Source organism: Bradyrhizobium sp. AZCC 1588 (assembly GCF_036924735.1).
Taxonomy (GTDB): Bacteria; Pseudomonadota; Alphaproteobacteria; order Rhizobiales; family Xanthobacteraceae; genus Bradyrhizobium.
This window is the reverse complement of sequence record NZ_JAZHSC010000001.1, coordinates 2,334,147-2,391,191: the sequence shown is the minus strand read 5'-3', so window position 1 is coordinate 2,391,191 and position 57,045 is coordinate 2,334,147. Positions and strand designations below refer to the sequence as shown.

Sequence of the window (57,045 nt, the reverse complement as noted above, 5' to 3'; positions counted from 1 at the left end):
TGCCGAAACCGCGTCATCGCCGCCGCATCGCGGCTTCGATACAGGCGGATCAATTCCTTGGCTTGTTTCTTCAGATGATCGAGATTCAATCGATCGGGAGACCGGTTCATCAGACACCTCCGTGCGTGACATCGCCGACGGCCCGCAATACCGGCTGCACAAAGGCTCTAGATGTCGCTCGAAAGCTGCAAGTGGGTTCAACCCTTCCCGCGGGCCCGGGCGCGGCTTGCACCGCAGGCGCCACAATGTGGCTGCAGCGGGCAGGGGTCAACGGATCAGGCAAGCGGAAAAACCCCGGTCGCTGGCGCGGCCGGGATCTTTCTTACAAACGCTGTTCGATCAGTAGGCGCAGACGTTCACGGTGCGCAGGCGCATGCCACGGCGGGTTTCGACCCAGCGCTGCTGCAGGCAGCCGTTGAAACCGGTGTTGACGTAGACGCCGCCGAAGCCGACGCCGATGGCAGGACCCCAGCCGTAGCCATGGCCCCAATGATGGCCCCAGTGATGGCCGTGGTAAAAGCCGCCGGCGGAAGCGGGCGCTGCAGCGGCAATGGTCAGCGAGGCGGCGGCAATCAGTCCGAGGGTAACCTTGCGAAACATACTCATTTTCTCCAGTTGCTTGGCACGAGGCCGTTGTTGCGTCCCTGCCCATCAGTCGGATCACAGGCGGATTGCGTTCACGCGCAAGGGGGAGAATCGTGTTTCAGGAGTGTTTCGTGGGACGCGGTTTTCGGGCATCCTTTCGATCAGGATGTGCGCTCCGCACTGTCTGATAGCGGGCGGCCATGGCTTGTGTGAGCTCGGCCATCTTGTCGCGCAGCTCGGCTGGTGCGAGCACCTCGGCCTCCGCGCCGAGGCGGAGCAGCTCGGCGGCGGCATGCCACACCGTTTTCCCGATCGGCACGACGGCAATCCGCCAGCCGGCCGCATCGGCAGTCTCCTCGATACGGGTGCGCGTCCTCACATAGGGCTGGCTCAAGGCGTCGAGCAGTTTGACGCCAAACGGCGATAGCCGGACGGTGGCGGAGTCCGGATGCATCTCGGTTTCGAGCCGAAGCGTTGCGGCTTGCCAATAGGCACCGAGATCGAAATTGACAGGCCGCACGAAACGCTCATCCAGAACGTTGCAATCCAGAACGCGCGCGACGCGATAGGTGCGCACGCTGCCGTCGACGTGTCCGGCGAGATACCAGCTTCCGCCTTTCAGCACGAGCCCGAGCGGCGCGACGCGGCGGCGCTTCTCGGCCCTCCAGCTCTGGTAGCGGATTTCGATCAGGCGCTCACGCAGCAGCGCGCCGGCGATCGCACGCAGATGTTTGGGCTGCTCGGCCTCGCCAAACCAGCCTGGGGCATCGAGATGAAAGCGCTCCTGCATCCGGCCGGCATTCGGGCGCAGATTGGCCGGCAGCGCCGCCATCAGCTTGGTCTGCGCCGCCATCATTGCAGCGTCGAGGCCGAGCGCGGCTGCGGGCCCTGGCAGTCCCGTCAAGAACAGCGCCTCGGCCTCCGGTTGCGACAGGCCATTCAGCCGCACGCGATAGCCGTCAAGCAGGCGATAGCCGCCTTCCGCGCCGCGCTCGGCATAGATGGGGATGCCGGCGGCGGCGAGTGCATCGATGTCGCGATAGATGGTGCGCACCGAAACTTCGCAGGTATCAGCGAGTTCAGGCGCGGTGACCTGTCCCCGCGCCTGCAAGGTGGTGAGGATGGAAAGCAACCGGCTTGCGCGCATGGCCCTCTTATAAACCATACCTGACACAGGATGTCAGGTATGGCCGGGCATAGAAGGGTGTGCCCGTGGGGGCGAAAAGGAGACTGCCGATGACCAGCAAGGACCGTATCACCCTTTATTACTCGCCGCAGACCCGCGCGACCGGCACGCGGGTGCTATTGGAGGAATTGAGGGCGCCTTACGATCTTCATGTCCTGAACATGAAGGCGGGCGAGCAGCGCCAGCCGGCCTATCTCGCCATCAATCCGCTGGGCAAGGTGCCGTTGATCCGCCATGGCGAGGCGCTGGTGACCGAACAGGTCGCCATCTACATCTATCTCGCCGACCTTTTTCCGGAAGCCGGGCTGACGCCCGCGCTCGACGATCCCAGGCGTGGCCCGTGTCTGCGCTGGATCGCCTATTATGGTTCGTCCTTCGAGCCAGCTCTGATCGACAAGTTCATGAAGCACGAACCGGCGTCGCCGACGCAATCGCCCTATTCCGACTACGACTCCATGCTGGGCGTCCTGGAGACGCAGCTTTCCAGGGGGCCTTATCTGCTCGGGGACCGCATGACGGCTGCCGATATTCTCTGGGGCGTCGCGTTCCATTGGACGATGATGTTCGGCCTCGTGCCCGAAAAGGACGTGTTCAAGGCCTATGCCGAGCGCATTACGTCGCGGCCCGCCTTCCAGCGGATCAGCGCCGCCGATGATGCCATGGCGGCGGAGCACGCCGCGGCTTGCGGGTGAGTGGCGCGACGAGGTTTGATCGCTGGATGACAAAGACAGTTCACACCACCAACTGCTTCAACACCTTCATCCAGGTCGCGGAGGATTGTCCCGCGCGTACCGGCGAGGAACCGCCGGCCCGCGCGGGCAATCCAACGGTTGCCGGCCTGCAGTACAAGATGATTGCGGAAGCGCCCTACAAATACACGTCCGACGACGTGATATTCGCGACCTCCGCCCGCGGCCGGCAGCTTGGTGCCAAGGCGACGAAGCAGGAGCTAAGCCTTGCCCGCGAGGAATTCTTCTCAAAAGGGCAGGCATGCCTGAGAGCGTCAGGCCTCGGCAAGCGCTTCGGCTGGGGCGTGCACGCCGATGCCGAGGGGCGCGTCGCGATCCATGCGGTTGACAGCAAGCGCTACCAGGCGCTTGCGCGCGATCCTGCTATCCAGCAGGTCCGGGCGATGCGTACCAGGCGTGCCTGAACTTTTCGCTCAGAATTTCGGCGGCCGCTTTTCCGCGAACGCCTCGATGCCTTCCTTGATCTCGGCGCTGCGCATGCTCTCGCGATGGCGGAGGTCGGCGGCCGCTTCGTCAAGCTTGCCGCGGGCGAATTCGTTGATGGCGCGCTTCATGCCGCGCATCGCCAGCGGCGCGTTGCCGGCCAGGATAGCGGCGAGACGATCCACTTCGTCGTCCAGCATTTCCACCGGCACCATGGCAGTGAGGTAACCGATCCGCAGCATTTCCGGCGCGGCAATATTCCGCGCGGTGAGAAACAGCATTTTTGCGTTGTCGACACCGAGCCGCGAGACGTAGCGCTTAATTCCGCTCTTGTAGTAGTGCAGGCCGAGCCGCGCCGCCGGCATGAACATTTCTGCCGTATCGACCCCGATACGGAAATCGCAGGCCAGCGCCAGGTCGGTCGAGCCGCCATAGACGCCGCCATTGAGCCGGCAGATCGTTGGCACGCCGAGATCCTCCAGCCGGTCGACCACGGCTTCGAATGCCGATCCCGCGCTCGGCTGCTCCTTCTCGCTGGTCGCTCGGTCCGCGACCGAATTGAGATCATAGCCCGCGCTGAAGGCGCGGCCGGTGCCGGTCAGCACCAGCACGCGGATCGCGGGATCGGCCTCGATCCGGTCGAACAGTTTCGTGAGTTCGCCGAGGTCCTCGCTCTGCAGCCGGTTCAGATGTTTCGGCCGGTTGAGGCGGATCGTGGCGCGCGGGCCGCTGATCTCGAGGATGGGCGCGCTCGCCGCCTCGGCTGTATCGGTCATTATTCGCTCCATAGTTGAGCCGCCATTGCGAACGAAGCGTGCCTGCCGCCGGGGGAGGCCGTCAACGATGCCCTCGCGCGCGCTGCGCCAGGCGGTCGGGCTCGGGCTGCGGGCGGCTATATGGACGTGAATTTTACCCGGGAATAGTGAGAATCCCGACAAAACGTCGCCTTTTCCCCGTATACCAAAAGGGCCCTGCGGCCATTACGATAGCGGGCGCCGCAGCAGAATCGCGAAAAATCAGTCCCTGAAGAATTTGGTTGGCCTCCAATGGATACGTCTCATCTGGCACAACACGCGGGAACGGCCGGTGCGCTGTTTGCCACGATCTTCGTGGTTGCCACCACGACGATGAAGACCATGATCCCCTTGCGGGTTTTCGGCATTCTCGCCAACGTCATCCTGATTCTGACGGCGATCCCGGCCCGCAACTACCTGGTCATGGTGGTGCAACTCGCCATGCTGCTGGTCAATTCCTACCGCCTGCATCAGATGCTGCAGTTGGTGCGCGACGTGAAGAAATCGGTCAACAGCGACTTGTCGATGGAATGGCTGAAGCCGTTCATGACCGAGCGCAACTGCACGGCCGGCGAGATCCTGTTCTACAAGGACGAGAAGGCCGAGGACATGCTCTATATCGTCAGCGGCAAATTCAAGCTGGTTGAATCAGGCATCGTGCTGCCGGTCGGTGCCATCGTCGGCGAGCTCGGCATGCTGTCGCCTTCGAACACGCGAACCCAGACGCTGGAATGTATCGAGAGCGGCCTCATTCTGAGCGTCAGCTACACCAAGGTCGAGGAACTTTACGTGCAGAACCCCGCGTTCGGCTTCTACTTCCTTCGTCTTGCCAGCGCGCGTCTGTTCCAGAACCTGGAAGCGGCGGAAAAGCGGCTGGCGCAGCATGTGGCGTCCACCGCCGAACCGAAGCCCGCTTAGGAGCCGGAGCCAAGCGAGTGTCTGACCGCGGGTTTCTGTCGTCGTTGCGTTATCTGTTGGCCGATTTCATCGGCGACGATGACGACGAGCCGCCGTTCCTGCCCGAAGGACTGCCGGAGCCGGTGATGGCGGTGGCGAGCGAGGCCATCCATCTGCTCATCGACTATCAGGGTCCGAGCTACGCCCGGCTCTATGTCGACCGGCTGCGGCGGTTCATCGACAAACGAGGCGTCGACGACGTGATGCTCGGCGAAATAGCGCGGCTGATGGCGGTGCGCATGAGCTATCAGGACCCGATCCGAATCGCGCAGCTCAAGCTCGCCGAACTCAGTGGCCCGCCCGGCGCGTCGGCCGGGTCCGTGGATATCAGGAAATTCCGGCTTGAAGAGTTGATCGGTGCGCTTCCCGCCGTCATCGCCGAATACGTGCTCGATGCCATCGAATGGGTGGGGTGGGCACACAAGCGCGTCTCGATCCGCTTTAGTACGGCAAGTCGCTTTGGCATTCGCCGCCTCAAGATCGAGGCGGGCCTGCGGCGATGGCGGCTGCTTTCGGTGCGCTATGCCAGGGAGCGGGTCTGGGTCGAACGCTGGCTGCACATGATCGACCGCAGCCTGACCAAACAGCCGCAAGCCGCGCCCACGATCATCCAGACCGCGACCATGGTCGAGGGCTATGGCGACGTCTATCGGCAGGGCATAGCGGACTGGAACGCGATCATCGACGGGCTTGCCAAGCCGACCTTCGATGGCGTGCTGGCCTTAACAGATCTCGCCGGCGCGATAGCCGAAGCGCGCGCCGCCGCCTCGCCCGACCCGCGGCAGACCGCGCTCAAGCGCAAGATCGCCGAGATAAGGGCACGGGTGTCCGTTAACGTGTAGGGTGGGCAAAGGAGCGTGAGCGACGTGCCCACCATCTATCCATGCGCGAGGTCCTGATGGTGGGCACGTCGCTAGCGCTCCTTTGCCCACCCTACAAGAGCTCGGGTTTACGCGCTCTGCGCGGTCTTCACGACCACGACCTTTTCGTCTTGCGGCACGGCATGCCGCTTGAGATGTTCGCGGCGCAGGCCGATTTCGTCGCGCACGAATTCATAGCCGAGCTTGAAGGTATCCAGCCCGTCGCTACTGATGGTGCCGTCGCGCAAGCCGATCACCACGCCGCGCAGGATCGCTTCCAGCTCGTCCTGCAGTTCGTCGAGCGCGTCGAGCGAGTTGGCGTATTCGACACGTTCGCCGATATCGAGAATTGCGGTCGCGAGCTGGCTGGCCTTTTCGGGGGCGATCCGGGTGACCTTGGCGTAGATGGCGGCAAAGATCGAGCCGATGATGCTGAGCGCCAATAGCGCCACATACATCAAATCGCTGTAGCGCTCGACAAAGGATTTGGTGTCGTCGTTGATGTATTCGGCAGCGCCCGGATGCGCCACGACGAAGGCGTCCTTGTCGGTCTCTGCGGGCTCGATCTTGGAGGCGAAGCCGTCGGGTAGCGCAAGCTCGGCCTTGTTCTCGTAGATGATCCGCGCAAGGTCGCCCACAGTGGTGGTCGAGAGCTTGGATTGGGCGACCAGCAGCCATTCGAGCCCGATCGTCTCGACATCTTCCGCAGGGACAGCGGGGGAGGCGGACAGCATTCCGGTCGCCACCGTCTCCTCCGAGATCGCCGGGTACTTCCTCGCGATCGCCTTTGCCGATTCGATCGCATTCAGCGTGAAGCTGCCGCGTCTGGCATATTGCGCGTAACTCTTGTCCTTTACGATCTGCGAGGCGTGCGCGATCTTGACCACGGCGCCGAAGCCCGCGGCGAACAATTGGTCGAAGGTCGCGCCCGGCGGGGCCATCTGGACCCGCGCCGCCGCGTCCGGGGTGTCGGAGAGCTCGAGAATGTTGCGCACCAGCGCAGCCCCGCTCTCGTTGTCGGCTATGACGGCAATCTTCTTTTTCTTCAGCTCCGCGATAGATTTGATTTTCTTGCCGTTCGGGCTGATCAGCAACAGCAGGTCATGTTCGAGGATTGCCAGCGCGCGGGCGCGGGGCGGAATCCTGGCGTCGCTGCGCAAGATCGCAAGGTTGGCCTCCTTGCGGTCGAACTGCGACAACGCTTTGGCATTGTCGCCATTGGTCACAATCTTGAGCCGCAGCCGGGAGGAATTATTCTTCAGCACCGTCGCCAGCCGGGCGGCGAAGCGCGCCTCCGGGCTGTTGGTATCACCGACGGCAAACACCAGCGTCTCGGAATTGCGCAGCAGCGTCCGGCCACCCCACACCACGGCGACGGTCAGAACCAGCGTCAGGATGGAAAACAGCAGGATCTGGGTCCGGTTGCTCTTGACGGCCCGCATGCGGCGACGCGGCATTTTCGGATGCGGCGTTGGGGCTTCAGCACTCATGGCTCGTACCCGGGGGTCAGGGACGTGTTGCCGCCTGGCTGGGCGCCGCAGGCCGTCCGAATGAATTCGTAAATATATACAAAAGGATGATAATTTTGCCCGCCAGCCGATGATAGCCCTCTCCTATGGGATTGCAAACCGCGCCGGCCGGGTAACCTTACCCCCGGGCCACGCTGCGCGAGGTTGCCGCAGTATCGCAGTTCCGCCACACCGTGCGATTTTCAGACTACCCGCAGGTGCATTCCGCCGCGGGAGATGTCATAAATAATGCAACGTTCGAATAGTCCGGGTTTGACAAGAACATTGCGCTGACAGCCTAGGCCCCGGTTTTTCGCTATCTCGTCAGTCCCAGCCAAAGGGCGTCAGCTTTGTTGTTCCCTTCGATGTCGTCCTCGATCCCGGTAGGTGCGCTGATCGGATGGATGCTGCTTCTCACGGTGAAGCACGTCATTGCCGATTTCATGCTGCAAACTTCCTGGATGGCGATCGGCAAGGATCAAAAGACCGGCTGGGCGATGCCGCTGCTTGCGCATTGCCTCGTGCACCTCGCGGTATCGCTGGCGTTGATCCTGATCGTCGCGCCGCGATTCTGGTTCGTCGCGTTTATCGATTTCTTCATTCACCTCACCGTGGACCGCCTCAAGGGCATCATCGCCTCCCGGTTCGGCGTCACGCTCGAGAACGAGCATCCGTGGTTCTGGACGCTGATCGGCGTCGATCAGGCGCTGCATCATCTCACCGGTTTCGGCCTGGCGATTTTCATGGCGGCGAACTGATCCCGCGACTGGCGGCATCAGTCCAATCTCTCCGAGTTCGGAAAGGCGCATCCACGCTGGCGCGAATCACGTTCTGATTCCGGTTCATGCGTCACTGGCAAGCGCTCCGGAACACTACTGGTGCAGGTGGTTAACCCTTCATTAGAGAATTACGCGGCATCTTCCGGATAGGGAGAACCCGCAATGTTTTCAAGCCGCGACGCCTTCGAGAACGATTTCTGTCCGGTCCGGGACGAGCTGCTGGGCGAGATGTATCGCGCCAATCCGCACGGGCTGTCGCTGCTCGTGGAAAGCGTTTCATCCGACGTCCGCGCCATGCTGGCGCTGTTCTGTTACCGGCGCAGTCACCTCCACGCGTTGGCCGTCGCCATCGCGGCGAGCTGCACCGAACGCGAGCTGGTCCATTTCGGCGGCCGGGTCGGTTCTACGCTCTATGCGCTGTCGCGCGAACCCGCCGCGCGTTCCGCCTCGTCGTCATCGCACGGCGGCCGCAAGCCGATCACCCTTTCGACCAAGCCGCTCTCGACCTTCAAGCCGATCGAGGACGAGATCGACGACGAAGATTTTGCCGAAGCCGTGACGGCGTAACTTGCTCAGCCGTCGTCCCTGCGACCCGTCTTCGCCGGGGTTTGACGTTGGGCTCGCCGAAGCTTTAGCGAAGGCGGCACGCAGGGACCCATAACCACGAATCCTTGTTGCTTTAGAAAGCGTCTCCCAGATCGCGCGATCGATAGATCACGCGGTATGGGTCCCTGCGTTCGCAGGGACGACAATCAACATCACGCCAACACCGGCAATCCGTGCCGCTTTCGCGCCATCGCGCATTCCACGTCACCGGGCATGCAGGTGCGGCACACCTCGGGCCGCACCGCGTAGACCAGGCACGACGTCGCTTCGCCGACCTTGCCTGACAGCGCCGAACAGCGATCGCCGTCGCAGCGCATTCCCGACAGCCTCGCGTTGACGAATTGCTCAGGAATCAGGTCGAGCTCCGCATCGTCCTCGGTGGTGAAACGCGGCCAGTTCTGCGAGTAGCTGCAGCAGGCGCCGCAGGCTTGGCAGGGGTTTTGGTTGTCGGCGGCGATTCCTTGCATGTTTCAGCGTTTAGCCCGGAATGACGGCCGCGACCAGCGACCGGCCTCAAGTATCCTTCGGCGCTTCCCAGACCAGGCTCCGCCGCCATTTCGCCCGCAGGATATCGCGCCGTTCCGGATATCTTTCGTCGTGGTAGACTGCGTCGACGACGCGGTCGGTGCGGAAGCTGCGAAAATCCTTCCGCAGTTCGCACCACGCCGCCAATATCCGCACCGCCTCGTGATAGCCGACTGCGATCGGCCAGATCGTGCGCTGGCTGTCGCGGCCATGCTCGTCGCGATAGTTCAGCGTGATCTTCTTGCCGTCGTGGATCTGCGCCCGTGTCCGCACCATGTCGATGCGGTCGGGCTCCCGGTTCCATGCCCGTCGGGCGCGGCTGGCCGGCTCCAGCACGAATGGCCGCAAGCGCTCCGGCACCGTCTCGGCGACTTTCGCCATCAGGTCCTGGGCTGCGCGTGCCAACGCGGGATCGGCGTGGCCGACCACCCATTGCGCGCCGAGCACGCAGGCCTCGATCTCATCTGGCGTGAGCATCAAGGGCGGCAGGTCGAAGCCCTTTTCCAGGATGTAGCCAACGCCGGCTTCGCCGCGGATCGGCACGCGCTGTTCGATCAGGGTCGTTATGTCGCGGTAGATGGTTCGCTTCGAAGTCTCCAGCTCCGCTGCGATCGCGTCCGCGGTCAAGGGCTTGCGGGTGCGCCGGAGCACCTGAATGATTTGAAACAGCCGGTCGGCCCGTCTCATGGCTTGTCTCTTTTCCTGATCATGGCCCGCGATGCTGACAGCATGTTGGCAGCAGGGGTTTTGTATATCGGGACAACACCTCAATTAAAGGGAACTTGTCCATGACGATTTTCAGCGAATTCGGCTTCCGGCGAAGCCGCGGACCTCTCGTGAATGCCCACCGATTTGCATTGGAACAGCTCGTTTCCATCCACTGCGTCACCACCGACCTGCGCTGGGCGATGGTTGAGCTGGCATGGCGTTCGCTCATCGCCATGTGCGCCCTGGCGCAAGAGCAGCTTGCGTCGTGGGCGCGCAAGCCCCGTTCGCCGCGGCAGGAGGAAGGCGGCGGCCGGCACTGCTGCTGCTGACACCATGGTGGCAGCAGGGGGGCGCTAGCCTCGGGCGCGTTTTTGAGATCGGGAGACCAGCATGATTACCCTCTACGGCTTCGGTGCCGGCTTCGGCCTGCCGGAGATCAGTCCCTTTGTGACCAAGACCGAGGTCCAGCTCAAGATGGCCGGTCTTGCCTATCGCAAGGAGAAGGCCAAGCCGCCGGCTTCGCCCAAGGGGCAGTTGCCGTACGTCGTCGACGAGGCCGAGACGATCGCCGATTCCACCTTCATTCGCGCGCATCTGGAGGCCAAATATGGATTCGACTTCGATGCGCCGCTCAGCCTGCAGGCGCGGGCGCAGGCCTGGGCGTTCGAGCGGATGATCGAGCATCATATCTATTGGGCGCTGGTCGGCGCGCGCTGGGTCGATGGCGACAATTTTGCCAAGGGCCCTGCGCATTTCTTCGACAGCGCGCCGGCGCACTTACGCGAGAAGATGCGCGAGGACGCCCAGTTCCGCGTCGCCGAGAACTACCTGCTCAGCGGCCTCGGCCGCCACGCCCCCGACGAGGACATCGATCTTGCCGCCCGCTCGCTGTTTGCGCTGTCGGTCCAACTCGGCGACAAGCCGTTTCTGATGGGCGAAACACCCTGCGGCATGGACGCCACCGCATTCGGCGCGCTCGCCGGAATCCTGACACCGTTCTTCGAGTCAGCGCTGCGGCAGCGGACCGAGCAATTCGCCAATCTCACCGCCTATGTCGACCGGATGATGCTGCTGTACTACCCGGAATTCGCCTGGGCGCCGGTGCAGCAGCAAGCCGCCTGATTACGATGTTGCCGCGGGCTGGCCCTGCAAGGCGGCCAGCTCAGCTTCGAGCTCGGCGATGCGGGCGTCGCGCACAGCCAATGCCTGCGCGACATCGGCTGCATCGAACTTTTGCGGGATATGCTGCGGGCAGTTGGTGTCCCACGCCGCAATCTTGAACAGGATGACCTGCTCAGGCCGCGCTTTGTAGCCGTGCGGCATCAGCGATTTCGTCAGCGCCGGATCATCCTCCACCACGCGCGCGTCGCCCCAGATCTTCACGCGCCGGCGATGCGCGTAGTCCATCACGAAAATATGTGCCTTCGGATTCTCCGATAGATTGCCTTGGCTGATGTACTGCCGGTTGCCGCTGTAATCGGCGAACGCGATGGTGTTCTTGTCGAGAATTTTGACAAAGCCCTTCGGCCCGCCGCGGTGCTGGATGTAAGGCTGGCCGTCCGCGGAGGCGGTCGCGAGATAAAAGCTCGTGGTCTCCGCCAGGAAGCCCGCGAGGTTTTCGTCGATCTCGACGCGCCAGCCGCCGCGGGCCTCGACGCTGGCATAGGCCTCGCGCGAGCCCTTGCGGGTCTGGATCGCCTTCACCGCCGGGGTGAAGGCGACGTCGCTGGAATAGGTGTGAACGTCAGACATCCGAACCTCCCGTGGAGCGCCTAAACGGTCGTCCTTCGGGCGTTAAGATGGATGTTTCCGTAACTTAAACAATCTTTGGAATTGACACTTCACTATTGCTAGATATGCAATAACGGGATGGACCGGCTCGATGCCATGCAGGCCTTTGTCGCGGTGGCCGACCTGCGGGGCTTTGCCCCCGGGGCGCGCAAGCTCGGGCTGTCGCCATCGGGCGTGACGCGGCTGATTGCGGCGCTGGAGGATCGTCTCGGCGCGCGGCTGCTGCAGCGGACGACGCGGCAGGTGACGCTGACCGACGCCGGCTCGCGCTACCTGGAGCGGGCGCGGCGGATCTTGGCTGACGTCGAGGAGGCCGAGGGCGCCGTCGCGGGCGAGCGCACGCGCCCCGAGGGGCAGCTCGTCATCTCGGCGCCGGTCGGGTTCGGCCGGCTGCATGTCAGCGCAATCGTGACCGCCTACCTGAAGCGCTATCCCGACGTCGGCGTCGATCTCCGTTTGTCCGACCGCATGATCAACCTCGTCGAGGATGGTGTCGATCTCGCTGTTAGAATCGGCCATCTGCCCGACTCGACGCTGGTGGCGCGCCATGTCGGCGAGATGCGGCGGATCGTGGTGGCTTCGCCGGGCTACCTCCGGGCGCGCGGCGAGCCGCAGCGGCCACGGGACATCTCCGCGCATGATACGATCCAGTTCGGCGCCATGACGGCGGCGCTCGACTGGCGTTTCGTCGAGGATAACAGCGAAATCCGCGTCGCCAGCACGCCGCGTTTTGCCACCAACAGCTCGGATGCCGCCATCCAGTATGCCGAGCAGGACGGCGGGCTGACGCGGGTGATGGCCTATCAGGCCGCCGAATCCCTCAAAGCGCGGCGGCTCAGAATAGTGCTCGCGCCGTTCGAGCAGCCGGCGATGCCGATCCACATCGTCTATCCGACCTCGCGGCTATTGTCGGCCAAAGTGCGCACCTTCGTCGATCTCGTCACCGAAATGGCCGACTGGCATTTCGGGTAGTGATGTCATTCCGGGGCGATGCGAAGCATCGAACCCGGAATCTCGAGATTCCGGGTCTGGTGCTGGCGCACCATCCCGGAATGACATCATGCCTTCTTCGGCACCACCCGAAACGTCGCATTGGCCCGCGCGATCACGGCGTCGTCGGCCTTGATCAGGCTCTGCGCGAAGCAGATCGTCCTGCCGGTCTTGACCACCTCGCTCTCGACCGCGAGCCACTGCCCGACCTCTGCGGTGCCGACGAAATCGACCGCCAGCCCGATCGTCACCAGCGACGACATCCCGCCCATCACATGCGCGCAGCTATGGCCCATGGCATTATCGGCCAGCGCTGCAATCAGCCCGCCGTGAATGAGCCCCCGGCCGTTGGTGTGCGGTTTTGCCAGCCGCAGCCCGATGATCACGGCCTTGTCGGTCTTCTTCGAATACAGCGGCTCCCAGGGATCGGTGAGCGGGCTCTTGCGGGTGTGCGGTTCGAACCCTGCGGGAATGTCGGATGCGGTCATTGGCGGCTCGCGGTGTGCTGTTTTCAGTCATTGAACGCAACATGCCGCGCGAAGTCACCGCCTACAAAGTTTTAAACGTGATTTGCCAGCATGTTTGAAAAGGCATGACGGCGGAGCGACCTTGTAGGGTGGGCAAAGCGAAGCGTGCCCACCACTCTTGCGGAGTATATGATGGTGGGCACGCTGGGCTTTGCCCACCCTACGATTCCCGCCTAGAACGGCAGCCCCACGTAATTCTCCGACAGCGACGCGGACGCCGCTTTCGAGTTGACGACGTAATCCAGCTCGGCGAGCTGAATCCGTGCGCCGAATTCGCCCTGGTCGGGGAATTTGTGCAGCATCGAGGTCATCCACCAGGAGAAGCGCACCGCCTTCCAGACGCGCGACAATGCCTTGGCGGAATAGCCGTCGATGCCGGCGGACGATTTCTCGTCATAATATTCGCGCAACGCCTGCGAGAGATAATGCACGTCGCTGGCGGCGAGGTTCAGGCCCTTGGCGCCGGTCGGCGGCACAATGTGGGAGGCGTCGCCGGCCAAAAACATCCGGCCGAACCGCATCGGCTCGGCGACGAAGCTGCGCAAGGGCGCAATGCTCTTTTCGATCGAGGGGCCGGTGACGAGTTCGTCGGCCGCCTTCTGGTCGATCCGGCGCTTCAGCTCGTCCCAGAAGCGTTCATCCGGCCACTGGTCGATATGATCGTCGAGCGGACACTGCACGTAATAGCGGCTGCGCCGGGTCGAGCGCATGGTGCAGAGCGCGAATCCGCGCGCATGGTTCGAGTAGATCAGCTCGGGGCTGACCGGCGGCGTCTCCGAGAGGATGCCGAGCCAGCCGAATGGATAGATCCGTTCAAAGGTCTGGATCGCGGACGGCTTTACGCTGGCGCGGCTGACGCCATGAAAGCCGTCGCAGCCGGCGATGAAGTCGCATTCGATCTCGTGGGTGACGCCGTCCTTGACGTAGCTGACGCGCGGGCGGTCGGTGTCGAAATCGAGCGGTTTGACGTCGGCGGCCTGGTAGATGGTGGTGAGGCCAGCCGCCTTGCGCGCGTTCATCAGGTCGAGCGTCACCTCGGTCTGGCCGTAGATCATGACGGTCTTGCCGGTCGGGCCGTGCAAGTCGATGCGGTGGCGCGCGCCGCCAAACGCCAATTCCAGACCGTGGTGGACCAGCCCCTCGCGATGGGCGCGCTCGCCGGCGCCGACCTCGTCGAGCAGCGCCACCGTGCCTTCCTCGAGCAGGCCGGCGCGGATGCGGCCGAGCACATATTCGCCCGTCTGGCGCTCGAGAATGACATTATCGATGCCGTAGCGGTGAAGTAGTTGCCCAAGCAACAATCCTGCCGGACCTGCACCTATGATTGCGACTTTTGTCCTCAATACCCGCTCCTCCCGGTATTATAGGTTTCAAGCCGGCGGTTGCCCCAGGCTTGCAATGGTAGTTATCTTGCAATGGTAGTTATATCATATAACGGTTTTGGCAAAGGACATTGGCGCGAAACAGTATGGGTGCACTTCGCGGCAGTGCACATGGCGACCAGGGGAAGAGGAGACGCTGCGGCTGAACGTTCGCCTTGAAAATGGGGGCGAGTTAGATAACATGTTAATTAACGATGTCGGGCGAATGAACAGCCCGCGTGCCAAGGGAGAGGATGCCGATGAGGAAAGCATTTCTGGCGATGCTGCTGGCCGCCAGCGTGACGCCTGCGCTGGCGCAGGAAAAAACCTTCGAACTGAAACTGTCGCATTGGGTGCCGGCCTCGCATCCGCTGCAGAAGGCGCTGGAGGAATGGGGCGCGGCGGTTGAGAAGGAATCCGGCGGCACCGTCAAGTCCAAGGTGTTCCCGGCGCAGCAGCTCGGCAAGGCATTCGATCATTACGACATGGCGCGCGACGGCATCGCTGATGTCACTTACATCAACCCGGGCTATCAGCCGGGGCGGTTTCCACTCATCGGCGCCGGCGAATTGCCCTTCCTGATGTCGGACGCCAAGGGCGGCTCGATGGCGCTCGACGCCTGGTATCGCAAATATGCCGAGAAGGAGATGAAGGACGTCAAGTTCTGTCTGGCCTTCATCCATTCGCCGTCGACGTTCCATTCCCGGACGAAGAAAATCGTCACGCCCGAAGACATCAAGGGCATGAAGATCAGGCCCGCCCACGCCACCATGGCGAATTTCGTCACCCAGCTCGGCGGCACCAACGTGCAGTCCTCGGCGCCGGAGGTCCGCGACATCATCGAGCGCGGCGTCGCCGACTCCGTTACCTTCCCGTGGGGGTCGGTAGTTCTGTTCGGCATCGACAAGGTGACGAAGTATCACATCGAAGCGCCGATCTATGTCACGACCTTTGCCTTCGTGATGAACAAGGACAAGTACAACCAGATGTCCGACAAGCAAAAAAAGGCGGTCGACAACAATTGCAACACGGAAGCTGCCGGCCGCGTCGGCGAACCCTGGGGCAAGTACGAGGATGCCGGCGTCGAAAAGATCAAGGCGATGTCGGGTCACGAGGTCTACAAGCTGACGCCGGAGCAGACGGCGGCGTGGAAGAAGGCGGCCGAGCCGCTGGTCAAGACCTGGGGTGAGGGCGTCAAGAAGAACGGCGGCGATCCGGACGCGGCGCTGGCCGAGCTCAAGGCTTCGCTCACCAAGTACAACGCGCTCGCGCAGTAGAGCGTAAGCGGCTTTGACGGCGGCAGGGATCTCCTGCCGCCGTCTCCTCCCTGCCATTGCCAGCCGTTCGGAGCGGACATGAATCGCGCGTGGATGGATCGTTTCATCGACACGATCGAATGGATCGCGGCCGGTTTTGTCGGCATCGTCGCGCTCAACATCTTCATCGGCGTCCTGCTGCGCAACACGTTCAATTATGCGATCCCGGATTCGTTCGACATCGGGCGCATGCTGCTCGGCATCCTGATCTTCTGGGGAATCGCCGCCACCAGCTACCGCGGTGGCCACATCACCGTCGATCTGATCTGGGCCAATGTCGGTCCAAAGTACCAGCGCATGATCGACGTGTTCGCGACGCTGGTGCTGCTGTTCGTCGTCACCGTGCAGACCTATACCTTGTTCGACAAGGTGCGCGGCACCTACAACGACAATGTCCTGACGTATGAAGTGCATATGCCAACCTGGCCGTTCTTCGCGGTCGCCTGGGCCGGCGACGCCGCCGCGGTGCTCCTGATCGCGATCCGCACCTGGCGGCTGGTCTTCCATCCGGAAGACATCCATGACGCCAAGATCAAGACCGTGGAGTAGGGCGGGATGAGCACCGATACCGTCGCGGTCCTGGGATTTGTCGCGCTCTTCGTGCTGATGCTGCTGCGCGTGCCGGTCGGCATGGCGATGGGCCTCGTCGGTGTCTGTGGCTTCGGTTATCTGGTCGGCTTCACGCCGGCGCTCAAGATGGTCGGCCAGACCTCGATGCGCACGGTGACCGACTACACCTTCGGCGTGATTCCGATGTTCCTCTTGATGGGAGCGTTCGTCAGCAATTCCGGCATGAGCCGCGAACTGTTCCGCGCCGCCAACGGCTTTGTCGGCCATCTGCGCGGCGGGCTCGGCATTGCTACCGTCGGAGCCTGTGGTGGCTTTGCCGCGATCTGCGGCTCGTCGGTTGCGACCGCTGCGACGTTTTCGACCGTCGCCTATCCGGAAATGCGGCGCTATGGCTATCCGCAATCCTTTGCCACCGGCGTGATCGCGGCCGGCGGCACGCTGGGCGCCATGTTGCCGCCATCGACGGTGCTTGCCGTCTACGGCATCATCACTGAACAGGACATCGGCAAGCTGTTCATCGCCGGCATCATCCCCGGCCTGCTCGCCATTGCGATGTACATGCTTACGATTTCGCTGATCGGCTGGTTCCGGCCGGACTTCCTGCCGGCGGGTCCGCAAACCAAATGGCGCGAGCGCTTGGCCGGCCTCAAGAACATCTGGGCGCCGGTGCTGCTGTTCATCTTCGTGATAGGTGGGCTGTACGGCCTGCCGTTTCTGCCGCGCTTTACGCCGACGGAGGCGGGCGGCGTCGGCGCCACCGGTGCGTTCCTGATTGGCATACTGACGGGAAGGCTGGACAAGGAAAAGATCCTGGGCTCGTTGCTGCAGGCGACCCGCACCGCAGCCGCGGTGTTTACCGTGCTGATTGGCGCGCTGATCTTCGGTTATTTCCTGACGGTGACTCAGACCCCGCAGAAAGTCACGGAGCTTCTCACCGGCCTCGGGCTCGGTCCCTACGGCATCCTGGCGCTGATCATGGTGATGTATCTGGTGCTGGGCTGCTTGATGGATGCCATGGCCATGATCATCCTGACGGTGCCGATCATCTTTCCAGTGATCGTGCATCTCGGTTTCGACCCGATCTGGTTCGGCATCATCATCGTGATGACGGTAGAGCTTGGCCTCATCTCACCGCCGATCGGCATGAATGTCTTTGTCATCAAGAGCGTCGTCAAGGACGTGTCGTTCTCCACGATCTTCCGTGGCGTGATGCCCTTCGTGGTGACGGACTTGGTCCGGCTGGTGATCCTGATCGCATTTCCACTACTGGCACTGTGGCTGCCGCAACGCATGGCCGGATAGAGCATGGGTGGCGCCGATGAGCCCGCAGCTTGAGACCAGATACGTCTTCACCATCACCGTCCGGATCGGCGAGGTGACCTCGGCCGGCGAGATCGGCACCGGCGTGCGCCGGATCATTCCGATCATCGGCGGCGAGGTGAAGGGCGAAATCAACGGCAAGGTCTGCGCCTTCGGTGCCGACTTCCAGATCATCCGGCCCAACGAGCTGATCGAGCTGGAAGCCAAATACGCCTTCGAGACCGACGATGGCGCGGTGGTCTATGTCGAGAACAAGGGCCTGCGCTTCGGCCCGGTCGAACTGCTGCAGAAGCTCAAGCGCGGCGAGCCGGTCGATCCAAAACTGATCTATTTCCGTACCGTGCCGAAATTCGAGACGGGCGCAGAGAAATATCGCTGGCTGATGCAAAACCTCTTCATCGCCTCCGCCGCCCGCCACGCCGACCACGTCGTCATCGACGTGCATCAGGTGCTGTGAGCCCTTCTTACCCTCCCCTTGCGGGACCCTGGAGGGGGAGGGTCGTCACACATTGAGCGCAGCGAAATGTGAGGCGGGGTGGGGTGATCTCTCAACACGGGCACTGATCGTGAGGTGAGACCGTCACCCCACCCCGCCGCTTCGCGTCGACCCTCCCCCTCCAGGGGAGGGTGAACAGCCGCAGACATCACAGTTGTAGAGTGGGCAAAGGATCGCTAGCGACGTGCCCACCATCCATCCCTGATCGCGCTGCTTGATGGTGGGCACGCTTCCGCCTTCGCTCATGGAGCTACGGCGGACGTGGGCGCTTTGCCCACCCTACGATTTCTGTGACTTTGTCTGTGACTGCCCGACGGGGCAAATTACTTCTGATTTTCAGAAATCGTGTCAAGGCGTGGAATCAAAAATATTCTGCTTTCGTTCTCACCCAAATCAGCCGCATAACTCCGTCTGTCTCACGGCAGATGAGGGGCGTCGGCCATGTCACGAACGCGCGGTGAGATGCGATGGACGCAGATGGCGCGATAGACGTTGCGCGCCGGAGGCGTACGGTGAAGTCGTGTGGTCCTGATGTCGCGGTGCTGGCATGAAGCTGCGTGGTGTTTTCACGCAGCGACGGTGGCAAAAGAGCCGTTCGCCGGGGAGAGCACGTTATAAGCCGTAAAGCCATTGCGCAGGGAAGGCCGGGATGCTCCCGCTGTACCTGTATGCTCGTGTGCGCGTTCCTTGTGCGCAATTGCACACGAGACCGCGGGTGCAGCAAGCACCCGGTCTTCCCTGCGCCCTCAGAACAAGAGGGCGGGCAAACGAAGATGCAAAGCTCGGGCAAACATGTCGCGAGATCGCGAAACTATATCCCCGTCATTGCGAGCGCAGCGAAGCAATCCATCTATCCCCGAGCGGCGCTATGGATTGCTTCGCTGCGCTCGCAATGACGTGGAGGGAGCGCAGTCCGGGAGCGGGTTTGTCACCCTCCCCTGGAGGGGTCCGAGACGAGCGAAGCTCGCTCGTGGGTCGGCTCGCATTGAGCGCAGCGAAATGTGAGGCGGGGTGGGGTGATCTCTCAACACGGGCACCATCCGAATGGAGGGACCGTCACCCCGCCCCGCCGCTTCGCGGCGACCCCCGAGCGAGCTTCGCTCGTCCGGACCCCTCCAGGGGAGGGTAAACTTCCCTCATTGACTCCCGCCCGGCAAAATCGTTATAAAACATAACTATTCTGCGCAGGACCTAAAATTGCCCATGGGAAACGCCTCCACCGCCGCTGCGGGTCAATCCGACCTGCTCAAGATCGAGCAGAAGGGCGCGGTGCTGACCGTGGGGCTTAACCGTCCGGCCAAGCGCAATGCGCTCAACGACGGCATCATCCTTGCGATCCAGGATTGCTTCTCCAATCTGCCCGATGGCACAGGCGCGGTGGTCATCCATGGTGTCGGCGACCATTTCTCCTCCGGCCTCGACCTGTCCGAACTGACCGAGCATGACGCCACCGAGGGCCTGCGCCATTCGCAGATGTGGCACCGCGTGTTCGATCGCATCCAGTATAGCCGGGTCCCCGTGATCGCGGCGCTGAAGGGCGCGGTGATCGGCGGTGGGCTGGAGCTGGCCTGCGCCGCCCATATCCGCGTTGCCGAACCATCAGCCTACTTCGCGCTGCCCGAAGGCCAGCGCGGCATCTTCGTCGGCGGCGGCGGGTCGGTGCGGCTGCCGCGGCTGATCGGGGTGGCGCGGATGATCGACATGATGTTGACGGGGCGGGTCTATTCGGCGACCGAAGGCTCGGCCTATGGCTTCTCGCAATATCTCACCGAAGCCGGCGGCGCGCTGCCGAAGGCGCTGGAACTGGCGGAACGCGTGGCGGCGAACGCGCCGCTGACCAATTTCGCCGTGCTGCAGGCGCTGCCGATGATCGCGGAAGCCAATCCGCAAACCGGTCTCCTGATGGAATCCCTGATGGCAACCGTGGCGCAGAGCGACAAAGAGGCCAAGCGCCGCATTCGCGCGTTTCTCGACCACAAGACCGCAAAGGTGAAGCCGACCTGACATGAGCGCCAAGCCCAGCATGTCCGCCTCGACCGATTCAGCCGCGCGCGCCGATCATCCGCTGCGCCCGATCTCGTTCGGCACGCCCGCGGTGCATGTCGAGCGCCGCGACGACGGCACCATCTATCTGCGCCCGAAAGCGCAGTTGCGCGACTATCCGGCGCGCATCACCGACCGCCTGCATCATTGGGCCGCAGCGGCGCCTGATCGAGTCTTCATGGCCGAGCGCAACGCGGCACGGGGCTGGCGGCACATCACCTATGCGGAGCTGTTGACGTCGTCGCAGCACATCGCGTCTGCGCTGTTGGCGCGTGGGCTTTCGGCAGAAAAGCCAGTTGTCATCCTGTCCGGCAACTCGGTCGATCATGCGCTCGTCGCGTTCGGCGCGCTCTATGCCGGCATTCCCTTCTGTCCGGTATCGCCGGCCTATTCGCTGGTATCGCGCGACTACGGCAAGCTCAGCTATCTGATGAAGCTGTTGACGCCCGGCCTCGTGTTCGTCGACGACGCGACGAAGTTCGCCGATGCGCTCGCCGCCAATGTGTCGTTCGGGACCGAGATCGCCGCCTCGCGCGGTGCGGTGCCCGGCCGTGATGTCACGACGCTTGCAGATCTGATGGCGACGCCATTGCATCCGCGGCTCGACGCAGTGCACGAAGCGATCGGCCCGGACACGATCGCCAAATTCCTGCTGACGTCGGGCTCGACGGGCAACCCCAAGGCTGTGATCAACACCCAGCGCATGATCTGCGCCAATCAGGTGATGCTGCGCGAGACACTGGCGTTCCTGAAGGACGAGCCGCCGGTCATCGTCGACTGGCTGCCGTGGAATCACACCTTCGGCGGCAATCACAATATCGGGCTGACGCTCTATAATGGCGGCTCGATGTATCTCGACGAAGGCAAGCCGATGCCCGGCGGCATTGAAGAGACTGTGCGCAATCTTCAGGAGATTTCGCCGACGGTCTATTTCAACGTGCCCAAGGGCTATGAATCGCTATTGCCCTATCTGCGCGACGATGCGGCCTTGCGGAAAAAGTTCTTTGCGCGGCTGCAGGCGATGTTCTTCTCGGGCGCGGCGTTGTCGGCCTTCGTCTGGAACAGCCTCGACGAATTGTCGGTCCAGGAAACCGGCTATCGCGTGCCGATGCTGACCGGCCTTGGCGCCACCGAGACTGCGCCGTTCTTCATGTCGGTCAATCCGGTGACCAGCCGCTCCGGCCATGTCGGGCTGCCGGTGTTGGGCAATGATGCGAAACTCGTGCCCAATAATGGCAAGCTGGAGGTTCGCGCCAAGGGCCCGAACGTGATGCCCGGCTATTGGCGTCAGCCTGATATGACGGCGAAGTCCTTCGATGAGGAAGGCTTCTACAAGATGGGCGACGCGCTCAAGCCGGCCGTTGCAGATAATTTCGACGCCGGCTTCGATTTTGACGGCCGCATCGGTGAGGACTTCAAGCTCGCCAGCGGCACCTGGGTCAGCGTCGGCCCGTTACGGGCGCGCTTCGTCGCGGCCTGCGCGCCGCTGGTGCGGGACGTCGTCATTGCCGGCATCAACCGCGACGAAATATCGGCGCTGGTGGTGCTCGATCTCGACGGTTGCCGCCTGATCAATCCGACGCTCCCGCATGACGACCTGGCCACCGCGGCGTCCGACCCGCTGATCGTCGCAGCCTTCCGCGAACGCTTCAAGAAGCTCGTCGCGGGCGCGACGGGCTCATCGACCAGGATCACGCGCGCGGTGCTGCTCGATACGCCGCTGTCGATCGATCGCGGCGAGGTCACCGACAAGGGCTCGATCAACCAGCGCGCTGTTCTGGAGAATCGCAGCGCGCTGATCGAGGAGATCTATTCGCCCGCGCCACCGGCGCAGGTGATCACGCTGTAACCGAATTCGCGCAAAAGCTTGTCAGGGAGAGCACCATGCAGTTGAAGGACCAGGCCGCCATCGTCACCGGCGGCGCATCGGGATTGGGCGCGGCGACCGCGCGCCGCCTCGCGGCGCAGGGCGCCAAGGTCGCAGTTTGCGATCTCAACGCCAACCTGGCGGAGGCCGTCGCGGCCGAGATCGGCGGCGTCGCCGTGATCTGCGACGTTTCCGATGCTGCCTCCGCGGAGGCTGCGATCGCCAAGGCTGCGGCGGCCCATGGTCCGGCGCGCGTGCTGGTGAACTGCGCCGGCATCGGCGTCGCCAAGCGCGTGATCGGCAAGGACGGCCCGATGGCGCTCGGCGACTTCGACAAGGTGATCAGGGTCAATCTGATCGGCTCGTTCAACATGCTGCGGTTGGCGACCGCTCCGATGTCGAAGCTCGAGCCGCTTGCGACCGGCGAGCGCGGCGTGGTGATCTCGACCGCCTCGGTCGCGGCCTATGACGGCCAGATCGGTCAGTCGGCTTATTCGGCTTCCAAGGGCGGCATCGTCGCCATGACGCTGCCGATCGCGCGCGAACTGGCGCAGTTCGGGATTCGCGTGCTGACGATCGCGCCGGGCCTCTTCCTCACGCCGCTGCTCGCCAACCTGCCGCAGGAAGCGCAGGACTCACTTGCCGCCTCGATCCCGTTCCCGCGCCGCCTCGGCCAGGCCGACGAGTTTGCCTCGCTGGCGCTGCACATGATCGACAATCCGTACCTGAACGGCGAAGTGGTGCGGCTCGATGCCGCGCTTCGCATGGCACCGCGCTAGGATAACTCATCCCATGTTCGTCAACCGGCGCGACGTGCAGATCCAGTGGGGTGATTGCGACCCCGCCAATATCGTTTACTACCCGCGCTATTTCGCGATGTTCGACGATTCCACTTCGATCATGTTCGAAGCCGCCGGCTTTTCGAAACAGGACCTCATCCACAAATATGGCCTCGTCGGCATTCCCATGGTCGACACAAGGGCCAAATTTCATATCCCGTCCACCCATGGCGACTGGATCCGGATCGAAAGCCGGATCGAGAGTTTCAAGCGCTCCAGCTTCGAGGTGGTCCACAACGTGTTCAAGGGCGAGGCATTGGCGATCGAGGCGTTCGAAACCCGCGTGCTGGTCGGCAAGCACCCGGACGATCCCGCGAAGCTGAAATCGGCGCCGATGCCGCCGGAGATCATCGAGCGTTTCATGCGGGGCTGACTTACTATCCGGCATGACCTAAAGAAGGGGCTGAATTAAGGGCCCGGTTTTGCTTAAGACTGCAGATAATAATCCAAGGGAGGAATGAATGAAGAAGGCTTTTCTGTCCGCGGCGGCTGTCATCGCGGCCCTCGCCCTGCCGGGCGCGCCGGTCATTGCACAGACCAATGAAATCACGATCGGCATCACCGTCACCACGACCGGTCCCGCAGCCGCTCTCGGTATTCCCGAACGCAACTCGCTCGATTTCGTGCCGAAGGAAATCGGCGGCGTACCGATCAAGGTCATCGTGCTCGACGACGGCGGCGATCCGACCGCGGCAACCACCAATGCACGGCGCTTCGTAACTGAGTCGAAGGCCGACATCATCATGGGCTCCTCGACGACTCCTCCGACGGTTGCGGTCTCCACGGTTGCGAACGAGGCGGGGATTCCACATTTCGGCCTCGCGCCGCTCCCGATCAACGAGGCGCGCATGAAGTGGTCGGTCGCAATGCCGCAGCCGATCCCGATCATGGGCAAGGTGCTGTACGAGCACATGAAGGCGCACGGCATCAAGACCGTCGGCTACATCGGCTACTCCGATTCCTACGGTGATCTCTGGGTCAACGACTTCAAGACCCAGGCCGTGCCCATGGGCCTGACCATGGCTACCGAAGAGCGCTTTGCCCGCCCGGATACGTCGGTCGCCGGCCAGGTGCTGAAGCTGGTCGCCGCCAATCCCGACGCCGTTCTCATCGGCGCTTCCGGCACCGCAGCGGCGCTGCCGCAGACCACGTTGCGCGAGCGCGGCTACAAGGGCCTGATCTATCAGACCCACGGCGCCGCCAGCATGGACTTCATCCGCATCGCGGGTCCCGCGGCGGAAGGCGTGATCATGGCTTCCGGTCCGGTGATGTCGCCGGAGTCCCAGCCCGACAGCGCGCTGACCAAGAAGCCGGGGCTGGCGCTCAATACCGCCTACGAAGCCAAGTATGGCGCCAACAGCCGCAGCCAGTTCGCCGGCCACTCCTATGACGCCTTTGAAGTTCTCAAGCGCGTAATCCCGGTGGCGCTGAAGAAGGCCAAGCCGGGCACGCCGGAATTCCGCGAGGCGATCCGTCTGGCGCTGATCTCGGAGAAGGAAATCGCGGCGAGCCAGGGCGTCTACAACTTCACTGAAAAGGATCGCTACGGCCTCGATGACCGCTCGCGCATCATCCTGACCGTGAAGGACGGCAAGTACGTCCCGGCGAAGTGAGGGGGCGTCTGTAGGGTGGGCAAAGCGACTTGTCCGCCGTAGCTCGACGAGCGAAGGCGTAAGCGTGCCCACCATAGACCAGCGAACATGAGAGATGGTGGGCACGGCGCAAGTGCGCCTTTGCCCACCCTACGGGAGCCGAGCCTAAATCCCGCTTGCGCCCTCGTGCTGGAAGCCGAGATAGCTCGCCGCGACGCGCTGGTTGCTGGCGATATCCTTGGCCGATCCGGACAGGATGAATTCGCCGAGTTCCATGACGTAGGCGCGGTCGGCGATTTTAAGCGCCGCTTGCGCATTCTGTTCCACCAGCAGCACCGACACGCCGGCGGCGCGCAATTCGCCGATGGTGCGGAAGATGTCGGCCACGATGATCGGTGCGAGCCCGAGGCTCGGCTCGTCCAGCATCAGCAGTTTCGGCGCGCCCATCAGGGCGCGGCCCATCGCCAGCATTTGCTGCTCGCCGCCGGAGAGGGTGCCGGCCAATTGCTTGCGCCGCTCCTTGAGCCGCGGAAACAGCGTGTAGACCCGCTCGAACGACCTTGCCGCGGTTGCCTTCGGAATTCGGAAGGCGCCGAGCTGCAGATTGTCCTCGACGTTCATCGTGCCGAACAATTCGCGGTGCTCCGGCACGAGACAGAGGCCCGCCGCGACGCGATCCTCGATGTCGAGCGGGGTCATGTCGGTGCCGGCGAAGGCGGTGGCGCCCTTGAGCGGCAGCACGCCCATGATGGCGTTGAGCAGCGTGGTCTTGCCGGCGCCGTTGGCGCCGATGATGGTGACGATCTCATCGTCGGCGACGTCGAGCGAAACCGAGCGCACGGCTTCGACATTGCCGTAGGAAACGTGGGCGTCGGAGACCGATAACAGCGCGCTCATGCGGTAGCTCCGAGATAGGCCTTGATCACATCTGGATTGGTCTTGATCGCATCCGGCGTGCCCTCGGCGATCTTGGTGCCGAAATCCAGCACCACGACGCGGTCGGCGAGATCCATCACAAAACCCATGTCGTGCTCGACCAGCAGCACCGACATGCCGCCGTCGCGCAGTTGACGGAGCAGGGCAGCGAGCCGCTGTTTTTCCATGTGGCGCAGTCCCGCGGCCGGCTCGTCGAGCAGCAGCAGCAGGGGATCGACGCACAGCGCGCGTGCAATCTCGACAATGCGCTGCTGGCCGAGCGACAGGCTTCCCGCCAACTGGTCGATCTGATCGCCGAGGCCGACACGCTCGATCTGGCGGGCGGCTTCCGCCAGCAATTTCGCCTCGTCGGCCCGGTCGAGTCGGAACATGCTGGAGATCGCGCCCGCAGACCCTCGCAAATGCGCACCGATCGCGACGTTCTCCAGCACGGTCATGTCAGGGACCAGCTTGACATGCTGGAAGGTGCGCGCGACGCCGAGTTTTACAACCTCCTGCGGCGGAGCGTTGTCGACCTTGTTGCCGAGCACCGAGATGGTGCCGCCGGTCGTCGTCAGCACGCCCGTGATCAGGTTGAAGGTCGTGCTCTTGCCGGCACCGTTGGGGCCGATCAGGGCGACGATCTCGCGGGCCTGGACGTCGAAGGAGACGTCGTTGACGGCAATCACGCCGCCGAACTGCTTGCGCGCCTTCTCGATCTGCAGCAGCACGGCGGACGAAGCCTGTGCGCGCACGGGCGTGGCAAGCGGAAGCGACGCATCGGGCAGCTTGCGGCCCGGCTGGATCGGCAGTCGCGACATCAGCCAGGGCCAGACGCCGGTCGGCGCCAGTTGCAGCAGAACGACCAGCAGGATGCCGAACACGATGGTCTCGAGCTGGCTCTGGCCGCCGAAGATATAGGGCAGATAGCTCTGCAGGATCTCCTTGAGGATCACGACGATGCCAGCGCCGAGCACTGCGCCCCAGACATAGCCGGCGCCGCCGACCACGGCGATGAACAGGTATTCGATGCCGGCCTGCGCGCCGAACGGGGTCGGATTGGCGGCGCGCTGGAAATGCGCATAGAGCCAGCCGGACAAGCCCGCGAGCACAGCCGCATAGATGAATACCAGAAGCTTGGCGCGCGGCGTCTGCACGCCGAACGCTTCGCCGGCGATATGCCCGCGCCGCAGCGCGCGGATCGCGCGGCCGGTGCGGGAGTCCAGCAGGTTTATGGTCAAGAGCGCCGAGACCAGCACCGCGATCCAGATCGCGAAATAGATCGTGCCGGGATCGAGCATCCGGAAATTGCCGATCGAGAGCGGCGGGATGCCGGAGATGCCGTCATTGCGGCCGAGGAATTCCAGCTTGCTGAACAGGTAAAACAGGCCGATGCCCCAGGCGATGGTGCCGAGCGGCAGATAATGGCCGGATAGCCGCACAGTGACGATGCCGAGCAGGACCGCGGCGATGCCGCTGACCACAAGCGAGAGCGGCAGCGTGAGCCATGGCGAGAAACCGTAGGCCGTGGTCAATACCGCCGTGGTATAGGCGCCGAAGCCGCAGAAGGCGGCCTGGCCGAACGAGGTGAGGCCGCCAACACCGGTCAAGAGCACCAGCCCCATCGCCACCAGTGCGGCGAGGCCGATATTGTTGAGCAGCACGATCCAGAATGGCGGGATGCCCGGAATGAACGGGATCGCTGCCATCACGAGCGCGAAGATGATGAGGGGGGTGCGCTGGTTCATCGCCGTCAATCCTTCTCTTCCTCGACCGCGGGCGCTGCGAGCGAACGCAGCACCAGCACGGGAAGGATCAGCGTAAAGACGATGACCTCCTTGAAATTGCTGGCGTAGAACGAAGAGAACGCCTCGACGCTGCCGACCAGCAAGGCTGCGACGGCCGTCAGCGGATAGCTGACGAGTCCACCGATGATCGCGGCAATAAAACCTTTCAGGCCGATCAGGAAGCCGGTGTCGTAGTAGAGCGTGGTGATCGGCACGATCAGGATCCCGGAAATCGCGCCGATCAGGGATGCCAGGAGGAAGGCGATCTGCCCCGACAGCGTGGTGCGGATTCCGACGAGGCGGGCGCCGAGGCGGTTGACGGCGGTAGCGCGCAACGCCTTGCCCATCAGCGTGAAGCCGAAGAACAGCCACAGCGCAACGATGAAGGCGACCGTCAGCCCGTAGACCGCAAGGCTTTGGCCGGTGAAGCGCAGCGGGCCAATCGTCAGTGCCGCATTCGACAGCGCCGGCCCGCGCAGGCCCTCGGCGCCGAAGAACACGAGGCCCAGGCCCTGCAGCGCGAGATGACAGCCGACGGAGGCGATCAGCAGCACCAGCACCGAGGTATGGGCGATCGGTTGAAACGCGATGCGGTAGAGGAACAGGCCGATAGCCGCGACGATCAAAAGCGACAGCGCGATGTTGACTGCAAATCGGGGTCTTGGGACCGGCAAGGCCGTAGGTCAGGGCCAGGATCGCGGCGGGGAGAGCGATGTTGAGGGCAAAGGCGCGCGCGACCCGCTTCAGCCGCAACGATCGCCGTGCCTCAAACAGGTCGAGGCCGAACGCGACCAAGCCCATGACCATCGCCAGCTTTGCGGTGCCCGGCACCTGACCGGTTGCCAGCATGGCGTAACTCAGCGCGCCGAAGGTCACGAACTCGCCCTGCGGGATCAGGATGACGCGGGTGACGGCAAACACCAGCACCAGCGCCAGCCCGAGCAGCGCATAGATCGCGCCATTGGTGATGCCGTCCTGCAGCAGGAACAGCATGATCGTCGTATTCAAGACTGGCGCTCCCCCTAAAAGCGTCGCCGGTCCTGACCTCGCACGGTCCGCCGGCCGTCCCATATCTCGGCAGTTGAAAGGCGCCGATATTTGATATATCCAATAACAATTATCAAATATAACATCAAGGCCCGGTCATCGGCCGCGCCTTTTTCGGGGGCGAGCCTCACGCCATGACAGTTTCCAAGGCAGCGACCGATGTCGTCAAGTCGTCGCGCGGCAACGGCAAGGAAATCGCCGATGGCGCCGCGGAGAGTGCCGGGCTGCAACTGGGCGAGCTGGCCGACCTGCTCGGCTATTCGCTCAAGCGCGCGCAGCTCAAGGTATTCGAGGATTTCCTGCGCTGTGTCGCGCCGCTGCAACTGACGCCGGCGCAATTCTCGGTGCTATTGTTGCTCGACCGCAATCCCGGGCGCAACCAGACCGAAATCGCCAACACGCTCGGCATCCTCAGGCCGAATTTCGTCTCGATGCTGGATGCGCTGGAGAGCCGCGGCCTCTGTGCCCGGATGCGCTCGACCAACGACCGTCGCTCGCACATCCTGGTTCTGACCGACAAGGGCAGGGCAGTGCTGGCGCGCGCCAAGAAGCTCGTTGCCAGCAAGCACGAGGCGCGTCTCAACGAGCTGCTGGGTCCCGCCAATCGCGTCGCGCTGCTTGAAATGCTGTCGAAGATCGCGGCGGAGTTTTGAGTTGTCGTCATTCCGGGGCGGTCCGAAGGACCGAACCCGAATCTCGAGATTCCGGGTTCGATGCTGCGCATCGCCCCGGAATGACGGTGATAGTGAGCAATCACGCCGCGACGATGCGGCCTTGAGCCGCGCGCGGCCCGCGTCCCGACAGAAACTGCCGCTCGATCTCGGCGGCGGGAAGCGGCTTGCTGAACAGGAAGCCCTGCATTTCCGTGCATCCCTCGGATGCGATGCTGTGGAGTTGCTCCGCGGTTTCGACGCCCTCGGCGGTCGCCGTCATGCCCATGCCATTGGCGAGCGCGGCAACCGCGCGCACGATGTTGAGCGAGCTCGAATTCTCGGTGATGTTCTTGATGAACGAGCGGTCGATCTTGATCTTGTCGAACGGAAAGCTTTGCAGGTAGGTCAGCGACGAGTATCCGGTGCCGAAATCGTCCATGGCGATCCGGATGCCGAGCGCGCGCAATTGATGCAGCAGCGCGAGCGTCGCTTCCTTGTTGTGGAGCAACACGCTCTCGGTGATTTCGATCTCCAGCCGCGTCGGCGCGAGACCGGAGGCGGCGAGCGCGCCGACGATCACCTGCATCAGGCCGGGACTGCGAAACTGGATCGCTGAAATATTGACGGCGACGTGAAGGTTGTCGGGCCACTGCGCGGCGGTGGCACAAGCCTGCCTGATGACCCACTCGCCCATCGGCACGATGAAGCCGATCTCTTCGGCCAGCGGGATGAAGGCCGCCGGCGAGATCATTCCCTTGGTCGGATGATTCCAGCGTATCAGCGCCTCGAAGCCGCTGATTTCCTTGCTCGCCAAGTTGACGACCGGCTGGTAATGCAGCTCGAACTCGCCCGCCGGCAGAGCCTTGCGCAGATCCTGCTCCATGATGCGGCGGGTCTGCATCTGCAGGTCCATCGCAGGCTCGAAGAAGCGGAACGTGCTGCGGCCGTCGCTCTTGGCGCGGTAGAGCGCGAGGTCGGCATTGCGCAGCAATTTGTCGGGGTTCGATCCGTCGCCGGGACCGACCGAAATGCCGATGCTGACGCCGATCACGGCCTGCTGGCCGTCGATTTCATAGGGCTCGCTCAACGCATCGATGACGCCCTGCGCCAGCGAAGTGGCATCGGCAGGGTCCGAGATCGGGGCCTGCACGATGACGAATTCATCGCCGCCCATCCGCGCGATCGTGTCGGAATCGCCAACGAGCCGGCGCAACCGTTCGGCGACACTCCTGAGCAACTTGTCGCCGCAGGGGTGGCCGAGCGTATCGTTTACGGCCTTGAACTGATCGAGATCGAGGTGATGGACGGCCACCATTTCCCCGCCCGAAACTCTGCCAAGCGCATGTTCGAGCCGGTCGTTCAACAGCACCCGATTGGCAAGATCGGTCAGCGCATCGTGGTGCGCCATGTACTCTATCTTGACCTCGGACTGCCGCTGGTCGGTGATGTCCTCATGGGTCGCGACCCAGCCGCCGCCGGGCATCGGGCGGTGGCGGATCTTGAAGGTACGCCCGTTCTTCAATTCGACGATGCTGTCTTTCGCCTCATTGGAGACCGCCACGTTGGTGCGCCATTGCAGATATTCGTCGCGCGTCATGGCGGGGAAGCTGCCGGCCTCGAAGCGCAGGTCGACGATCTCGACCAGCGACATGCCGGGGCTGACGCGCTCGGGCGCAATGTCGTACATCGTAACGAAGCGCTCGTTGCAGACGATCAGGCGGTGGTCGGAATCGAAGAAGCAAAGCCCCTGCGACATGTTGTTGATCGCGGTGTCGAACTGAAAGTTCCTGACGCGCAGGGCTTCTTCCTGCTCCTTGCCGAGCTCGAATTGTTTCTTCAGCCGGGCATTGAGCTCCTCGCGCTCGGTGATGTCCTCGTGGGTCGCCATCCCGCCGCCGTCCGGCATCGGGTAGACGGTGTAGGCGACGATCCGGCCGTCGGTGAATTCCTGCACCGTGGTGTCGAGTGCGATGTCGCGACCGACGCGCTCACGGATATAATCATCGACCGCGACCTGCACCTTCAGCCCGAGTTTCAGCCGGTGCCGGATCAGTTCCTGGGTCGGTGTTCCCGGCTTCACCTGTTCAGGCGAGAGCCCGTACATTTCCCTGTAACGACGGTTGCAGAAAACGACCTCGCGCTTCTCGTCGAATACGACGATGCCGAGCGACATATGGTTGATCGCGTCCTCCAGCCGAGCGCTTAAATGCGCTGACCGCGGCGCGGATATCTGGACGTGATCTGTCATAGAGCGTTTCCCCAGCCGCCACTGGCGGCTCTCCTCCCCCAGGAGAACGGCCATTAGATGCCAAGCTGGTGAATCGCAGCTTCGAGATCGGCAAAATGCGCGCGGGTTCTTCGCAAACTGCTCAACAAAGCGTTAATGTCGCTGCGGCGCATGCGAGGCGCCGGCAGTTGCCCGGCGATCTACGCCGGGTCCACCAAGATCACCCTGACGTCGTTGACGTTGGTGAGGGTCGGGCCGATCAGCAGGAGATCGCCGGTGGCCGAAAAGAACGCGGTCGCATCGTTGTTGGCGAGGTAGGCCGCAGGATCGAGGCCGAGCGACTTCATCTTCGCGAACGTCGCCTGATCGATCAAAGCGCCGGCCGGGTCGGTCGCGCTGCCGGCACCGCCGTCGGCGCCGTCGGTGTCTGCGGCCAGCGCCACAATGCCGGACGTATCCTTCAGAAGATCCGCCAGCGCCAGCGCATATTCCTGGTTGGGACCGCCGCGGCCATTGCCACGCACGGTCACCGTGAGCTCGCCGCCCGACAGGATCGCGGTTCGTTGACCTTCGCTTTGTGCTTTCAGCGCCAGTCGCGCATGATCGGCCGCCACCTCGCGTGCCTCGCCTTCGAGATCCGCGCCGAGGCCAACAACCTCATAGCCTGCGTCCTTGGCGACCTTGATCGCCGCGTCGAGAGAAGCCTTCGGCTTTGCAATCATCTCGAATCGCGCGCGAGCAAAGGCGGGATCGCCGGGCTTGCAGCTCTCGTTCCTGGGATCGTCGAGTGCGCGCCGGACGGCATCGTCGACTGTGAGATTATACTTTGCGACCAGGGCGCGGGCGTCTGCCAGCGTGGAGGAATCGGGTACCGTCGGTCCCGATGCAATCGCGGACGGATCGTCGTGCGGTACGTCGGAGATCGCAAGCGTCACGATCTCGGCGGCGCGCTGCCCGGCGCGGGCCAGCCGGCCGCCCTTGATCCGCGACAGATGCTTGCGCACGACGTTCATCTCGCCGATCGGCGCGCCCGAACGCAACAGCGCGCGGTTTACCTGCTGCTTCTGTGCGAACGAAACGCCATCTGCGGGTGCGATCCAGTTTGCCGAGCCGCCGCCGGACAACAGCACCAGCAAAAGATCGTCCGCAGTCGCCTCCGCGGCGAGACGCAGCGTCTCGTCGGCGGCTTTCAGCCCGGCTTCGTCGGGCACGGGATGGCCGGCTTCGACAACCCTGATTCGCCGCGTCGGCACGCCGTGGCCGTGGCGCGTGGTGGCAAGGCCGGTCAGCCGCGACGGATCGAGTCCCAGCGTATCGAGGTAGTGCCGTTCCGCCGCAGCCGCCATCGCCGCCGCGCCCTTGCCTGCGGCGAGGCAGATCACCTTGCCCTTGGGCGCGGGAGGCAGATGCGCTGAGAGCACGACGTCGGGATGCGCGGCCGCGACGGCCGCATCAAAGATCGCACGCAAGAGGGGACGTCGGTCGGTCATGATCTGCAACGGGGGCTGCTAACGGGACGGGAGGTCTGGTTATCCATCCAATCGCTGCAAAAGAAAACCCCCGCGAGCGTGCCGCGAGGGCTCTTCCGGCCCGCAAATGGACCGATTACAAATTGAGATGACTAGCCGCCGGCGTCACCGGACAGGATTTCACCGAAGCGTTCCCAGGTCTCGCCCTTGAACCTGATCAGTTGCACCGACGAGATCGGCGCAAAGTCGGTCGGTGACGTGTTGACCTTGATGCCCGGCAGCAGCCCGCCGAGTTCGAGGTCCTTGATGCTGGCGGCCTGCTTCATGACGTTCTCGCGCGTGAGATTGTCGCCGCAGGCTTTCAGCACATGCACGAGACCCTGCGCCACGGTATAGCCAAACATCACCGAGGCGTCGGCGCGGTTGGCTTCCGGATAATACTTGTCCAGGAACTCGTTCCAGGCCTTCATGCCCGCATCATCCTTCCACTGCCCATCCGTCGGATCTTTCAGGTATTGCGAGGAGATGATGTCCTGAGCGTTCTCCATGCCGGCCGGCTTGATGACGCTGCCGATCGAGGCCGAGACGTTGTTGAGGAAATGCAGCGGCTTCCAGCCGATCTCGGCGTTCTTCTTGATCGCCTGCGCCGCGAATTTCGGCGTGGTGATGTTGATGAACACGTCGGCGCCGGAGGCCTTCAGCTTGACGATGTGGGAGTCAATGGTCGGCTCGGAGACCTCGTAGCTTTCCTCCAGCACGATCATCGATGCGGCCTTGGCGCCGAGACCGTCCTTGAAGCCCTTCAGGTAGTCCTTACCGTAGTCGTCGTTCTGGTAGAGGATGCCGACCTTGGCGTTCGGCTTCTCCTTCAGAATGTATTTCGCATAGATCTGCGTTTCGCTCTGGTAGTTGGGCTGCCAGCCCATCGTCCACGGAAAATTCTTCGCATCATTCCACTTGGTGGCGCCGGTGGCGACGAACAGTTGCGGCACCTTCTTGCTGTTCAGGTACTTCTGGATCGCCGTGTTCGGCGGGGTGCCAAGCGGGTTGAAGACCAGCAGGACTTCATCGCTCTCGACCAGCTTGCGCGCCTGCTCCACGGTCTTCGGCGGGCTATAGGCGTCGTCATAGCTGATGAAATTGATCTTTCGGCCGTTGATGCCGCCCTCGGCATTGATCTTTCTGAAGTAAGCTTCCTCGGTCTTGCCGATCACGCCATAGGCGGAGGCCGGTCCGCTGTAAGGCATGATGTTGCCGATCTTGATTTCGCTGTCGCTCGCACCGGAATCGTATTTCTTCTGTGCGAGAACGCCGCTCGAACTTGCCGCGAGCAATCCAAACGCGGTCGAAACCACCGCAAGTTTTTTGATTGTGGACACTTCTGTCTCTCCCTTTTCATTTCTTAATGTAACTGTCGGGCTTCTTGACGAGGCTCTTCTGACAGCGTCGTGATTAGCATCTTGCCAAAGGGGTCACAATAAAAAGGCCCCTGCGGCAAAAGCCGCAGGGGCTGCATCTTAAGCAGAGCTCGCAGCGGCGCTCAGCCGCCGACGTCGCCCGAGAGAATCTCGCCGAAGCGTTCCCAGTTCTCGCCCTTGAACCTTATCAGTTGCAATTGCGAGAGCGGAGCAAAATCGGTCGCCGACGTGTTGACCTTGACCCCAGGCAGCAGGCCGTTGAGTTCGAGGTCCTTGATGCTGGCCGCCTGCTTCATGACGTTTGCGCGGGTCAGGTCGTCGCCGCAGGCCTTTAGCACGTGCACCAAGCCTTGAGAGACGATATAGGCGTACATCACCGATGCATCGGCCCGGTTGGCTTCCGGATAATACTTATCCAGGAACTCGTTCCATGCCTTCATCGCGGCATCGTTCTTCCATTGCGCGTCGGTTGGATCCTTGAAGTATTGCGACGAGATGATGTCCTGCCCGTTCTCGAAGCCGGCCGGCTTCATCACGCTGCCGATCGATGCCGAGACGTTGTTTAGGAAATGCAGCGGCTTCCAGCCGATCTCGACATTCTTCTTGATCGCCTGCGCCGCAAACTTCGGTGTGGTGATGTTGAAGAATACGTCGGCGCCTGACGACTTCAGCTTGACGATGTGGGAGTCGATCGTCGGTTGGGAGACTTCGTAGCTCTCCTCCAGGACGATCATTGATGCGGCCTTGGCGCCAAGTCCGTCCTTGAAGCCTTTTAGATAGTCCTTACCGTAGTCGTCGTTCTGATAAAGAATACCGATCTTGGCGTTCGGATGGTTCTTCAGGATGTACTTGGCGTAGATCTGCGACTCGCTCTGGTAATTGGGCTGCCAGCCCATCGTCCAGGGGAAGTCCTTCGGATCGTTCCACTTGGTGGCGCCGGTGGCGACGAACAGTTGCGGCACCTTCTTGGTGTTCAGGTACTTCTGGATAGCCGTGTTCGGGGGAGTGCCGAGCGAGTTGAAGACGAGCAGGACCTCATCGCTCTCGACCAGCTTGCGCACCTGCTCCACGGTTTTCGGCGGGCTGTAGGCGTCGTCATAGCTGACGAAGTTGATCTTGCGGCCGTTGATGCCGCCCTCGGCGTTGATCTTCCTGAAATAGGCCTCTTCGGTTTTTCCGATCACGCCGTAAGCGGAAGCCGGTCCGCTATAGGGCATGATGTTGCCGATCTTGATTTCGGTATCGGTAGCGCCGGTGTCGTATTTCTTTTGTGCAAATGCGCCGCTGCTGGTCGCGGCAAGCAATGCGAGGGCGGCCGCAAAGGCTCCCAGTCGCAAGTTGATGGCGGACATTTTTTGATCTCCCTGGGATCGATGACTGTGTCATTGTTTTTGATTGGAGCGCTTGGCGGCTCTTGGGCTTCATTGAATACCTTTCGGCTGCGTCCAGCAACAAAAAGCCCCCCGCGACGGCGTCGCGGAGGGCGGTATTTAGTCGGATGATCCGGGAAACTACCGCCCGGCGGAATATTGGTTAACGGTCGAGTTCGCCGCTGATGATGTCGTCGAACAGATCCCGCGGCGTGAAGTTAGTTCTTCAATTTACCGAGCATCTGCTGCGCAACAATTGCGACCTGCCTTGCGCCATGCGGCACGAGGAAGATGACAATAAACAAGAGCACGCCGAACACCGCGCCGGAGAGGCCCTTGGATATGTGTTCGGCGATATTCGGCACGAAGATGATGAAGGCGCTTCCCACGATCGAGCCCGGCAGCCAGCCGACGCCGCCGACGACCATGCCGAGGAACAGCGAGATCGCGAGCGTGATGGTGTAGCCGTCAGGCGCCACGAACTGCACCGCGATGGCGCCGAGACCACCGGCAACGCCGGTGATGCCGGCTGAGACGCCGAACGCCAGCGTCTTGTACAGCGCCACGTCGACGCCCATGGCGGAGGCCGCGATCTCGTTGTCCCGGATCGCCATGAAGGCGCGGCCGGAGCGCGACCGAAGCAGGTTGACCGAGGCGATATAGATCCCGATCGAGATCACGAGGGTGAAATAGTACAGCCACCTGTCCTGCGATATCGGCAGGCCGAACGGTGCATCGGGCTTGGTTACGACCAGTCCCTGCACGCCGCCGGTCCAGTGTTCGAAGAAGCCCAGTTTCAGCAACTGCGGCATTGCTACCGCCAGCGCAAACGTCGCCAGCGCCAGATAGATGCCGCTCAGACGCAACGCCGGCTGACCGAACAAGAACCCGAAGCCAAAGCAGATGATGCCGGCAATGGGTAATGTCAGGGCGTAGTTTACGCCCATATGCTCCATCAGGATGGCGGAGGTATAAGCTCCGACCGCGTAGAAGGCACTTTGGCCCAGTGAAAACTGGCCGCTGCCGCCGGTCAGGATGTTCAGCGCCAGAACCGCCAGCGCGTAGATCAGCAACATCGTCATCTGGAAGACGAAGAAATTCTTCAAGAACATCGGTGCGATGATCAGCAACCCCAGCACCACGAGCGAGGTGCCGTAGCCGAGCGTCATGGCTCTCTTCGGGACGGCCTCGACCGCCGGTGCTTCGTTTGCGACTTCCTCAACTGCGCTCATGATCAAACTCGCTTCACGATGGGCCGGCCAAACAGGCCCGCCGGTTTGAGAACCAACACGGTGATGATCAGCGCAAGCGCGATCGGCAGTTTCAATTCGTTACCGACGCCGGGAATGTATGTCCCGGCGAGATTCTCGAATACGCCGACCAGGAAGCCGCCGACAACCGCGCCGAGCGGACTGGTCAGGCCGCCGAGGACGGCCGCGGCAAACCCGTAGATCAGCACGCCGCCCATCATGTTCGGCTCCAGGAACACCACCGGCGCTATCAGGATGCCGGCGATCGCGCCGATCGCGGACGCCATGCCCCAGCCCAGCGCGATCATCCAGCTGGTGTTGATGCCGACCAGCCGTGCCGATTCTGGCAACGAGGCGGCCGCGCGCATGGCAAGGCCGATCCGGGTGAACTGAAAGAACAGATAGAGCAGAATCAGCAGTCCCACCGTAACGCCGATCATGCCGGCCTGATGGGTCGAGATTAGCTGACTGCCAAGAAAAGGTGACGATCCGAACGGTGTCGGAAACTGCTTGATCGTGAAGTCCCAGGTCAGTCCGGCGACGCTGTTGACGATCGCAAACAATGCGATGAAACCGGCGACATTGGTCAGGATCGGCGCCTTGGCAAGCGGCTTGAACAACATGCGCTCGATGGCGATGCCGCCTGCGAACGAAAACGCCAGCGTGAGAAGGAAGGCCCACCAGTATGGCACCCCCCATTGCATCAGCTGCCAGGCGATGAATGTCGAGAACATCGCCATTTCGCCTTGGGCGAAATTGAGATGATCGATCGCCTGGTAGATCATGACGACGGCGAGCGCCATGCAGGCATAGATCGCACCTGTGGCAATGCCAGCCAGAACTTGGTTGATAAAAAGTTCCACGGCTGCGCTCCTCAATAACCGAGATAAGATTTACGGACGTCTTCGTTGTTCGCGATTTCGGCAGCGCTTCCCGACATCACGATACGTCCGGTTTCAATGACGTAGGCCTTATCCGCGAGCTCCAGCGCGAGTTGCGCGTTCTGCTCCACCACCAGAATGGTGACCTTTTCCTCACGGTTGATCTTGCCGAGAATCTTGAACAGCTCGCGCACGATCAGGGGCGCTAGGCCGAACGACGGCTCGTCCAGCAGCATCAGCCGTGGACGCAGCATCAGCGCACGCGCGACCGCGAGCATCTGCTGCTCGCCACCGGAGAGTGTGCCTGCCTGCTGGGTGTGCCGTTCCTTCAGCACCGGGAAATGCTGGTACATGCGCTCGATGTCGGCGACCACTCCCTTCTTGTCGTTGCGGGTGATGGCGCCGAGCTGCAGATTTTCTTCCACCGTCATGGTGGTGAAGGTGCCGCGGCCCTGCGGCACATGGGCGATGCCGAGGCGAACGACGTTTTCGGTCGATTGGCCGGAGAGCGGCTTGCCCTCGAACTCGATCGCTCCGGTCGAGCGCACCATGTTACAGATCGCGCGCAAGGTGGTGGTCTTGCCGGCACCGTTGGCCCCTAACAGGGTGGTCAGCGAGCCCTCGTTGAGAGCGAAGGAGAGGCCGTGAAGTGCCTGGACCTGGCCGTAATAGGCGCGGAGGTCCTTGACGTTGAGCATCGCGGTCATTGGTCCTTGCTCCCCAGATAGGCTTTGATGACATCCGGGTCGGCCTGGACCTGGGCCGGCGTTCCCTCGGCGAGCTTGCGGCCGAAGTTGAGTGCGACGACGTGGTCGGCGATCGACATCACCAGACCCATGTGGTGTTCGACCAGCAGTATGGTCATGTGGCGCTCGTCGCGGATGCGCTTGATCAGGTCGCCAAGCACGTGGACTTCTTCGTGATTGAGACCGCCGGCGGGTTCGTCGAGCAGCAGAATCTTGGGATCCGCGGCCAGTGCGCGCGCCAGTTCGACCCGTTTTTGGGTACCGAACGGCAGGCCTGACACGATGGTGTGGGCGACGTCATCAAGGCCGAGATAGGTGACGATCTCGTGGACGTGCTTGTTGAGTTCGGCCTCGCCACGGCGCACCCAGCCCAGTCGCAAGGAGTCGCTGATGATGTCGCTGTTGGAACGGGAATGGGTGCCGACGCGAACGTTGTCGAGCACCGAGAGATTGGGAAACAGCGCGACGTTCTGGAAGGTGCGCCCGATGCCGATCTCAGCGATCCGGTGTGGCGGCCGCGTCAAGATGCTGACGCCCTCCATCAGGATGTCGCCGGAAGACGGCTGGTAGAGTCTGGAGAGGCAATTGAACAGAGTCGTCTTGCCGGCGCCGTTTGGTCCGATCAGCCCGAGGATGTTTCCCTTGTGCATGTCAAAGGACACACCGTTGAGCGCGATGATGCCGCCGAACACGACGCTGACGTCGCGAACCGCGAGCAGGGGAGCATTTCCCCGCGCGAGTTGTGCCTGCGTCATCGCGTCCCGCCCGCCCTGATCACGGAGCGGGAATGACCGCGCAAATGTCTTTGCCGGTCATGGTGAAGGCTATCTGATCCCCTCGGCCAAACGTGCAACTCTTCCTCCTGCTTTCAACTTCTTGTTCTCTGATTTTTTTGATTGTGGTGCTGCGCCGCCCAGCGCTGCTTCAATGTTCCTTACCATCGTGACAAGGCGAGGTCCAATGTCGTTGACCAAACGATCTTCCGTGAAACGGAAAGCAGGCGCGCCGCAATTGAAGGCATACGGTCCGGTTCCGTCGCTGAGCTTCAGCGGCACACCTACGGCGTGCACATCGTCCTGCCATTCGCCGGCAGAGATAGTGAATCCGTGACGCGCAAGCATTTCGCCCGCGCGCTCGATGCCATCGCGCATTTTGGGCCAGCGATTGCCGTAGTGGTCGCGTAGTTCGCGCAATAGTGAGGCACGTTCGTCGTCGGGCAGGGCCCAGAGATAGGCCCGTCCCATCGCGGTGGTCGCGATCGGTACGCGTGAGCCGACGTCAAGCTGCACACCGAGCAGCCCGGTGCGGCTCTGGCCGAAATAGATCATGCTGTGACGGTCGCGTCCGCCGACCGCGACGGCGCCGCCGGTCTCGCGCATCAGCGCTTCGCGATAAGGCTCGGACAAATGCCGAACGCCGAGATTGGCAAGGGCGGCATACCCTAGCGCCATGGCTGATGGCGCGAGCTGATACTTTTCGAAGCGCGGAACGGGTGTAAGATAACCGAGTTTGGTCAGAGTGTAAGTCAGCCGGGAAATGGTTGGCTTCGGCAGTTTGGTACGGGCGGCGAGTTCTTGATTGCCGAGAAGCCCGTCATTGGGCTGGAATGCGCGCAACACATCGAGTCCGCGGGAGAGTGCGACGACGAAGCTGCGATCAGTCGCCACTTTCTTCCCTGGACGCTTCATTACCCGCTACGCTGCTGATGATCTCGTTGACAAGGGACGTGCTTCAAAATAACCCTCCCTGTCAAGGTGTGGAATTAAATTTCGCAGTGCGAAATTGGTGAAATAGCAGAAATAGCCGTAGCTACTCAACGCAAGTTGAGCGGCATCCAAGAACAAACGATCCAGGGAGAGTCCCGTGAGCGAAGTGGTAAAACTCGAGCGTCATGACGTCATCGCCATCGTCACGGTCAACAGTCCTCCCGTCAATGCGCTGAGTGCCGCGGTACGCGGCGGCATCTTCGAATGCATGAAGAGCGCGATCGCGGATTCGGAAGTGAAGGCGATCGTGCTGACCTGCGCCGGCCGCACCTTCATCGCCGGCGCCGACATCACCGAGTTCGGCAAGCCGCCGAAGCCGCCGGGCCTCGCCGAGGTGCTTGACCTCATGGAGAAGTCGCCGAAGCCGATCATTGCTGCCATTCACGGCACGGCGCTCGGCGGCGGTCTCGAAGTCGCGCTGGCATGCCACTATCGCGTCGCCACCAAGGACGCTCGCCTCGGCCTGCCCGAGGTGAAGCTCGGCCTGTTGCCGGGCGCCGGCGGCACCCAGCGGCTGCCGCGCGCGGTCGGCCCCGAACTGGCGGTCAAGATGATCGTCAGCGGCGATCCGATCAACGCGGCCGACGCGCTCAAGAACGGCCTGATCGAGGAGATCGTCGAAGGCCCCGCTTCGGGTGGCGAATCCTTTGCGCTGAAGGTGCTGGCGGAGAAGCGCCCGCTGCGCAAACTGCGCGACGATGACTCAAAGCTCGCTGCCGCCAAGGCCGACATCTCGATCTTTACCAATGCAGTCGCCGCATTGACCAAGAAGGCGCGCGGGCTGGAAGCGCCGTTCGCCGCGGCCGATGCGGTGCGTGCCGCCATCGAACTGCCGTTCGACGAAGGGTTGAAGAAGGAGCGTGAAGGTTTCCTCAAGTTGGTCTCCAGCGACCAGTCCAAGGCGCAGCGTTACGCCTTCTTCGCCGAGCGCGAAGCCGCCAAGATCGCCGGCGTGCCTGATGGCACCAAGCCGCGCCCGGTCGAACGCGTCGCCATCATCGGCGCCGGCACCATGGGCGGCGGCATCGCGATGTCCTTTGCCAATGCCGGTATCCCGGTGACGCTGATCGAGACCGGCGAAGAGCAGCTCAAGCGCGGCATGGGTGTGATGCAGAAGAACTACGAGGCGACCGCGGCGCGCGGTGGCATCCCAGCGGATGCGCCGGCCAAGCGCATGGGCTTGATCGACGGCAAGGTCGGTCTCGAGCACGTCAAGGACGCTGACCTTGTGATCGAAGCCGTCTTCGAGACCATGGCGGTCAAGAAGGAGGTATTCGAGGCGCTCGACAAATACGCCAAACCCGGCACGGTGCTGGCTTCCAACACCTCGTATCTCAACATCGACGAGATCGCGAAGGTGACAAAGCGTCCGCAGGACGTGCTCGGCATGCATTTCTTCTCGCCCGCCAACGTGATGAAGCTGTGCGAGATCGTCCGCGCCGACAAGACCGCGCCGGATGCCTTGACCACCGCCGTGTCGATTGCGCGCAAGATCGCAAAGGTGCCGGCCGTGGTCGGCGTCTGCGACGGCTTTGTCGGCAACCGCATGCTGGCCCAGCGCGGCAAGCAGTCGGAGAAGCTCTTGTTCGAAGGCGCGTTGCCGCAGCAGGTCGACGCCGTGGTGACGAAGTTCGGCATGCCGATGGGCCCGTTCGCGATGAGCGATCTTGCCGGCCTCGATATCGGCTGGCGTTCGCGAAAAGACCGCGGCATCAAGTCGGAAATCGCCGACGCGCTCTGCGAGGCGGGTCGCTTCGGCCAGAAGACCGGCAAGGGCTATTACAAGTATGAAGGCGGCTCGCGCGCGCCGCTGCCCGATCCCGAAGTCGAGAAGCTGATCGACGAGACGCTGCAGCGGTTGGGCCGCAAGAAGCGCGTCGTCAGCGACGACGAGATCCTCGAGCGCATGATGTACCCGATGATCAACGAGGGTGCGCGCATCCTGGAGGAAAGCATCGCCGCGCGGCCGAGCGACATCGACGTGATCTGGCTCTATGGCTATGGCTGGCCGATCTATCGCGGCGGCCCGATGTTCTATGCCGATCAGGTCGGGCTGAAGCATATTGCCGACCGGCTGTCGTACTATGCGAAGGAGACCAACGATCCGTCGCTCGAGCCGGCCCCGCTGCTCAAGCGCCTCGCCGCCGAAGGCAAGACGTTTGCGTCGCTGGCCGCGCAGTCGAAGGCGGCTTGATGGGAATCCTCGGCACGGCCTCTCCGTTCCCTCCCCCCTTGCGGGGGAGGGTTAGGGAGGGGGGTAGCCGCATCGGGACCGCCCGTGTGGACCCCCTTCCCCAGCCCTTCCCCGCAAGGGGGAAGGGAGCCTATCCGCTCGTGCCTGCCTCACTCGTTGCGAGGCATCCATGACCCATCCCGGCGAGCAGTTCTATCCGCAAGGCGTCCGCTGGGACGATCAGATCGCGCGCGGTACGCTGCCGGAGCTATTGTCGACAGCCGCCGCCGAGTTCGCCTCGCGGCCGGCCATCGAATTCCGCGACCGGCCGATCAGCTACGGCGAACTCGAAGCGTTGGTGGAGACCGCCGCCAGCGCCTTCCTCCGAGCGGGCTACGGCAAGAACAGTTCGGTCGCGCTGTTCCTCGGCAATTCGCCGGATCACCCGATCAATTTCTTCGGTGCGCTGAAGGCCGGTGCCCGCGTCGTGCATCTGTCGCCGCTCGACGGCGAGATCGCGCTGTCGCACAAGCTTTCGGACTCCGGCGCGCGCGTGCTGGTCACCAGCAATCTGTCGGCGCTATTGCCGACCGCGCTGAAATTTCTCGCTCACGGACTGCTCGATCGCCTGATCGTTTGCGAGGACGATCATTGGGGCAAGGTCGGCACGCCGCAAGCGGCGCTGCCGGATAATCCGAAAATCGTCACCTACAAGAAATTCACTGACGGTGCAGCAAAACCGGCGCAATGGCCCGCGATCTCGGCCGACGACGTCGCACTGCTGCAATATACCGGCGGCACCACCGGTCTGCCCAAGGGCGCGATGCTCAGCCACAGCAATCTGACCTCGGCGGTGTCGATCTACGACGTCTGGGGCAAGCCGTCGCGCGCCGAGCGCAACGCGGTCGAGCGCATGATTTGCGTGCTGCCGCTGTTTCATATCTATGCGCTGACGGTGGTGCTGCTGTCGTCGATCCGGCGCGGCAATCTGATCTCGCTGCATCAGCGTTTCGACGTCGAGGCCGTGATGCGCGACATCGAGGTCAAGCGCGCCACCGTTTTCCCCGGCGTGCCGACCATGTGGATCGCGATCGCAGCTCTGCCGGACCTCGACAAGCGCGATCTGTCTTCGCTGGTCAGCGTTGGTTCGGGCGGTGCACCGCTGCCGGTTGAAGTCGCACGGATCCTGGAGCGCAGGGTCGGCATGAAGCTGAAGAGCGGTTGGGGCATGACGGAAACCTGCTCGCCCGGCACCGCACACCCGAAGGAGGGGCCCGACAAGCCCGGCTCGATCGGCCTGACGCTGCCCGGCATCGAGATGGACGTGGTGTCGCTGGAGGATCCGACCAAATTGATGCCGGTGGGCGAAACCGGCGAAATCCGCATCCGCGGTCCGAACGTCACCAAGGGATACTGGAACCGGCCGAAGGAAACCGCGGAAGCCTTTGTTGGCGACCGTTTTCTCACCGGTGATATCGGCTACATGGACGCCGATGGCTATTTCTACCTGGTCGACCGCAAGAAGGACATGATCATCTCGGGCGGCTTCAACGTCTATCCGCAGATGATCGAGCAGGCGATCTATACGCATCCTGCCGTGCAGGAAGTGATCGTGATCGGCATCCCGGACGACTACCGCGGCGAGGCGGCAAAGGCGTTCATCAAGTTGCGCGCAGATGCAAAGCCGTTCACGCTGGATGAACTGCGCGCCTTCCTCACCGGCAAGCTCGGCAAGCACGAACTTCCCGCCGCGCTCGATTTCGTCAGCGAACTGCCGCGCACGCCGGTCGGCAAACTGTCGCGCCACGAATTGCGCATGCAGCAGCCGTCGCAGGCTGCGCCATCGAAACAACAAGCCGTATCAGGAGGTCGTTCCTAAACTCCGCCGTCGTCCCGGCCTTGAGCCGGGACCCATACGCCGCGGCCTCGCTTGGGGCGCTTGGGGAGACGGCTTTGGTCATACGACGACCGGTGGTTATGGGTCCCTGCGTTCGCAGGGACGACGAGGCAGAAAGTTCGCGTTACCAAAGAGTCTAATTCGCTCACAGGAGGATCCGATGGATCTCGCTTTCAGCAAGGAAGAAATCGCGTTTCGTGAAGAGGTGAGAGCCTTCTTCAGGGACAACGTACCGCCGGAAACGCGGCGCAAGATGGTCGAGGGCCGTCATCTCTCCAAGGACGAGATGGTCGCCTGGTGGCGCATCCTGAACAAGAAGGGCTGGGGCGTCTCGCACTGGCCGAAGGAATATGGCGGCACCGGCTGGAGCTCGGTGCAGCAGTACATTTTCAACGAAGAGCTGCAGATGCATCCGGCGCCGGCGCCGCTCGCCTTCGGCGTCAGCATGGTCGGGCCGGTCATCTACACTTTCGGCAACGAGAAGCAGAAGCAGCATTATCTGCCGCGCATCGCCAATGTCGATGACTGGTGGTGCCAGGGCTTCTCGGAGCCGGGCTCGGGATCTGACCTCGCCTCGCTGAAGACCAAGGCCGAGCGCAAGGGCGACAAGTACATCATCAACGGCCAGAAGACCTGGACCACGCTGGCCCAGCACGCCGACATGATCTTCTGCCTGTGCCGCACCGACACGTCAGCGAAGAAGCAGATGGGCATCTCCTTCATCGTGTTCAGCATGAAGTCGAAGGGCGTCACCGTGCGTCCGATCGAGACCATCGACGGTGGCCACGAGGTCAACGAAGTGTTCTTCGACGACGTCGAGGTGCCGGTCGAGAACCTGATCGGCGAGGAGAACAAGGGCTGGGATTACGCAAAATTCCTGCTCGGCAATGAGCGCACCGGCATCGCCCGCGTCGGCGTCTCCAAGGAGCGGCTGCGCCGCATCAAGGAGCTCGCCTCCAAGGTCGAATCGAACGGCAAGCCCGTGATCGAGGACCAGGCTTTCCGCGAAAAGCTGGCGGCCTGCGAGATCGAGTTGAAGGCGCTCGAACTGACGCAGCTCCGCGTCGTCGCGGACGAAGGCAAACACGGCAAGGGCAAGCCCAACCCGGCGTCTTCGGTCCTGAAGATCAAGGGCTCGGAAATCCAGCAGACCACCACCGAACTTCTGATGGAAGTGATCGGCCCGTTCGCAGCTCCCTACGACGAGCACGGCGACGACGCCTCCAACGAAACCATGGACTGGACCGCCCAGATCGCGCCGAGCTATTTCAACAACCGCAAGGTCTCGATCTACGGCGGCTCCAACGAGATCCAGCGCAACATCATCACCAAGGCGGTGCTGGGGCTGTAGGCAAGATAGCGCCACAACAACGCACGTCGTCCCCGCGAAAGCGGGGACCCAGTACGCCGCGGCGGTCGTGATTCACGAAGAACGCCGGTGAATACTGGATCCCCGCATTCGCGGGGATGACGACTGGGGGTGGGGCGCGGATGCCCGCGCATGACGACGAATTTGGTTAGCCGGAGAAAGAAACAACATGGATTTTGATTTGTCCGAGGAGCAGCGGCTTCTCAAGGAAAGCGTCGACGGTCTGCTGACCGATTCCTACGATTTCGATGCGCGCAAGAAGTACCAGAAGGAGAAGGGCGGCTGGAGCAAGGCCGTCTGGGGCAAGCTCGCCGAGCAGGGCCTGCTGGGCCTGCCGTTCGCGGAAGCCGATGGCGGCTTCGGCGCCGGCGCGGTCGAAACCATGATCGTGATGGAAGCGCTCGGCAGGGCGCTAGTGCTGGAGCCGTATCTCGCCACCGTGGTGGTCGGCGGCGGCTTCCTGCGCCATGGCGGCTCGGCCGAGCAGAAAGCCGCGCACATCCCCGGCATCATCGACGGCAGCAAGACCTTTGCTTTCGCGCAGCTCGAGAAGAACTCGCGCTACGATCTCGCCGACGTCTCGACCACAGCCAAGAGGAAGGACGGGGCTTACGTGATCGACGGTGAAAAATTCGTCGTGCTCAACGGCGAGAATGCCGACACGCTGATCGTGACCGCGCGCACCAAGGGCAACCGGCACGACAAGACCGGCATCGGCGTGTTTCTCGTGCCGGCCAACGCCAAGGGTGTCACCCGCAAGGGCTATCCGACCCAGGACGGGCTGCATGCCGCCGACATCACCTTCACCGGCGTCGAGGTTGGCAGCGACGCCGCGATCGGCGATCCCGAGAACGGCTTGCCGCTGATCGAGCGCGTGGTCGATGAAGCCCGCACCGCGATGTGCGCGGAAGCCGTTGGCGCGATGGATGAATCGCTGAAGACGACCGTCGAGTATCTCAAGACGCGAAAACAGTTCGGCGTGCCGATCGGCAGCTTCCAGACCCTGCAGCATCGCGCCGCCGACATGTTCGTCGCCCTCGAGCAGGCTCGCAGCATGTCGATGTTCGCGACCATGGCGGCCGATTTCGAAAACGCCAAGGAGCGCGCGACCGCGGTTGCCGCTGCCAAGGTGCAGATCGGGAAGTCTGGAAAGTTCATCGGCCAACAGTCGATCCAGCTCCACGGCGGCATCGGCATGACCCAGGAAGCCAAGATCGGCCACTACTTCAAGCGCCTGACCATGATCGAGAATACGTTTGGCGACACCGACTACCACCTCCGCCGCGTCGCGGAAGGTGGGTTGGTGTAACACCCTCCGTCATTCCGGGGCGCGCATTAGCGCGAACCCGGAATCTCGCGCCGACAACTTCTGGATTCCGGGTCTGCGCCTTGCGGCGCATCCCGGAATGACGTGCCAGATTCAGGGAACAACCAACAATGAAAAACACCCCGTTCGATCTCGCCGGCAAGGTCGCCGTCGTTACCGGCTCCAGCCGCGGCATCGGCCGCTCCTCCGCCGAACTGCTGGCAAAACTCGGGGCCAAGGTCGTGATCTCCAGCCGCAAGGCGGATGCCTGCCAGGAAGTGGCCGAAGGCATCAAAAAGGCCGGCGGCGACGCCCATGTCATTCCCTGCAACATCTCGCGCCGCGAGGAAGTCGAGGCGCTGATATCGGGCACGACAAAGCATTACGGCAAGGTCGATATCCTCGTCTGCAACGCCGCGGTGAACCCCTATTACGGCCCGCTGCTCGATATCAAGGACGAGGCCTTCGACAAGATCATGGGCAGTAACGTCAAGAGCAACATCTGGCTCTGCGCGCTGGCGATCCCGCAGATGGCGGAGCGCGGCAACGGCTCGGTGGTGATTATCTCGTCCATCGGCGGCATGCGCGGCTCCACCGTGATCGGCGCCTACGGCATTTCGAAAGCGGCGGATTTCGCACTCTGCCGCAGCCTTGCCGGCGAATGGGGCCCGAAGGGAGTTCGCGTCAACTGTGTGGCGCCGGGCCTCGTGAAAACCGATTTCGCCCGCGCGCTGTGGGAAGACGCCGAAAATCTCAAACGCCGCACCGCCACCACGCCGCTGCGCCGGATCGGCGAGCCGGATGAGATCGCCGGCGCGGTCGCCTATCTGGCCTCCGATGCCTCCACCTTCATGACCGGCCAGACCATCGTGGTCGACGGCGGTGTGACCACGGCGTCGGTGTGATCTCTCACCCTCCCCTGGAGGGGGAGGGTCGGCTCGTATGGAGCGAAGCGGAATGCGAGACGGGGTGGGGTGATCTCTCAACTCGGGCACTGATCGAGAGGATAGACCGTCACCCCACCCCGCCGCTCATTTCATGAGCGTCGACCCTCCCCCTCCAGGGGAGGGTGAAGTGCTATCGTCCCCATATTGACGAACCTTTCCCAATCGGATTGCCTCTCCGCACCCAACAATCCTTCGGGGAAGCAACGTCATGTCCTTTGTGCTGGCCATCGATCAGGGCACCACGTCCTCGCGCGCCATGGTGTTCCGCAGCGATATTTCCATCGCCGCCACGGCGCAGCAGGAATTCCCGCAGCATTTTCCCGCGTCGGGCTGGGTCGAGCACGAGCCGGAGGACATCTGGACTTCGACGGTGACGGTCTGCCGCGAGGCGCTGGAAAAGGCCGGCCTGAAAGCAAAAGACATCGCCGCGATCGGCATCACCAACCAGCGCGAGACCACGGTGGTGTGGGACCGCGCCACGGGGCAGGCGGTACACCGCGCCATCGTCTGGCAGGACCGCCGCACTGCTGACATCTGCGCCAGGTTGAAGAGCGAAGGCCACGAGCCCGCGATTTCGGCCAAGACCGGCCTGATCATCGATCCCTATTTTTCGGGGACAAAAGTTGCCTGGATCCTCGATCACGTCCCGGGCGCGCGCGAACGCGCCGGCCGCGGTGAACTGATGTTCGGCACCGTCGATTGCTATCTGCTGTGGCGGCTGACCGGCGGCAAGGTGCACGTCACCGACGCCACCAACGCCTCGCGCACGCTGCTGTTCAACATCCACACCGGCGACTGGGACGACGAGCTCCTGAAAATCCTGCGCGTGCCGCGCTCGATGCTGCCCGAGGTCAAGGATTCCTCCGCCAAATTCGGCGAAACCGTGCCCGACCTGTTCGGCGGCCCGATCGCAATATCCGGCATTGCCGGCGACCAGCAGGCCGCAACCATCGGCCAGGCCTGTTTCACGCCCGGCATGATCAAGTCGACCTACGGCACCGGCTGCTTTGCGCTGCTCAACACCGGCGCCACGCCGGTGGCCTCCAAAAACAAGCTGCTCACCACCATCGCCTATCAATTGAACGGCAAGCGCACCTACGCGCTCGAAGGCTCGATCTTCGTCGCGGGCTCGGCGGTGCAATGGCTGCGCGACGGCCTCGGCATCATCAAGCAGGCCTCCGAAACCGGCCCGCTCGCCGACAAGTCCGATTCCATGCAAAGCGTCTATCTGGTGCCGGCCTTCGTTGGCCTCGGCGCGCCGTACTGGAATCCGCGCGTACGTGGCGCGCTGTTCGGCCTGACCCGCAACACCGGTCCGGCCGAACTCGCCCATGCCGCCCTCGAAAGCGTCTGCTACCAGACCTTCGACCTCTGGGCCGCCATGCGCGCCGATTGGCCGGACGCAACCGTCGCCAACATCGTGCTCCGCGTCGACGGCGGCATGACGGCGTCGGACTGGACCATGCAGCGCCTCGCAGACTTGCTGGATGCACCGGTCGACCGGCCGAAGATCCAGGAGACCACAGCGTTAGGCGCTGCGTATCTCGCCGGGTTGAACGCCGGCGTCTATCCCGAGCCGGCAAGATTCGCCGACAACTGGCGGCTCGAACACCGCTTCAAACCAGCGATGAGCAAGGCGACGCGCGAGCGGAAGCTTGCGGGTTGGGCGAGGGCGGTGAAGGGCGTGCTGGCAAGCGATGAAGGGGAGTGACGTCAGTTGACAGTGCCTGACGGCTATTCGGACATCCCCGCCGGCAAGATCGCCGCTATCGTCACGCATCTGGAGATGACTGAACGGCCCGCGCCGCGTCCCGATCCCGCGGGCGCATGGTCGCTGCGTCGGGTGGAGATCCCGCCGCTCGATTGGTTTCGCGATCTCTATCGTCGCGTCGGCGAGGAATGGCTGTGGTTCTCGCGAAACCAGATGCCCGATGCCGAACTCGCGGCACGGCTCCATTCGCCGCAGCTCGAAGTCTACGCGATGATCGATGACGGCCGCGACGAGGGGTTGCTCGAACTGGATTTACGCATCCTCGGCCATTGCGAGATCGCCATGTTCGGTGTCACCGCAAAACTGGTCGGCACCGGTGCCGGCCGCTGGCTGATGAACCGCGCGCTGGAGCTGGCTTGGTCGCGGCCGGTGGAGCGCGTCTGGCTGCATACCTGCACCTTTGACCATCCGCGTGCGCTCGCGTTTTATCAGCGTTCCGGCTTTCGCCCTTTTCGCCGGCAGATCGTAAGCGGCGACGATCCCCGCCTTGACGGCACCGCGCCGCGCGATGTGGCGAAGCATGTGCCGGTGATTGAGTAGTAGGGAGGAGCCATGTCGCTTTTTTCGTTTGATTTACCGGTGGACTTCGCGGACTACGAATGGGAAGTCGAGACGAAAGGTTGGTTTTCCGAGGCACGGATCATTATTTCAGGGAAGCGATACCGCTTGAGCTTCTACGACCCTGCGCGCCTTGGCCAGGAGATAGAAGACGAACTCCAGCGTGACGGCGCGTTTTTTGAGCCGAACTTGGTGATTGTACAATCCGTAACAAGAGCAAATATGGAGCGAGCTGCGGTCCTGTTGGCGCAGTCAAGTCGGGTGGCCGGCCTTGTCGAGGAATAGCGTAACGTAATGTCTGAGGAGCCCGAATTGCGCCAGATGTTTCCGTGACCTCAAAACATTTCCTGCTTCACTCTTGCCAGCGCGAACCCGCGTCGGTCCGTGTTGAAGCACGTCACGCCCGCCTGCTCCGACTTGCATGTGAACCCGCCGCGCTGCCACACCTCGCCATAGCCCAGAACCGGCAGCGATTTTTCCATCACGGTGTCACCATGGCAGATGCGGGCGGCCGGGCCTTTGGCGTTCATCTCGAAGGCGTTGCCATAGTCGAGTTCGCAATCGGCGGGGCGACGCGGCTTGGTGTCCATCGCGCTGATGTCGCAGCGGAGCACGTTTTGCTTGTCGTAATCGAAATACTGGCAGGCGATGTTTTTCGACGGCGACTGGAAGCCAGTGGGGGCGGTTTGGGCGTGGGCTGCGTCGGCAATCATCAGGCCGGACAACGCGAGGAGGACTAGCCGCGGGCGCATGACATGACTCGTGGGTTGCATTACTGACCAGCGTACTTAGGATGGTGTGCAGCGCAACCCCCAAAGCAAACCTCGTCATGCCCGGGCTTGACCCGGGGCATCCATCACTCTTCGGAAGAATCTTTCCAAGGAGGATGGATGGCCGGGGCAAGCCCGGCCATGACGAGCGGAGAGCACAACAACCATGATCCTGATCGGCCAATTCGACTCCCCCTTCGTCCGCCGCGTCGCCATCGCGATGCGGCTGTATGGCATCGCCTTCGAGCACAAGCCGTGGTCAACCTTCGGTGATGCCGACAAGATCGCGGCCTATAATCCGCTGCGCCGGGTGCCGACGCTGGTGCTGGATAGCGGGGAAGCGCTGATCGAGAGCGCGATGATCCTGGATTATCTCGACGATCGCGTCGGCCCCGAGAAGGCGATGATCGCGCGCGGCGGCGAGGCGCGCTGGCGGCATTGGCGGATCTGCGCGCTGGCGATGGGGCTCGGCGACAAGGGCGTCAGCCTGCTCTACGAGCGCGTGCTGCGCAAGGAGCAGCTCGATCTCTGGGTCGAGCGCTGCAAGGCACAGATCGCGGGCGTGCTGGAGGTGCTGGAGAATGAGCGCGCCTCGGTCAAAACGCCGTATTGGTTCGGCGAGCGCGCCGGGCACGCGGATATCGCGGTGGCCTGCGTGCTGCGCTTCGTCGGCGAGGCGCATCCGGAGCTGTTCGACGCCAGCTATCGGGCGCTGAAAGCGCATTCTGCTACTTGCGAGGCGCTGCCGCCGTTTAAGGAAATCGTGCAGCCGCTGGCCCCGCCGAGCGGCGATTGAGCTGGACGGGGCCCGGCCACGGCCGCGGAGCCAGCCCAATCCTACTTTGCATGGGGTTGTTTTCGCGATTTTTTCAGCAGCCGCTGGCCGCGCCGAAGGGGTGAGGGGCTTTGGTGGGTGGGCAAAGCGCAGCGTGCCCACCATCAAGGATGGTCTGCCGATAAATGGTGGGCACGGCGCAAGCGCGCCTTTGCCCACCCTACTTCACCCGCATCGCCTCCGGTGTGTCCGGCTGCGCCAGCGGATGCGCTTTTTCAAATTCCGGCAGCGCCATCGCGGTCTCGAAAATGCGCTTCACGGTCGGATAGGTCGTCAGATTGACCTGCTGGTTCAGGGCAGCGGTGACATGGCCGACCATGCAGATGTCGGCGATTGTCGGCGCATCGCCATGACAGAATTTTTCGGTATCCTTGTTATCAGCAAGGTGCCCCTCCAGCGCTGCCAGCGTCTCGGCGATCCAGTGCCGCCGCCACGCCGCCTGCTGCGTATCGCGCAGATTCAGCTCGTGGTCGAGATAGCGCCGCACCCGCGGCGTCAGCAACGGATGGCCCTCGCAGGCAACCATCAGCGCCAGCGCGCGGACGCGGGCGCGGCCAGCGGGCTCGGAGGGCAGCAGCGGCGGAGAGGGATATTTCTCGTCGAGATATTCGAGGATGGCGAGCGACTGGAACAGCGTGGTGCCGTCGTCCTCGACCAGCGCCGGCAGCGCCATCTGCGGGTTGATCCGGCGATACTCGGGATCGCGATGCGCGTTGGCGTCGAGGTCGACGAAGATCACTTCGACCGGAACATTTTTCAGATTGAGCGCGATGCGAACGCGAAAGCTCGCCAGCGATCGCCAGAAGGAGAAGAATTTCATGGGGGCACTCTCCGGCGTCATGCCCGGGCGTGCCGCCTCCGCTAAAGCTTCGGCGCGCCAGCACAGGAAAGCCGCGGCGAAGCCTTGGCGGAGCCGGGATCCGGGCATCCGTCACCTCGCAAGAGGATTGTGAAGATGGATCACCGGGTCAAGCCCGGCGATGACGAGTTGTTGTTGTGACGGCGGCTCTTGCTTACCCTCCCCTGGAGGGGTCCGAGACGAGCGAAGCTCGCTCGTGGGTCGACGCTCATGCAATGAGCGGCGGGGTGGGGTGACGGTCTCTCCACGTCCAACAGTGCCCGAGCGGAGAGATCACCCCACCCCGTCTCACATTTCGCTTTGCTCAATGTGAGCCGACCCTCCCCCTCCAGGGGAGGGTGAAAGCTCAGCCCGCGCCCACGGCCTTCTTGCGCCAGGCAAGATGCACGGCGCAGGCGCATCCGGGCGGGTGCGAGGCCAAATCCTTGGAGGTCACGTCGTTGGCGGGAACGGCCGCGATCGGCGGTAGCTCTTTCGCCGCCACCCGTTCCTGCGACGGAATGTAGTTCAACACCGGGGCCAGCCAGCGCTCGGTCTCGGCGACGCTCATGCCCTTGCGCGCGGCATAGTCCTCGACCTGGTCTCGCTCGATCTTGCCGACGCCGAAATAGAAGCTTTCGGGATGGGAGAAGTAAAGCCCTGATACCGACGAGCCCGGCCACATCGCAAAGCTCTCGGTCAGCTTCACGCCGGCGGTTTTTTGAGCATCCAGCAGGCGGAACAGCGTCGCCTTCTCGGTGTGGTCGGGCTGCGCGGGATAGCCGGGCGCCGGGCGGATGCCGGCGTATTGCTCCAGGATCAACTGGTCGGAGCTCAGCGCCTCATCCGGCGCATAACCCCAGAACTCCTTGCGGACGCGCTGATGCATCCGCTCGGCGAAGGCTTCCGCGAGGCGATCGGCCAGCGCCTTGCACAGGATCGAGGAGTAATCGTCATTGGCGTTCTTGAAGCGGTCGGCGACCGCGTCCTCGCCGATTCCTGCCGTGACGACAAAGCCGCCGATATAGTCTGATACGCCCGACGACGCAGGCGCGATGAAATCCGACAATGCGGCGTTGAAGCGGCCTTCGCGCTTCTCCAACTGCTGGCGCAGCGTATGGAACGTCGCGATCTTCTGCTTGCGGCTGTCGTCGGCATAAACCGCGATATCGTCGCCCTCGGTATTGGCCGGCCAGAAGCCTATGGTCGCGCGCGCGGTGAACCATTTCTCCTTGATGATGCGATCGAGCATCTTGCGTGCGTCGTCATAGAGCGAGCGTGCGACCTCGCCGATCTTGGGATCGTCGAGAATGGCCGGGAAACGCCCGGTCAATTCCCAGGTTTGGAAGAACGGCGTCCAGTCGATGTATTCGGCAAGCTCGGCCAGATCATAGGCGTCAAAACCCTTGAGCCCCAGGAACGACGGCTTCTTCGGCGGCGTTCTCACAAAGTCGGCCTTGACCGCATTGGCGCGGGCATCCGCCAGCTTCAGCCGCTTCTTGTCGGCCTGCGCGCGCAGATGCGCCGCGGAAATCTTGGCGTATTCGGCGCGGATGTCGGCGGCATAGGCCTCGCGCTTGTCCGGCGAGAGCAGCGACGACGCGACGCCGACGGCGCGGCTCGCGTCATTGACGTGAACAACCGGCCCGCCCTTATAGTTCGGGTCGATCTTGACCGCGGTATGGACGCGGCTCGTCGTCGCGCCGCCGATCAACAGCGGCATCTTCATGCCCTGCCGTTCCATCTCGCCGGCCAGAAAGCTCATTTCGTCGAGCGAGGGCGTGATCAGGCCCGATAGCCCGATGATGTCGGCGCCTTCCGCTTTCGCCGTCTCGATGATCTTGGTCGCGGGCACCATGACGCCGAGGTCGATCACCTCGAAATTGTTACATTGCAGCACGATGCCGACGATGTTCTTGCCGATGTCGTGGACGTCGCCCTTGACAGTCGCCAGCACGATCTTGCCGGCAGCGTTGCGGCCGTCGCCGGTGACGCCATTGGCGAGGTTGCGCGCCTTCTCCTCTTCCATGAACGGCATCAGATAGGCGACCGCCTGCTTCATCACGCGTGCCGATTTCACCACCTGCGGCAGGAACATTTTGCCGTCGCCGAAGAGGTCGCCGACGATGTTCATGCCGGCCATCAGCGGCCCCTCGATGACATTCAGCGGGCGTTCGACCGTCAGCCGAGCGGCCTCGGTGTCTTCTTCGATGAATTCGGTGATGCCGTGCACCAGCGCGTGGCTCAGCCGCTTTTCGATCGGCCATTCGCGCCAGGCGAGGTCCTGCTCTTTTGTCTGCTTCTCCTTGCCGCGGAACTTTTCCGCCAGCGCCAGCAAGCGCTCGGACGCGCCGGGGTCGCGGTTGAGGATCACGTCCTCGCACACCTGCCGCAGCTCGGGATCGATATCGTCATAAACGATCATCTGCCCGGCATTGACGATGCCCATGTCCATGCCGGCGTGGATGGCGTGGTAGAGAAACACCGAATGCATCGCCTCGCGCACCGGCTCGTTGCCGCGGAACGAAAACGACAGGTTCGAGACGCCGCCGGAGACATGCGCGCCCGGCAGGTTCGTCCGGATCCAGCGCGTTGCCTCGATGAAGTCGACGCCGTAATTGTTGTGCTCTTCGAGGCCCGTCGCGATCGCAAAGATATTCGGATCGAAGATGATGTCCTCGGGCGCAAAGCCGACCTCGTTGACCAGGATGTCATAGGCGCGCTTGCAGATTTCGGTCTTGCGCGCGAACGTGTCGGCCTGGCCGATCTCGTCGAACGCCATCACCACGACGGCCGCGCCATGGCGGCGCGCGATGCGGGCTTCGTGGATGAACTTCTCCACGCCTTCCTTCATCGAGATCGAGTTCACCACCGGCTTGCCTTGAACGCATTTCAGGCCGGCCTCGATCACATGGAATTTCGAGGAGTCCACCATTACAGGCACGCGCGCGATGTCCGGCTCGGCGGCGACGAGGTTGAGGAACGTCACCATCGCGGCTTCGGAATCGAGCAGGCCCTCGTCCATGTTGACGTCGATGATCTGCGCGCCGTTCTCGACCTGGTCGCGCGCCACCTGAAGTGCCGCGGTGTAATCGCCCGCGGTGACCAGCTTGCGGAATTTCGCCGAGCCGGTGACATTGGTGCGCTCGCCGACGTTCACGAACGGAATCGCCGGCGTCAGTTCGAACGGCTCCAGCCCCGACAGCCGCAGCCGCGGCTCGATCACGGGGACGATGCGCGGCTTGTGCGGAGCGACCGCGGCCGCAATTGCGGCGATATGGTCCGGCGTGGTGCCACAGCAGCCGCCGACGATGTTGACAAGGCCCGCCTCGGCGAACTCGCCGATCAGCCGCGCCATATATTCCGGCGTCTCGTCGTACTGGCCGAATTCGTTGGGCAGGCCGGCGTTCGGATAGGCGCAGACCAGCGTGTCGGCCACGCGGCCGATATCGGCGATATGAGCGCGCAGGTCCTCGGCGCCGAGCGCGCAGTTGAAGCCGACGGTGATCGGCTTGGCGTGGCGGATCGAATTCCAGAACGCTTCCGGCAATTGGCCGGAGAGTAGGCGGCCTGATTTGTCGGTAATGGTGCCGGAGATCATCACGGGCACGTCGATGCCGCGTTCTTCGGTGATTTCCGAAATCGCGTAAAGCGCCGCCTTGGCGTTGAGCGTATCGAAAATGGTTTCGACCAGCAGCAGGTCGGCGCCGCCGTCGAGCAGGCCGTTGACCTGTTCGCCATAAGCCTTGCGCAAATCGTCGAAGGTGACGGCGCGATAGCCGGGATTGGAAACGTCGGGCGAGATCGAGGCGGTGCGATTGGTCGGGCCGAGCGCACCGGCAACGAAACGCGGTTTGCCGTCCTCGGCCGAGACGCGCTCGGCGGCGGCGCGGGCGAGTTTGGCGCCGTCACGGTTCAGCTCATAGGCGAGGTCCGACATGTCGTAGTCGGCCTGCGCGATCGAGGTGGAGGAGAACGTGTTGGTCGCGACGATGTCGGCGCCGGCGCGCAAGTAAGCGGCGTGGATATCTTCGATCGCCTCTGGCTGCGTCAGAATCAGCAAGTCGTTGTTGCCTCTGACGTCGCGATGGAAGTCCTTGAAACGCTCGCCGCGAAACGCTGTTTCGTCGAACTGCAGGCCCTGGATCATGGTGCCCATGGCGCCGTCGAGCACCAGGATGCGTTCGCGGGCGGCGGCGAGCAGGGCGGTTCGCTTCGGCGAAACCTTGGGCGAAATTGAAGAAGTCATCGGATCAGGCGGCTTTCTGTGCGCCATTGGGGCGAATGCCCAGCAGATGGCTGATCGCGAACACCAGGTCCGCGCGGTTCATGGTGTAGAAGTGAAAGGTATCGACGCCGTGCTTGGCGAGCTTTTGCACCTGGCCGGCCGCGACGGTGGCGGCGACGAGCTTGCGCGTCTCGGCGTCTTCGTCGAGGCCTTCGAACTTGTCGGCGAGCCAGTCAGGCACCGTCGTGCCGGCGCGGGTCACGAAGCTGCGCGCCTGCTTGAAATTGTGCATCGGCATGATGCCGGGGACGACCGGAATATCGATGCCGCGGGCGCGGACGCGGTCGAGGTAGCGGAAGTAGAGATCGTTATCGAAGAAAACTTGCGTAATGGCTCGCGCCGCGCCAGCGTCGACCTTGGCCTTCAGCGTGT

The 57,045-nt window shown here is 62.9% G+C and carries 53 protein-coding genes and 1 pseudogene (2 of these 54 running past the window's edge); 28 read left to right on the top strand and 26 right to left on the bottom strand.

Annotated elements, in window-relative coordinates; translation table 11 throughout:
* The 3 genes from V1277_RS11220 to V1277_RS11210 all read right to left on the bottom strand — a co-directional run.
* On the bottom strand, positions 1–110 hold the 5' portion of the coding sequence (locus tag V1277_RS11220; RefSeq protein ID WP_334416198.1) for an ankyrin repeat domain-containing protein. 1,525 nt of this gene lie to the left of the window's left edge; the window shows 110 of its 1,635 coding nt (coding positions 1–110); it begins with the start codon at positions 108–110; its stop codon lies beyond the left edge, outside the window.
* Between the two features lie 229 nt (positions 111–339).
* Entirely contained in the window at positions 340–600 is a 261-nt protein-coding gene (locus V1277_RS11215) for a hypothetical protein (protein ID WP_334416197.1), read from the bottom strand.
* A gap of 103 nt (positions 601–703) precedes the next feature.
* Complete coding sequence (locus V1277_RS11210) at positions 704–1,732, bottom strand: helix-turn-helix transcriptional regulator (protein WP_334416196.1); 1,029 nt, start codon at positions 1,730–1,732, stop codon at positions 704–706.
* 89 nt (positions 1,733–1,821) lie between these two features.
* Here V1277_RS11210 and V1277_RS11205 point away from each other — a divergent pair, with 89 nt between their 5' ends.
* Both V1277_RS11205 and V1277_RS11200 read left to right on the top strand, forming a co-directional pair.
* Positions 1,822–2,463: a glutathione S-transferase family protein gene (locus V1277_RS11205; RefSeq protein ID WP_334416195.1), complete on the top strand. Its 642-nt coding sequence runs from the start codon at positions 1,822–1,824 to the stop codon at positions 2,461–2,463.
* A gap of 26 nt (positions 2,464–2,489) precedes the next feature.
* Complete coding sequence (locus V1277_RS11200; protein WP_334416194.1) at positions 2,490–2,924, top strand: DUF6157 family protein; 435 nt, start codon at positions 2,490–2,492, stop codon at positions 2,922–2,924.
* Between the two features lie 9 nt (positions 2,925–2,933).
* Here V1277_RS11200 and V1277_RS11195 read toward each other — a convergent pair whose 3' ends face one another.
* Positions 2,934–3,719: an enoyl-CoA hydratase/isomerase family protein gene (locus tag V1277_RS11195; RefSeq protein WP_334416193.1), complete on the bottom strand. Its 786-nt coding sequence runs from the start codon at positions 3,717–3,719 to the stop codon at positions 2,934–2,936.
* A 270-nt stretch (positions 3,720–3,989) separates the two neighbouring features.
* Between V1277_RS11195 and V1277_RS11190 the strand changes: the two genes are divergently transcribed.
* The gene (locus V1277_RS11190; protein WP_334416192.1) at positions 3,990–4,655 is read left to right on the top strand and encodes a Crp/Fnr family transcriptional regulator; all 666 of its coding nucleotides are present in this window, start codon (positions 3,990–3,992) and stop codon (positions 4,653–4,655) included.
* Positions 4,656–4,672: 17 nt separating this feature from the next.
* Positions 4,673–5,536 (top strand): DUF6537 domain-containing protein, encoded by an 864-nt coding sequence (locus tag V1277_RS11185; protein WP_334416191.1) that lies wholly within the window; start codon positions 4,673–4,675, stop codon positions 5,534–5,536.
* A 107-nt stretch (positions 5,537–5,643) separates the two neighbouring features.
* Here V1277_RS11185 and V1277_RS11180 read toward each other — a convergent pair whose 3' ends face one another.
* Positions 5,644–7,044, bottom strand: a complete 1,401-nt coding sequence (locus tag V1277_RS11180; protein ID WP_334416190.1) for a TAXI family TRAP transporter solute-binding subunit — start codon at positions 7,042–7,044, stop codon at positions 5,644–5,646.
* 422 nt (positions 7,045–7,466) lie between these two features.
* Here V1277_RS11180 and V1277_RS11175 point away from each other — a divergent pair, with 422 nt between their 5' ends.
* Complete coding sequence (locus V1277_RS11175) at positions 7,467–7,820, top strand: DUF3307 domain-containing protein (RefSeq protein WP_334420337.1); 354 nt, start codon at positions 7,467–7,469, stop codon at positions 7,818–7,820.
* 183 nt (positions 7,821–8,003) lie between these two features.
* The gene (locus tag V1277_RS11170; RefSeq protein ID WP_334372510.1) at positions 8,004–8,408 is read left to right on the top strand and encodes a hypothetical protein; all 405 of its coding nucleotides are present in this window, start codon (positions 8,004–8,006) and stop codon (positions 8,406–8,408) included.
* A 191-nt stretch (positions 8,409–8,599) separates the two neighbouring features.
* Here the strand turns inward: V1277_RS11170 and V1277_RS11165 are convergent, their stop codons facing one another.
* The gene (locus V1277_RS11165) at positions 8,600–8,914 is read right to left on the bottom strand and encodes a YkgJ family cysteine cluster protein (protein ID WP_334416189.1); all 315 of its coding nucleotides are present in this window, start codon (positions 8,912–8,914) and stop codon (positions 8,600–8,602) included.
* Positions 8,915–8,960: 46 nt separating this feature from the next.
* Positions 8,961–9,659: a helix-turn-helix transcriptional regulator gene (locus V1277_RS11160; protein ID WP_334372512.1), complete on the bottom strand. Its 699-nt coding sequence runs from the start codon at positions 9,657–9,659 to the stop codon at positions 8,961–8,963.
* Positions 9,660–9,760: 101 nt separating this feature from the next.
* Here V1277_RS11160 and V1277_RS11155 point away from each other — a divergent pair, with 101 nt between their 5' ends.
* Together V1277_RS11155 and V1277_RS11150 are read left to right on the top strand one after the other, a co-directional pair.
* Entirely contained in the window at positions 9,761–10,009 is a 249-nt protein-coding gene (locus V1277_RS11155) for a hypothetical protein (protein WP_334416188.1), read from the top strand.
* Positions 10,010–10,070: 61 nt separating this feature from the next.
* Positions 10,071–10,802: a glutathione S-transferase family protein gene (locus tag V1277_RS11150; RefSeq protein WP_334372514.1), complete on the top strand. Its 732-nt coding sequence runs from the start codon at positions 10,071–10,073 to the stop codon at positions 10,800–10,802.
* Here the strand turns inward: V1277_RS11150 and V1277_RS11145 are convergent, their stop codons facing one another.
* Positions 10,803–11,432: a pyridoxamine 5'-phosphate oxidase family protein gene (locus V1277_RS11145; protein WP_334416187.1), complete on the bottom strand. Its 630-nt coding sequence runs from the start codon at positions 11,430–11,432 to the stop codon at positions 10,803–10,805.
* Positions 11,433–11,549: 117 nt separating this feature from the next.
* Here V1277_RS11145 and V1277_RS11140 point away from each other — a divergent pair, with 117 nt between their 5' ends.
* Entirely contained in the window at positions 11,550–12,443 is an 894-nt protein-coding gene (locus V1277_RS11140) for a LysR family transcriptional regulator (protein ID WP_334416186.1), read from the top strand.
* An 86-nt stretch (positions 12,444–12,529) separates the two neighbouring features.
* On the opposite strand, the gene V1277_RS11135 is transcribed toward V1277_RS11140, so the two are convergent.
* On the bottom strand, positions 12,530–12,949 hold the full coding sequence (locus tag V1277_RS11135; protein WP_334416185.1) for a PaaI family thioesterase: 420 nt from the start codon (positions 12,947–12,949) through the stop codon (positions 12,530–12,532).
* Positions 12,950–13,161: 212 nt separating this feature from the next.
* Positions 13,162–14,331: a 4-hydroxybenzoate 3-monooxygenase gene (gene pobA / locus V1277_RS11130; RefSeq protein ID WP_334416184.1), complete on the bottom strand. Its 1,170-nt coding sequence runs from the start codon at positions 14,329–14,331 to the stop codon at positions 13,162–13,164.
* Between the two features lie 278 nt (positions 14,332–14,609).
* Between pobA and V1277_RS11125 the strand changes: the two genes are divergently transcribed.
* The 9 genes from V1277_RS11125 (at position 14,610) to V1277_RS11085 (ending at position 24,413) form a co-directional block, all read left to right on the top strand.
* The gene (locus V1277_RS11125; protein ID WP_334416183.1) at positions 14,610–15,626 is read left to right on the top strand and encodes a TRAP transporter substrate-binding protein; all 1,017 of its coding nucleotides are present in this window, start codon (positions 14,610–14,612) and stop codon (positions 15,624–15,626) included.
* A gap of 78 nt (positions 15,627–15,704) precedes the next feature.
* Positions 15,705–16,214, top strand: coding sequence for a TRAP transporter small permease (locus V1277_RS11120; protein ID WP_334372523.1), 510 nt, complete (start codon positions 15,705–15,707; stop codon positions 16,212–16,214).
* A gap of 6 nt (positions 16,215–16,220) precedes the next feature.
* The gene (locus V1277_RS11115) at positions 16,221–17,537 is read left to right on the top strand and encodes a TRAP transporter large permease (RefSeq protein WP_334416182.1); all 1,317 of its coding nucleotides are present in this window, start codon (positions 16,221–16,223) and stop codon (positions 17,535–17,537) included.
* A gap of 16 nt (positions 17,538–17,553) precedes the next feature.
* Complete coding sequence (locus V1277_RS11110; protein ID WP_334416181.1) at positions 17,554–18,012, top strand: DUF3237 domain-containing protein; 459 nt, start codon at positions 17,554–17,556, stop codon at positions 18,010–18,012.
* A 1,236-nt stretch (positions 18,013–19,248) separates the two neighbouring features.
* Complete coding sequence (locus tag V1277_RS11105) at positions 19,249–20,055, top strand: crotonase/enoyl-CoA hydratase family protein (RefSeq protein WP_442894471.1); 807 nt, start codon at positions 19,249–19,251, stop codon at positions 20,053–20,055.
* 1 nt (position 20,056) lies between these two features.
* Complete coding sequence (locus V1277_RS11100; RefSeq protein ID WP_334416179.1) at positions 20,057–21,943, top strand: feruloyl-CoA synthase; 1,887 nt, start codon at positions 20,057–20,059, stop codon at positions 21,941–21,943.
* Positions 21,944–21,978: 35 nt separating this feature from the next.
* Positions 21,979–22,740, top strand: coding sequence for an SDR family NAD(P)-dependent oxidoreductase (locus tag V1277_RS11095; RefSeq protein ID WP_334416178.1), 762 nt, complete (start codon positions 21,979–21,981; stop codon positions 22,738–22,740).
* A gap of 13 nt (positions 22,741–22,753) precedes the next feature.
* A complete protein-coding gene (locus V1277_RS11090) occupies positions 22,754–23,173 on the top strand; it encodes an acyl-CoA thioesterase (protein ID WP_334372532.1) in 420 nt (139 codons plus the stop codon).
* Positions 23,174–23,261: 88 nt separating this feature from the next.
* Entirely contained in the window at positions 23,262–24,413 is a 1,152-nt protein-coding gene (locus V1277_RS11085) for an ABC transporter substrate-binding protein (RefSeq protein WP_334416177.1), read from the top strand.
* A gap of 144 nt (positions 24,414–24,557) precedes the next feature.
* On the opposite strand, the gene V1277_RS11080 is transcribed toward V1277_RS11085, so the two are convergent.
* The 3 genes and pseudogenes from V1277_RS11080 to V1277_RS11070 all read right to left on the bottom strand — a co-directional run bounded on the left by V1277_RS11080 (position 24,558) and on the right by V1277_RS11070 (position 28,102).
* Entirely contained in the window at positions 24,558–25,289 is a 732-nt protein-coding gene (locus tag V1277_RS11080) for an ABC transporter ATP-binding protein (RefSeq protein ID WP_334416176.1), read from the bottom strand.
* Positions 25,286–27,055 (bottom strand): branched-chain amino acid ABC transporter ATP-binding protein/permease, encoded by a 1,770-nt coding sequence (locus V1277_RS11075; RefSeq protein ID WP_334416175.1) that lies wholly within the window; start codon positions 27,053–27,055, stop codon positions 25,286–25,288. The genes V1277_RS11080 and V1277_RS11075 overlap by 4 nt, the downstream gene beginning before the upstream one ends.
* Before the next feature lie 5 nt (positions 27,056–27,060).
* Positions 27,061–28,102, bottom strand: a pseudogene (locus tag V1277_RS11070) (branched-chain amino acid ABC transporter permease).
* A 173-nt stretch (positions 28,103–28,275) separates the two neighbouring features.
* On the opposite strand from V1277_RS11070, the gene V1277_RS11065 reads away from it, so the two are divergent.
* Entirely contained in the window at positions 28,276–28,794 is a 519-nt protein-coding gene (locus tag V1277_RS11065) for a MarR family winged helix-turn-helix transcriptional regulator (protein ID WP_334372540.1), read from the top strand.
* 100 nt (positions 28,795–28,894) lie between these two features.
* Here V1277_RS11065 and V1277_RS11060 read toward each other — a convergent pair whose 3' ends face one another.
* The 9 genes from V1277_RS11060 to V1277_RS11020 form a co-directional block, all read right to left on the bottom strand.
* A complete protein-coding gene (locus V1277_RS11060) occupies positions 28,895–31,042 on the bottom strand; it encodes an EAL domain-containing protein (protein ID WP_334416174.1) in 2,148 nt (715 codons plus the stop codon).
* Between the two features lie 179 nt (positions 31,043–31,221).
* Complete coding sequence (locus V1277_RS11055; RefSeq protein ID WP_334416173.1) at positions 31,222–32,511, bottom strand: glycerate kinase type-2 family protein; 1,290 nt, start codon at positions 32,509–32,511, stop codon at positions 31,222–31,224.
* Between the two features lie 131 nt (positions 32,512–32,642).
* On the bottom strand, positions 32,643–33,869 hold the full coding sequence (locus V1277_RS11050) for an ABC transporter substrate-binding protein (protein WP_334416172.1): 1,227 nt from the start codon (positions 33,867–33,869) through the stop codon (positions 32,643–32,645).
* A gap of 161 nt (positions 33,870–34,030) precedes the next feature.
* Entirely contained in the window at positions 34,031–35,260 is a 1,230-nt protein-coding gene (locus V1277_RS11045) for an ABC transporter substrate-binding protein (protein WP_334416171.1), read from the bottom strand.
* Between the two features lie 236 nt (positions 35,261–35,496).
* On the bottom strand, positions 35,497–36,510 hold the full coding sequence (locus V1277_RS11040) for a branched-chain amino acid ABC transporter permease (protein WP_334416170.1): 1,014 nt from the start codon (positions 36,508–36,510) through the stop codon (positions 35,497–35,499).
* 2 nt (positions 36,511–36,512) lie between these two features.
* Positions 36,513–37,391, bottom strand: coding sequence for a branched-chain amino acid ABC transporter permease (locus tag V1277_RS11035; protein WP_275188456.1), 879 nt, complete (start codon positions 37,389–37,391; stop codon positions 36,513–36,515).
* Between the two features lie 11 nt (positions 37,392–37,402).
* Positions 37,403–38,116, bottom strand: coding sequence for an ABC transporter ATP-binding protein (locus tag V1277_RS11030; protein ID WP_334416169.1), 714 nt, complete (start codon positions 38,114–38,116; stop codon positions 37,403–37,405).
* Entirely contained in the window at positions 38,113–38,910 is a 798-nt protein-coding gene (locus V1277_RS11025) for an ABC transporter ATP-binding protein (protein ID WP_334416168.1), read from the bottom strand. Before V1277_RS11025 ends, V1277_RS11030 begins: the two co-directional genes overlap by 4 nt.
* Before the next feature lie 69 nt (positions 38,911–38,979).
* Entirely contained in the window at positions 38,980–39,843 is an 864-nt protein-coding gene (locus V1277_RS11020; protein ID WP_334416167.1) for an IclR family transcriptional regulator, read from the bottom strand.
* 175 nt (positions 39,844–40,018) lie between these two features.
* Between V1277_RS11020 and V1277_RS11015 the strand changes: the two genes are divergently transcribed.
* From V1277_RS11015 to V1277_RS10980, 8 genes are all read left to right on the top strand, one after another.
* Positions 40,019–42,115: a 3-hydroxyacyl-CoA dehydrogenase NAD-binding domain-containing protein gene (locus tag V1277_RS11015; protein WP_334416166.1), complete on the top strand. Its 2,097-nt coding sequence runs from the start codon at positions 40,019–40,021 to the stop codon at positions 42,113–42,115.
* A gap of 169 nt (positions 42,116–42,284) precedes the next feature.
* Positions 42,285–43,973: a dicarboxylate--CoA ligase PimA gene (pimA, locus tag V1277_RS11010; RefSeq protein WP_334416165.1), complete on the top strand. Its 1,689-nt coding sequence runs from the start codon at positions 42,285–42,287 to the stop codon at positions 43,971–43,973.
* A gap of 178 nt (positions 43,974–44,151) precedes the next feature.
* Positions 44,152–45,342 carry a pimeloyl-CoA dehydrogenase large subunit gene (pimC, locus tag V1277_RS11005; RefSeq protein WP_334416163.1) on the top strand — a complete coding sequence of 397 codons (1,191 nt, stop codon included), beginning with the start codon at positions 44,152–44,154 and terminating at the stop codon, positions 45,340–45,342.
* A gap of 187 nt (positions 45,343–45,529) precedes the next feature.
* Positions 45,530–46,669: a pimeloyl-CoA dehydrogenase small subunit gene (gene pimD / locus V1277_RS11000; RefSeq protein WP_334416162.1), complete on the top strand. Its 1,140-nt coding sequence runs from the start codon at positions 45,530–45,532 to the stop codon at positions 46,667–46,669.
* 128 nt (positions 46,670–46,797) lie between these two features.
* Entirely contained in the window at positions 46,798–47,571 is a 774-nt protein-coding gene (locus V1277_RS10995; protein ID WP_334416161.1) for an SDR family NAD(P)-dependent oxidoreductase, read from the top strand.
* A gap of 250 nt (positions 47,572–47,821) precedes the next feature.
* Positions 47,822–49,324 carry a glycerol kinase GlpK gene (gene glpK / locus V1277_RS10990; RefSeq protein WP_334416160.1) on the top strand — a complete coding sequence of 501 codons (1,503 nt, stop codon included), beginning with the start codon at positions 47,822–47,824 and terminating at the stop codon, positions 49,322–49,324.
* Positions 49,325–49,330: 6 nt separating this feature from the next.
* Positions 49,331–49,924 carry a GNAT family N-acetyltransferase gene (locus V1277_RS10985; RefSeq protein ID WP_334416158.1) on the top strand — a complete coding sequence of 198 codons (594 nt, stop codon included), beginning with the start codon at positions 49,331–49,333 and terminating at the stop codon, positions 49,922–49,924.
* 12 nt (positions 49,925–49,936) lie between these two features.
* Positions 49,937–50,227 carry a hypothetical protein gene (locus V1277_RS10980; RefSeq protein ID WP_334416157.1) on the top strand — a complete coding sequence of 97 codons (291 nt, stop codon included), beginning with the start codon at positions 49,937–49,939 and terminating at the stop codon, positions 50,225–50,227.
* A gap of 50 nt (positions 50,228–50,277) precedes the next feature.
* On the opposite strand, the gene V1277_RS10975 is transcribed toward V1277_RS10980, so the two are convergent.
* Positions 50,278–50,667 carry a DUF6636 domain-containing protein gene (locus tag V1277_RS10975; RefSeq protein ID WP_334416156.1) on the bottom strand — a complete coding sequence of 130 codons (390 nt, stop codon included), beginning with the start codon at positions 50,665–50,667 and terminating at the stop codon, positions 50,278–50,280.
* A gap of 211 nt (positions 50,668–50,878) precedes the next feature.
* On the opposite strand from V1277_RS10975, the gene V1277_RS10970 reads away from it, so the two are divergent.
* Positions 50,879–51,508, top strand: coding sequence for a glutathione S-transferase family protein (locus tag V1277_RS10970; RefSeq protein ID WP_334416155.1), 630 nt, complete (start codon positions 50,879–50,881; stop codon positions 51,506–51,508).
* A 199-nt stretch (positions 51,509–51,707) separates the two neighbouring features.
* Here the strand turns inward: V1277_RS10970 and maiA are convergent, their stop codons facing one another.
* From maiA to metF, 3 genes are all read right to left on the bottom strand, one after another.
* A complete protein-coding gene (gene maiA / locus V1277_RS10965; RefSeq protein ID WP_334416154.1) occupies positions 51,708–52,367 on the bottom strand; it encodes a maleylacetoacetate isomerase in 660 nt (219 codons plus the stop codon).
* Positions 52,368–52,752: 385 nt separating this feature from the next.
* A complete protein-coding gene (gene metH / locus V1277_RS10960) occupies positions 52,753–56,634 on the bottom strand; it encodes a methionine synthase (RefSeq protein ID WP_442894470.1) in 3,882 nt (1,293 codons plus the stop codon).
* 4 nt (positions 56,635–56,638) lie between these two features.
* On the bottom strand, positions 56,639–57,045 hold the 3' end of the coding sequence (metF, locus tag V1277_RS10955; protein ID WP_334416153.1) for a methylenetetrahydrofolate reductase [NAD(P)H]. 508 nt of this gene lie beyond the right edge of the window; the window shows 407 of its 915 coding nt (coding positions 509–915); its start codon lies beyond the right edge, outside the window; the stop codon is at positions 56,639–56,641.

Bases quoted from the DNA above. Each gene is read 5' to 3' on its own strand.
- V1277_RS11215 (WP_334416197.1), bottom strand. From the start codon at position 600: ATGTTTCGCAAGGTTACCCTCGGACTGATTGCCGCCGCCTCGCTGACC.
- V1277_RS11210 (WP_334416196.1), bottom strand. From the start codon at position 1,732: ATGCGCGCAAGCCGGTTGCTTTCCATCCTCACCACCTTGCAGGCGCGG.
- V1277_RS11205 (WP_334416195.1), top strand. From the start codon at position 1,822: ATGACCAGCAAGGACCGTATCACCCTTTATTACTCGCCGCAGACCCGC.
- V1277_RS11200 (WP_334416194.1), top strand. From the start codon at position 2,490: ATGACAAAGACAGTTCACACCACCAACTGCTTCAACACCTTCATCCAG.
- V1277_RS11195 (WP_334416193.1), bottom strand. From the start codon at position 3,719: ATGACCGATACAGCCGAGGCGGCGAGCGCGCCCATCCTCGAGATCAGC.
- V1277_RS11190 (WP_334416192.1), top strand. From the start codon at position 3,990: ATGGATACGTCTCATCTGGCACAACACGCGGGAACGGCCGGTGCGCTG.
- V1277_RS11180 (WP_334416190.1), bottom strand. From the start codon at position 7,044: ATGAGTGCTGAAGCCCCAACGCCGCATCCGAAAATGCCGCGTCGCCGC.
- V1277_RS11175 (WP_334420337.1), top strand. From the start codon at position 7,467: ATGCTGCTTCTCACGGTGAAGCACGTCATTGCCGATTTCATGCTGCAA.
- V1277_RS11170 (WP_334372510.1), top strand. From the start codon at position 8,004: ATGTTTTCAAGCCGCGACGCCTTCGAGAACGATTTCTGTCCGGTCCGG.
- V1277_RS11165 (WP_334416189.1), bottom strand. From the start codon at position 8,914: ATGCAAGGAATCGCCGCCGACAACCAAAACCCCTGCCAAGCCTGCGGC.
- V1277_RS11160 (WP_334372512.1), bottom strand. From the start codon at position 9,659: ATGAGACGGGCCGACCGGCTGTTTCAAATCATTCAGGTGCTCCGGCGC.
- V1277_RS11155 (WP_334416188.1), top strand. From the start codon at position 9,761: ATGACGATTTTCAGCGAATTCGGCTTCCGGCGAAGCCGCGGACCTCTC.
- V1277_RS11150 (WP_334372514.1), top strand. From the start codon at position 10,071: ATGATTACCCTCTACGGCTTCGGTGCCGGCTTCGGCCTGCCGGAGATC.
- V1277_RS11145 (WP_334416187.1), bottom strand. From the start codon at position 11,432: ATGTCTGACGTTCACACCTATTCCAGCGACGTCGCCTTCACCCCGGCG.
- V1277_RS11140 (WP_334416186.1), top strand. From the start codon at position 11,550: ATGGACCGGCTCGATGCCATGCAGGCCTTTGTCGCGGTGGCCGACCTG.
- V1277_RS11135 (WP_334416185.1), bottom strand. From the start codon at position 12,949: ATGACCGCATCCGACATTCCCGCAGGGTTCGAACCGCACACCCGCAAG.
- V1277_RS11125 (WP_334416183.1), top strand. From the start codon at position 14,610: ATGAGGAAAGCATTTCTGGCGATGCTGCTGGCCGCCAGCGTGACGCCT.
- V1277_RS11120 (WP_334372523.1), top strand. From the start codon at position 15,705: ATGAATCGCGCGTGGATGGATCGTTTCATCGACACGATCGAATGGATC.
- V1277_RS11115 (WP_334416182.1), top strand. From the start codon at position 16,221: ATGAGCACCGATACCGTCGCGGTCCTGGGATTTGTCGCGCTCTTCGTG.
- V1277_RS11110 (WP_334416181.1), top strand. From the start codon at position 17,554: ATGAGCCCGCAGCTTGAGACCAGATACGTCTTCACCATCACCGTCCGG.
- V1277_RS11100 (WP_334416179.1), top strand. From the start codon at position 20,057: ATGAGCGCCAAGCCCAGCATGTCCGCCTCGACCGATTCAGCCGCGCGC.
- V1277_RS11095 (WP_334416178.1), top strand. From the start codon at position 21,979: ATGCAGTTGAAGGACCAGGCCGCCATCGTCACCGGCGGCGCATCGGGA.
- V1277_RS11090 (WP_334372532.1), top strand. From the start codon at position 22,754: ATGTTCGTCAACCGGCGCGACGTGCAGATCCAGTGGGGTGATTGCGAC.
- V1277_RS11085 (WP_334416177.1), top strand. From the start codon at position 23,262: ATGAAGAAGGCTTTTCTGTCCGCGGCGGCTGTCATCGCGGCCCTCGCC.
- V1277_RS11080 (WP_334416176.1), bottom strand. From the start codon at position 25,289: ATGAGCGCGCTGTTATCGGTCTCCGACGCCCACGTTTCCTACGGCAAT.
- V1277_RS11075 (WP_334416175.1), bottom strand. From the start codon at position 27,055: ATGAACCAGCGCACCCCCCTCATCATCTTCGCGCTCGTGATGGCAGCG.
- V1277_RS11065 (WP_334372540.1), top strand. From the start codon at position 28,276: ATGACAGTTTCCAAGGCAGCGACCGATGTCGTCAAGTCGTCGCGCGGC.
- V1277_RS11060 (WP_334416174.1), bottom strand. From the start codon at position 31,042: ATGACAGATCACGTCCAGATATCCGCGCCGCGGTCAGCGCATTTAAGC.
- V1277_RS11055 (WP_334416173.1), bottom strand. From the start codon at position 32,511: ATGACCGACCGACGTCCCCTCTTGCGTGCGATCTTTGATGCGGCCGTC.
- V1277_RS11045 (WP_334416171.1), bottom strand. From the start codon at position 35,260: ATGTCCGCCATCAACTTGCGACTGGGAGCCTTTGCGGCCGCCCTCGCA.
- V1277_RS11040 (WP_334416170.1), bottom strand. From the start codon at position 36,510: ATGAGCGCAGTTGAGGAAGTCGCAAACGAAGCACCGGCGGTCGAGGCC.
- V1277_RS11030 (WP_334416169.1), bottom strand. From the start codon at position 38,116: ATGACCGCGATGCTCAACGTCAAGGACCTCCGCGCCTATTACGGCCAG.
- V1277_RS11025 (WP_334416168.1), bottom strand. From the start codon at position 38,910: ATGACGCAGGCACAACTCGCGCGGGGAAATGCTCCCCTGCTCGCGGTT.
- V1277_RS11020 (WP_334416167.1), bottom strand. From the start codon at position 39,843: ATGAAGCGTCCAGGGAAGAAAGTGGCGACTGATCGCAGCTTCGTCGTC.
- pimA (WP_334416165.1), top strand. From the start codon at position 42,285: ATGACCCATCCCGGCGAGCAGTTCTATCCGCAAGGCGTCCGCTGGGAC.
- pimC (WP_334416163.1), top strand. From the start codon at position 44,152: ATGGATCTCGCTTTCAGCAAGGAAGAAATCGCGTTTCGTGAAGAGGTG.
- pimD (WP_334416162.1), top strand. From the start codon at position 45,530: ATGGATTTTGATTTGTCCGAGGAGCAGCGGCTTCTCAAGGAAAGCGTC.
- V1277_RS10995 (WP_334416161.1), top strand. From the start codon at position 46,798: ATGAAAAACACCCCGTTCGATCTCGCCGGCAAGGTCGCCGTCGTTACC.
- glpK (WP_334416160.1), top strand. From the start codon at position 47,822: ATGTCCTTTGTGCTGGCCATCGATCAGGGCACCACGTCCTCGCGCGCC.
- V1277_RS10980 (WP_334416157.1), top strand. From the start codon at position 49,937: ATGTCGCTTTTTTCGTTTGATTTACCGGTGGACTTCGCGGACTACGAA.
- V1277_RS10970 (WP_334416155.1), top strand. From the start codon at position 50,879: ATGATCCTGATCGGCCAATTCGACTCCCCCTTCGTCCGCCGCGTCGCC.
- maiA (WP_334416154.1), bottom strand. From the start codon at position 52,367: ATGAAATTCTTCTCCTTCTGGCGATCGCTGGCGAGCTTTCGCGTTCGC.
- metH (WP_442894470.1), bottom strand. From the start codon at position 56,634: ATGACTTCTTCAATTTCGCCCAAGGTTTCGCCGAAGCGAACCGCCCTG.